General features: G+C 51.5%; 39 protein-coding genes and 1 pseudogene. 27 read left to right on the plus strand and 13 right to left on the minus strand.

What is annotated here, in order from left to right; translation table 11 throughout:
- Window positions 1-215 precede the first annotated feature (215 nt).
- Both OGY72_RS07825 and mdtD read left to right on the plus strand, forming a co-directional pair.
- Window positions 216-920 carry a FadR/GntR family transcriptional regulator gene (locus OGY72_RS07825; protein WP_003023753.1) on the plus strand — a complete coding sequence of 235 codons (705 nt, stop codon included), beginning with the start codon at window positions 216-218 and terminating at the stop codon, window positions 918-920.
- Between the two features lies 1 nt (window position 921).
- On the plus strand, window positions 922-2,349 hold the full coding sequence (gene mdtD, locus OGY72_RS07830; RefSeq protein WP_286547538.1) for a multidrug transporter subunit MdtD: 1,428 nt from the start codon (window positions 922-924) through the stop codon (window positions 2,347-2,349).
- Here the strand turns inward: mdtD and rbsR are convergent.
- From rbsR to kup, 7 genes are all read right to left on the minus strand, one after another.
- The gene (rbsR, locus tag OGY72_RS07835) at window positions 2,315-3,307 is read right to left on the minus strand and encodes a ribose operon transcriptional repressor RbsR (RefSeq protein ID WP_003023757.1); all 993 of its coding nucleotides are present in this window, start codon (window positions 3,305-3,307) and stop codon (window positions 2,315-2,317) included. The two genes, mdtD and rbsR, sit on opposite strands and share 35 nt — an antisense overlap.
- A gap of 3 nt (window positions 3,308-3,310) precedes the next feature.
- Window positions 3,311-4,240, minus strand: coding sequence for a ribokinase (gene rbsK / locus OGY72_RS07840; protein ID WP_286547539.1), 930 nt, complete (start codon window positions 4,238-4,240; stop codon window positions 3,311-3,313).
- A gap of 141 nt (window positions 4,241-4,381) precedes the next feature.
- Window positions 4,382-5,272 (minus strand): ribose ABC transporter substrate-binding protein RbsB, encoded by an 891-nt coding sequence (rbsB, locus tag OGY72_RS07845; RefSeq protein ID WP_003023760.1) that lies wholly within the window; start codon window positions 5,270-5,272, stop codon window positions 4,382-4,384.
- 24 nt (window positions 5,273-5,296) lie between these two features.
- Window positions 5,297-6,262, minus strand: coding sequence for a ribose ABC transporter permease (rbsC, locus tag OGY72_RS07850; RefSeq protein WP_003826999.1), 966 nt, complete (start codon window positions 6,260-6,262; stop codon window positions 5,297-5,299).
- 5 nt (window positions 6,263-6,267) lie between these two features.
- A complete protein-coding gene (rbsA, locus tag OGY72_RS07855) occupies window positions 6,268-7,773 on the minus strand; it encodes a ribose ABC transporter ATP-binding protein RbsA (RefSeq protein ID WP_003023764.1) in 1,506 nt (501 codons plus the stop codon).
- Between the two features lie 7 nt (window positions 7,774-7,780).
- Window positions 7,781-8,200 (minus strand): D-ribose pyranase, encoded by a 420-nt coding sequence (gene rbsD / locus OGY72_RS07860; protein ID WP_148362643.1) that lies wholly within the window; start codon window positions 8,198-8,200, stop codon window positions 7,781-7,783.
- Window positions 8,201-8,392: 192 nt separating this feature from the next.
- Window positions 8,393-10,261: a low affinity potassium transporter Kup gene (gene kup, locus OGY72_RS07865; RefSeq protein ID WP_286547540.1), complete on the minus strand. Its 1,869-nt coding sequence runs from the start codon at window positions 10,259-10,261 to the stop codon at window positions 8,393-8,395.
- A 329-nt stretch (window positions 10,262-10,590) separates the two neighbouring features.
- On the opposite strand from kup, the gene ravA reads away from it, so the two are divergent.
- Window positions 10,591-12,087: an ATPase RavA gene (gene ravA, locus OGY72_RS07870; protein ID WP_148362644.1), complete on the plus strand. Its 1,497-nt coding sequence runs from the start codon at window positions 10,591-10,593 to the stop codon at window positions 12,085-12,087.
- Window positions 12,081-13,532, plus strand: coding sequence for an ATPase RavA stimulator ViaA (gene viaA / locus OGY72_RS07875; RefSeq protein ID WP_003827006.1), 1,452 nt, complete (start codon window positions 12,081-12,083; stop codon window positions 13,530-13,532). The genes ravA and viaA overlap by 7 nt, the downstream gene beginning before the upstream one ends.
- Before the next feature lie 3 nt (window positions 13,533-13,535).
- On the opposite strand, the gene asnA is transcribed toward viaA, so the two are convergent.
- Window positions 13,536-14,528 carry an aspartate--ammonia ligase gene (gene asnA / locus OGY72_RS07880; protein WP_003827009.1) on the minus strand — a complete coding sequence of 331 codons (993 nt, stop codon included), beginning with the start codon at window positions 14,526-14,528 and terminating at the stop codon, window positions 13,536-13,538.
- A 151-nt stretch (window positions 14,529-14,679) separates the two neighbouring features.
- On the opposite strand from asnA, the gene asnC reads away from it, so the two are divergent.
- The 20 genes from asnC (at window position 14,680) to phoU (ending at window position 35,205) form a co-directional block, all read left to right on the plus strand.
- Window positions 14,680-15,138, plus strand: a complete 459-nt coding sequence (gene asnC, locus OGY72_RS07885; protein WP_003023780.1) for a transcriptional regulator AsnC — start codon at window positions 14,680-14,682, stop codon at window positions 15,136-15,138.
- 88 nt (window positions 15,139-15,226) lie between these two features.
- Window positions 15,227-15,676, plus strand: coding sequence for an FMN-binding protein MioC (mioC, locus tag OGY72_RS07890; RefSeq protein WP_003827013.1), 450 nt, complete (start codon window positions 15,227-15,229; stop codon window positions 15,674-15,676).
- A 372-nt stretch (window positions 15,677-16,048) separates the two neighbouring features.
- Window positions 16,049-17,938 carry a tRNA uridine-5-carboxymethylaminomethyl(34) synthesis enzyme MnmG gene (mnmG, locus tag OGY72_RS07895; protein ID WP_003827014.1) on the plus strand — a complete coding sequence of 630 codons (1,890 nt, stop codon included), beginning with the start codon at window positions 16,049-16,051 and terminating at the stop codon, window positions 17,936-17,938.
- Window positions 17,939-18,040: 102 nt separating this feature from the next.
- A complete protein-coding gene (rsmG, locus tag OGY72_RS07900) occupies window positions 18,041-18,664 on the plus strand; it encodes a 16S rRNA (guanine(527)-N(7))-methyltransferase RsmG (RefSeq protein ID WP_003827017.1) in 624 nt (207 codons plus the stop codon).
- 614 nt (window positions 18,665-19,278) lie between these two features.
- Complete coding sequence (atpI, locus tag OGY72_RS07905) at window positions 19,279-19,659, plus strand: F0F1 ATP synthase subunit I (RefSeq protein WP_003827019.1); 381 nt, start codon at window positions 19,279-19,281, stop codon at window positions 19,657-19,659.
- Window positions 19,660-19,666: 7 nt separating this feature from the next.
- Complete coding sequence (gene atpB, locus OGY72_RS07910; RefSeq protein WP_003023792.1) at window positions 19,667-20,482, plus strand: F0F1 ATP synthase subunit A; 816 nt, start codon at window positions 19,667-19,669, stop codon at window positions 20,480-20,482.
- A 46-nt stretch (window positions 20,483-20,528) separates the two neighbouring features.
- On the plus strand, window positions 20,529-20,768 hold the full coding sequence (gene atpE / locus OGY72_RS07915) for a F0F1 ATP synthase subunit C (protein WP_003023794.1): 240 nt from the start codon (window positions 20,529-20,531) through the stop codon (window positions 20,766-20,768).
- Window positions 20,769-20,827: 59 nt separating this feature from the next.
- Complete coding sequence (gene atpF / locus OGY72_RS07920) at window positions 20,828-21,298, plus strand: F0F1 ATP synthase subunit B (RefSeq protein ID WP_003827022.1); 471 nt, start codon at window positions 20,828-20,830, stop codon at window positions 21,296-21,298.
- A 14-nt stretch (window positions 21,299-21,312) separates the two neighbouring features.
- The gene (atpH, locus tag OGY72_RS07925; RefSeq protein ID WP_148362646.1) at window positions 21,313-21,846 is read left to right on the plus strand and encodes a F0F1 ATP synthase subunit delta; all 534 of its coding nucleotides are present in this window, start codon (window positions 21,313-21,315) and stop codon (window positions 21,844-21,846) included.
- 12 nt (window positions 21,847-21,858) lie between these two features.
- Window positions 21,859-23,400 carry a F0F1 ATP synthase subunit alpha gene (gene atpA, locus OGY72_RS07930; protein WP_003827026.1) on the plus strand — a complete coding sequence of 514 codons (1,542 nt, stop codon included), beginning with the start codon at window positions 21,859-21,861 and terminating at the stop codon, window positions 23,398-23,400.
- Window positions 23,401-23,450: 50 nt separating this feature from the next.
- Window positions 23,451-24,314 carry a F0F1 ATP synthase subunit gamma gene (atpG, locus tag OGY72_RS07935; protein WP_003023804.1) on the plus strand — a complete coding sequence of 288 codons (864 nt, stop codon included), beginning with the start codon at window positions 23,451-23,453 and terminating at the stop codon, window positions 24,312-24,314.
- Between the two features lie 26 nt (window positions 24,315-24,340).
- Window positions 24,341-25,723, plus strand: coding sequence for a F0F1 ATP synthase subunit beta (gene atpD, locus OGY72_RS07940; RefSeq protein WP_003023806.1), 1,383 nt, complete (start codon window positions 24,341-24,343; stop codon window positions 25,721-25,723).
- Window positions 25,724-25,743: 20 nt separating this feature from the next.
- Window positions 25,744-26,163, plus strand: coding sequence for a F0F1 ATP synthase subunit epsilon (locus OGY72_RS07945; RefSeq protein ID WP_003023809.1), 420 nt, complete (start codon window positions 25,744-25,746; stop codon window positions 26,161-26,163).
- Window positions 26,164-26,836: 673 nt separating this feature from the next.
- Window positions 26,837-28,207, plus strand: a complete 1,371-nt coding sequence (glmU, locus tag OGY72_RS07950; protein WP_003827028.1) for a bifunctional UDP-N-acetylglucosamine diphosphorylase/glucosamine-1-phosphate N-acetyltransferase GlmU — start codon at window positions 26,837-26,839, stop codon at window positions 28,205-28,207.
- Window positions 28,208-28,447: 240 nt separating this feature from the next.
- On the plus strand, window positions 28,448-30,277 hold the full coding sequence (gene glmS, locus OGY72_RS07955) for a glutamine--fructose-6-phosphate transaminase (isomerizing) (RefSeq protein ID WP_003827031.1): 1,830 nt from the start codon (window positions 28,448-28,450) through the stop codon (window positions 30,275-30,277).
- 334 nt (window positions 30,278-30,611) lie between these two features.
- On the plus strand, window positions 30,612-31,652 hold the full coding sequence (pstS, locus tag OGY72_RS07960) for a phosphate ABC transporter substrate-binding protein PstS (protein WP_003827033.1): 1,041 nt from the start codon (window positions 30,612-30,614) through the stop codon (window positions 31,650-31,652).
- A gap of 143 nt (window positions 31,653-31,795) precedes the next feature.
- Window positions 31,796-32,755, plus strand: a complete 960-nt coding sequence (gene pstC, locus OGY72_RS07965) for a phosphate ABC transporter permease PstC (protein ID WP_008786549.1) — start codon at window positions 31,796-31,798, stop codon at window positions 32,753-32,755.
- Entirely contained in the window at window positions 32,755-33,645 is an 891-nt protein-coding gene (gene pstA / locus OGY72_RS07970; RefSeq protein WP_003827037.1) for a phosphate ABC transporter permease PstA, read from the plus strand. Before pstC ends, pstA begins: the two co-directional genes overlap by 1 nt.
- 46 nt (window positions 33,646-33,691) lie before the next feature.
- Entirely contained in the window at window positions 33,692-34,465 is a 774-nt protein-coding gene (pstB, locus tag OGY72_RS07975; RefSeq protein ID WP_003023821.1) for a phosphate ABC transporter ATP-binding protein PstB, read from the plus strand.
- 14 nt (window positions 34,466-34,479) lie between these two features.
- The gene (gene phoU / locus OGY72_RS07980) at window positions 34,480-35,205 is read left to right on the plus strand and encodes a phosphate signaling complex protein PhoU (RefSeq protein ID WP_003023824.1); all 726 of its coding nucleotides are present in this window, start codon (window positions 34,480-34,482) and stop codon (window positions 35,203-35,205) included.
- A 121-nt stretch (window positions 35,206-35,326) separates the two neighbouring features.
- Here the strand turns inward: phoU and yieH are convergent, their stop codons facing one another.
- Window positions 35,327-35,992 (minus strand): 6-phosphogluconate phosphatase, encoded by a 666-nt coding sequence (yieH, locus tag OGY72_RS07985; RefSeq protein ID WP_003827040.1) that lies wholly within the window; start codon window positions 35,990-35,992, stop codon window positions 35,327-35,329.
- A gap of 167 nt (window positions 35,993-36,159) precedes the next feature.
- Between yieH and adeP the strand changes: the two genes are divergently transcribed.
- Window positions 36,160-37,497: an adenine permease AdeP gene (gene adeP / locus OGY72_RS07990; protein WP_003827042.1), complete on the plus strand. Its 1,338-nt coding sequence runs from the start codon at window positions 36,160-36,162 to the stop codon at window positions 37,495-37,497.
- A gap of 56 nt (window positions 37,498-37,553) precedes the next feature.
- Here adeP and OGY72_RS07995 read toward each other — a convergent pair whose 3' ends face one another.
- The 4 genes from OGY72_RS07995 to OGY72_RS08010 all read right to left on the minus strand — a co-directional run bounded on the left by OGY72_RS07995 (window position 37,554) and on the right by OGY72_RS08010 (window position 41,173).
- A complete protein-coding gene (locus OGY72_RS07995) occupies window positions 37,554-38,120 on the minus strand; it encodes an NADPH-dependent FMN reductase (RefSeq protein WP_003827046.1) in 567 nt (188 codons plus the stop codon).
- A gap of 30 nt (window positions 38,121-38,150) precedes the next feature.
- Window positions 38,151-38,897, minus strand: a complete 747-nt coding sequence (locus tag OGY72_RS08000; protein ID WP_286547541.1) for a 4'-phosphopantetheinyl transferase family protein — start codon at window positions 38,895-38,897, stop codon at window positions 38,151-38,153.
- Between the two features lie 166 nt (window positions 38,898-39,063).
- On the minus strand, window positions 39,064-40,023 hold the full coding sequence (gene yidZ / locus OGY72_RS08005; protein WP_126956572.1) for an HTH-type transcriptional regulator YidZ: 960 nt from the start codon (window positions 40,021-40,023) through the stop codon (window positions 39,064-39,066).
- Window positions 39,992-41,173, minus strand: coding sequence for an MFS transporter (locus tag OGY72_RS08010; protein WP_003827053.1), 1,182 nt, complete (start codon window positions 41,171-41,173; stop codon window positions 39,992-39,994). The genes yidZ and OGY72_RS08010 overlap by 32 nt, the downstream gene beginning before the upstream one ends.
- A 184-nt stretch (window positions 41,174-41,357) precedes the next feature.
- Between OGY72_RS08010 and OGY72_RS08015 the strand changes: the two genes are divergently transcribed.
- Together OGY72_RS08015 and OGY72_RS08020 are read left to right on the plus strand one after the other, a co-directional pair.
- The gene (locus tag OGY72_RS08015) at window positions 41,358-43,409 is read left to right on the plus strand and encodes a lipase family protein (protein ID WP_286547542.1); all 2,052 of its coding nucleotides are present in this window, start codon (window positions 41,358-41,360) and stop codon (window positions 43,407-43,409) included.
- Between the two features lie 169 nt (window positions 43,410-43,578).
- Window positions 43,579-43,871: pseudogene (locus OGY72_RS08020) on the plus strand (hypothetical protein); the annotation flags it as partial.

Genomic DNA, 43,871 nt, shown 5'->3' on the forward strand with positions numbered 1-43,871 from the left:
GCTTGTAATCCGTTGTTCCGTGTCAGTGGAGGCGCATTATAGGGAGTTATTTCAGGCTGACAAGGGGAAATTTAAAATAACTTTCCGAGTGCGTGTTTTTTCACCAAAACAACCATTAACATGCCATAAAATAAGCAAATTGCCGTTTTTGCAGCCGCAATCACACTTCCAGGTGGCATACTAATGAATAAGAAAAAGAGTAAGGAAGAACATTCATGCCGTTAAATGCCCAACAGCTAGCCGCACAGAAAAACTTGTCCTACGTTCTGGCCGAAAAGCTGGCTCAGCGAATATTAAAAGGTGAATACGCGCCGGGTGCGATATTGCCTGGCGAAATAGAGCTGGGCGATCAGTTTGGCGTGAGTCGCACCGCGGTAAGAGAAGCAGTAAAAACATTAACGGCAAAAGGTATGGTATTACCGCGCCCACGTATTGGTACACGCGTCATGCCGCAAGCAAACTGGAACTTCCTTGACCAGGAGCTGCTCACCTGGTGGATGACAGAAGATAATTTCCCGCAGGTCATTAAACATTTTCTGGTGATGCGTATCAGCCTGGAGCCTCAGGCGTGCTTACTGGCAGCGACCATAGGTACGGCTGAACAGAAAGCGCACCTCAACACGCTGATGGAAGAGATGGTCGAGCTGAAAAGAAACTTCAGACGCGAACGCTGGATTGAGGTTGATATCGCCTGGCATGAGCACATCTATGAAATGAGTGCGAATCCGTTCCTTATTTCCTTTGCATCTCTGTTCCATTCTGTTTACCAGACCTACTTTACCTCTATTACCTATAACGATGTGGTGAAACTGGATTTGCACCAGGCCATTGTCGACGCAATAGATGATAACGATGGCGATCGTGCCTTTGCTGCCTGTCAGGCATTGCTGATAGCACCGAACGTGCTACCGGATAAATAATATGTCAGAAAAGAAATCACGCAGTATGGCCGGGCTACCGTGGATAGCAGCCATGGCCTTTTTTATGCAGGCACTAGACGCCACGATCCTCAATACCGCCCTACCCGCAATAGCACATAGTCTTAACCGCTCTCCGCTCGCCATGCAGTCGGCCATTATCAGCTATACCCTGACGGTCGCGATGCTGATCCCGGTAAGTGGTTGGTTGGCAGACCGATTTGGTACCCGACGCATCTTTATGATTGCCGTTAGCCTGTTCACGTTGGGATCGCTGGCCTGTGCGCTGTCCAGTTCCCTAAGCGAGCTGGTGATTTTCCGTGTCATTCAGGGGATCGGTGGCGCCATGATGATGCCCGTTGCCCGTCTGGCGTTATTGCGTGCCTACCCCCGCAGTGAACTGCTTCCCGTGCTTAACTTCGTCACCATGCCAGGACTTGTGGGGCCGATTTTAGGTCCGGTATTGGGCGGTGTACTGGTTACATGGGCCAGTTGGCACTGGATCTTCCTGATTAATATTCCAATTGGCATTGCCGGTATCTTCTATGCCCGCAAATATATGCCGAACTTCACCACGCCACGCCGCAGTTTTGATATGACCGGTTTCTTTCTGTTTGGTTTGAGCCTGGTGTTGTTTTCCAGCGGCGTTGAATTGTTCGGTGAGAAGCTTGTCGAGACCTGGGTCGCACTCGGTATTATTCTTGCAAGTGTGTTGTTACTACTCGCCTATATTCGCCATGCGCGTCGTCACCCAACGCCGCTTATATCGCTTCCGATATTTAAGACTCGAACCTTTTCTGTTGGGATCGCCGGAAACCTCGCCACTCGCCTGGGCACAGGCTGCGTGCCCTTCTTAATGCCGCTGATGTTGCAGGTAGGCTTTGGATATCCGGCTCTGATAGCCGGTTGTATGATGGCGCCAACGGCGTTGGGTTCAATTCTGGCAAAATCCATGGTGACGCAGGTTCTGCGCAAACTCGGCTACAGGACCACATTGGTGGGTGTTACGGTATTTATCGGCCTGATGATTGCGCAGTTCGCTTTGCAATCTCCAGCCATGCCGGTGTGGATGCTGATCCTGCCGCTGTTCATTTTAGGTATGGCGATGTCCACCCAGTTTACCTCAATGAATACTATCACTCTGGCGGATCTGACCGATGAAAACGCCAGCAGCGGCAACAGCGTATTGGCCGTTACTCAGCAGTTATCAATCAGTTTAGGGGTTGCCATCAGCGCCGCCGTTCTGCGTATCTATGAAGGTATGGAAGGAACCAATACGGTCGAGCAGTTCCACTATACCTTTATGACGATGGGCGCTATCACGGTAATATCCGCGCTGATGTTCATGCTGCTAAAAGCCAAAGATGGACGTAACCTGATCAAAGATCGGCACAAACCTAAACCGACCCCCGTTCCATCAGAACAGGAGTAAGCTGCAAACGCTGTTGCTGTAATGCGGGCTGCGCCATCCGGTGAATTAATACATCGATGGCCAGTTCGCCCAATTCATCTTTTGGTTGGTGGATGGTCGTCAGGGGCGGCGTCATATAACGCGCCAGCTCGATATCATCATAACCCACCACAGCCATATCCTGCGGAATGCGCAATCCTGACTGGTACAGAGCCTGATACGCGCCAACTGCCATTGCATCATTGCCTGTAAAAACGGCCTGCGGTCGCTGTTTATGCGACAGCAACGTTTGCATAGCTTCAAAGCCGCCGCCGAACTCAAAGTCACCGGTAATCTCGTAGCCTTCCGGAACAGGCAACCCCGCCCGCTTCATTGCTGCCCGATATCCTTCCAGACGCAAACGCGCCGGGGTTTTATCCAGCGGCCCGGTGATGCAGGCAATGCGCGTAAAACCTTTTTCGATAAGATGTTGCGTGGCTAAATCCCCGCCCAGCAAGGAATTATCCTGAATCAGATCGCTTTCACCATCAAAAGGCGACCAGTCCATCATCACGGTCGGTATAGAAGGATAACGCTGCATTATCTCTCTGGAAGGCTGATGTGTTTCGGTGCAGAGCAGCAACAAGCCGTCCACACGTTTTTGCATCAGAGTTTCCAGATTACGGTTCATGCGCTGTTCATCGCCTTCGGTATTGCACAGCACCAGACTGTAGCCGCGCTCAAAACAGCTACGTTCAACGCCGCGCACTAGTTCAGAATAGAAGGGATTGGTACTGGCAGTGATTAACATGCCAATCGTGCGGGTCTGGTTTAACTTGAGGCTACGCGCCAGCGCTGAGGGCGCGTAGTTCAGCGCTTTAATTGCAGCTTCTACTTTGTCAGTGACGGACTCACTGACAAAGCGATCTTTATTAATGACGTGAGAAACCGTCGACGTGGAAACACCCGCCAGGCGGGCGACGTCCTTCATTGTAGCCAAGCGTTACCTCTGTTGACTTAAAAACGCTTCTATTTCTTCGCGCCACGGAACGGAAGGCTGTGCGCCTTTACGGGTAACCGCTATCGCCGCAGCGGCATGCGCAAAACGGATCGCTTCAGGCAGCGGAGTCTCTTCCAGCAACGCTGTAATTAACGCGCCATTAAAGGTGTCTCCAGCGGCAATAGTATCAACGGCTTCCACTTTAAAACCGGGCACACGCTGACCTTCGCCATTAACGCTGGCCCACACACCGCGACTACCTAAAGTAATCAGTACAGTATGGATACCTTTAGCGTGCAATGCCTGCGCCGCTTTGGCCGCGTCTTCATCATTTTCGACCCGGATCCCCGTCAGCTTTTCAGCCTCGGTTTCATTCGGGGTAATAATATCCACCAGCGCCAGCAGTTCATCAGAAAGTTCACGTGCCGGTGCCGGGTTCAGGGCGACCATGGTCTTATTTTGATGTGCAATCTTTGCCGCAGCCACTACGCTTTCGATCGGCGATTCTAACTGCATAAGTAAGGCGGACGCCTGAGCAATACGCTCATGCTGTGCTTCCACCAACGCTGGCGAAAGAGCTGCGTTCGCTCCGGCATGAATGCCGATAACGTTCTCACCTTCACCATTCACAAAAATCAACGCCACACCGGTCGATTCCCCCGAAATTACGCTAATCGGCGCAATATCGATGTTATCTTTGGCTAACTGTTTACGCACACTTTCGCCAATATCATCATCGCCCGTACAGGCAATGAATGCGATATTCGCGCCACTACGACCCGCAGCAACAGCCTGATTCGCGCCTTTACCGCCAAATGCGACCTGATAATGGCTACCAGTTACGGTTTCACCAGGTGTCGGGAAAGAGTTAAGGTTAAGGATGTGATCGGCATTGATACTGCCAAGAACAACGAGGTTGCCTGCGGTTTTCATATTTGGTGTTCCAAGTCAAAGTGCGCCACCGGGTTAGGGTGGCGCGTGCCCTGCTTTTCTTTTTACGCTTTCATCCCCAAAATCAGATACGGGGATGGCGTATTTATGTCTCCATCAGGCCGCGAGCGACCTGAATCGGTATTACTGCTTGATGACCAGCTTCAGGTCAACCGGATATTTAGCCTGAACCTTCTCGCCTTTCAGGACTTTATCCGCAGTCTCAACGCCTTTCGCGCCGATCTGATCCGGCAACTGAGCAATAGTCGCAGCCAGTTTGCCATCATTTACTGCTTTTTCGCCATCTGGAGTGCCGTCAAATCCAACCACCATCACATCAGATTTACCCGCGGTTTGCAGTGCGCGCAGCGCACCCAGCGCCATTTCATCGTTCTGGGCAAATACGGCCTGCACATCAGGATGCGCGGTCAGCAGGTTCTGCATGACGTTCAGACCTTTGGTGCGGTCGAAGTCTGCCGGCTGGCTGGCCAGTACGTTAAATTTGTGTGCCGCAACGGCCTGCTGGAAACCTTCGCCACGCTCACGCGCCGCTGAAGTTCCGGCAATCCCCTGCAGTTCGATAACTTTCGCGCCTTCACCGGCCTTCTTCGCGATGTAATCACCCGCAATTTTGCCACCCAACACGTTATCAGACGCAATGTGGCTTACCACTTCGCCTTTGGAGGCAACACGGTCAAGGGTAATAACCGGAATTTTTGCCTGGTTAGCCATCTTCACCGCATTACCAACGGCATCAGAGTCAGTCGGGTTGATCAGCAGAATTTTAGTTCCACGAACCGTTAAGTCCTGAACGTTAGCCAGCTCTTTCGCCGGGTTGTTCTGCGAGTCCAGAATCACCAGGTTGTAACCCAGCTTATCCGCCTCTTTTTGCGCCCCATCCTTCAGAGAAACAAAGAACGGGTTGTTGAGGGTGGAGACCACCAGCGCAATGGTATCTTTCGCCATCGCATTCGCGCTCACGGTGGCGCTCAGCGCAACAGCAGAAACCAGGGTAGCCAGTTTTTTCATGTTCATATTTAAGATGTCCTGTAATCGTTGTTACTGCTTTTTGTTGTCTACCAGTACCGCCAGCAAAATCACCACCGCTTTGACGATCATCTGGTAATAGGAGGATACACCTAACAAATTCAAACCATTATTGAGGAAACCAAGAATCAATGCGCCGATCAGCGTCCCAACAATACGTCCTTTACCACCCGCCAGGCTGGTACCGCCTAACACTACCGCTGCGATCGCATCCAGCTCATAGCCAGTACCTGCTGTTGGTTGCGCAGAGGAGAGGCGCGCGACTTCAATGATGCCCGCCAGCGATGCCAGCAGACCGCACAGTGAGTAAACGATAATTTTGATTTTACTGACGCTGATACCAGACAAACGCGTTGCCGCTTCGTTACCGCCCAGCGCGTAGATATAACGGCCCAGACGAGTGTGGTGCAGCATGTACCACGCCGCGAGGAAGACAATCCCCATGATCCACACTGGCGTAGGGATGCCTAACGGACGACCAATACCAAACCAGCCAAACAGATCGGCATTGTCAGTAAATCCGGTATTAACCGGACTGCCGTTGGTGTACACCATGGTCACGCCGCGCAGCAGCAGCATCATCACCAGCGTTGCAATAAACGCCTGCACCCGACCTTTCGCAACAATCACCCCGGTGACTGCACCAATGGCAGCGCCGAGCGCCAGGGCTGCAGCAACAGCCACCAGCGCATTGACCTCAATCCCTACAATTGAAGCCGCAACCGCGCCGGTAAGCGCCAGCAAGGAACCGACGGACAGATCGATACCCGACGTCAGGATAACCAGCGTCATGCCAACGGCCATGATAGCGTTCACCGACGTTTGCTGGAGAATGTTGAAAAGGTTATTAACGGTAAAAAAGTTAGGGCTCATGGTGGAAACAATCGCGATCAGCACTAACAGAGCGATGAGCGACTTTTGCTCCAGAAGCCATGCTTTAGTGAAATAACGGCGACCAGAAACAGCCTGGGTAGTCATCTTTTTTACTCCTGATTCACGCGATTAAGCTTGCCCACAGCGGCAGCCATTAATACTTCCTGAGTGGCCTGCTCGCGAGTGAACTCACCGCCGAGATGCCCTTCATGCATAACGATAATTCGATCGCTCATGCCCAATACTTCTGGCATCTCAGAGGAGACCAGAATGATGCTCAGCCCGTCAGCCTTAAACTGGTTGATAAGCTGATAGATTTCTTTCTTGGCTCCAACGTCAACGCCGCGCGTTGGTTCATCAAGGATCAGCACTTTTGGCCGCGTCATCAGACCGCGCGCAATCGCCACTTTCTGCTGGTTACCACCGGACAGCAGGCCGATAGCCTGTTCCATTGATGGTGTTTTAACATTGAACAGACGAATAAAATCACCCACCGCCTGCTGCTCATCTTTATGTTTAAGGCTTCCACCGGCGCGGCTGAAATAACGCAGCGCGGTCAGTGACATGTTCTCTTTCACCGACATGCCCAGCACTAAACCATCGCGTTTACGGTCTTCAGAAATATAGACGATGCCGTTAGCCAACCCATCCTGCGGCGAACGGGTAACCACTTCATGGCCATCAAGCGTGACGTAACCGCTGGTGCGCGGCAATGCGCCGTACAACACTTTCATCAGTTCGGTTCGTCCGGCCCCCATCAGCCCGGATACGCCAAGGATCTCGCCTTTACGCAGCGTGAACGAAACATCGTTTACGCCAGGGCCACACAGGTTATCGACCTTCAGGCGAATATCACCCGGCGCTTTTTCCAGACGCGGGTACTGATCTTCCAGCTTACGTCCCACCATCATTTCAATCAGCGAGTCTTCGGTCAGCGAGGCAACTTCACGTTCGGCAATAAACTGCCCGTCACGGAAGACGGTTACGTCGTCGCAAATCTCGAAGATCTCTTTCATGCGGTGAGAAATATAGACAATGCCGCGTCCCTGGGATTTCAGTTCGCGAATGACGCGGAACAGGGATTCGGTTTCGGTATCGGTGAGGGCATCCGTCGGTTCATCCATAATGATGACTTTCGATTCAAAGCTCAGCACTTTGGCAATTTCGACCATCTGCTGATCGCCAATCGACAGCTCACCAACCAGTCTGTCGCTTTTAAAGCGCAGATTCAGTTTGGCGAGCAGCAGATCGGCTTCGGCGTACATCTTCTTCCAGTCAATTTTGCCAAAGCGATTCACAAACTCACGGCCAAGAAAAATGTTCTCGGCGATAGTGAGTTGCGGGATCAGGTTCAGCTCCTGGTGGATGATACCGATACCAGCTTCCTGAGAGGATTTAGGGCCATTAAAGGTGGTTTCTTTCCCCAGCCACAATAAAGAACCGGCATCACGGGTATAGATCCCGGTCAGCACTTTCATCATGGTGGATTTGCCCGCGCCATTTTCGCCCACCAGCGCCATTACGCGGCCAGGGTAGACATTCAACGCGGCGCCGGATAGCGCTTTTACGCCCGGGAACGCTTTATCGATCCCTTTAAGTTGCAGTAATGCGTTCATGATGGCCTCAGAACGTGACGCCAGCACAGAGAATGATATTCGCATACGGAGAACATTCTCCGCTGCGAATTACCGCCTGACTGTCTGCGGTTTGTTTTTTGAATTGTTCATGCGTGGTGTAACGAATTTCTATGGTGTTTCCCTGGTGTTGTTGCAGTTGCTCAATGTGGCTGAGCAACGTTTCGTGGAGTTGCGGATTATGTTGTTTAATTTCCGACGCGAGAATGGCCGCCTCGACCTGCATTTCACGTGTGACCACATCCAGTACCTGCATAAAAGAAGGTATGCCCTGGGTTAATGCCATATCAATACGCGTTGTGCTGTTCGGGATGGGTAAACCTGCATCACACACCACCAGCGTATCGGTATGCCCCAGACGGGAGATCACCGTTGAAATTTCAGAGTTGAGTACCGTGCCTTTCTTCATTTTCTTTCCCCACTAGCGAAACGTTTCGCTGGAGATAAGTGTAGTGCGAAGAGTGGACAGAAAACCACCGCGACGTTACGAAAATGTGATCGCCATCGAAACGTTTCGCAAGGATTATCATTCGATGAAATGAAAACTGAGAGGGGCAAAACAAAACGCCCCCTTTCGCGATGAAAGAGGGCGTCGATGAGATTAAATCTCTACCTGAGTACCAAGCTCAATAACCCGGTTCGGTGGGATTTCAAACTGGTCCGGCGCGCGCAGCGCGTTGCGCTGTAGCAGCAGATACAGCTTGCCGCGCAGACGCAGGTACCATGGCCGCTTGCCAACAATCAACGACTCATGCGACATGAAGAAGGACGTTTCCATCATCCGACAACTTAAGCCTTCCAGACCGCAGCGATGGAACACTTCCTCCACGTTCGGCGTTTCGCGCCAACCGTAGCTGGCCACCACGCGCCAGAAGGTGGGCGATAACTGCTCAATCTGCACTCTACGCACGTTGTGAACATAGGGCGCATCTTCCGTGCGCAGCGTCAGCAGAATAACGCGCTCATGCAGCACCTTGTTATGCTTGAGGTTATGCAGAAGTGCAAACGGGATGACGTTCAGTGCGCGGGACATATACACCGCCGTTCCCGGCACGCGTACCGGTGGCGATTTCTCCAGAGAAGCAATCATCGCCTCCAGAGAGTTACCGTGCTCATGCATGCGACGCAGCAGACGGAAGCGTTCGCTTTTCCAGGTGGTCATGATGGTGAACATCACCAGACCCAGCGTCAGAGGCAGCCAACCGCCGGAAATAAGCTTATCGAGGTTCGCGGAGAACAGCGGAACATCGACGCACAAGAACGCCACCAGGATCAGGAAGACGAAGTATTTATTCCAGTGCCAGTTTTTGCGCGCCACGGTGGTCGACAGAATTGAAGTCAGTACCATCGTCCCCGTTACCGCAATCCCATACGCCGCAGCAAGATTACTGGAGTGTTCAAAGCTCACTATCACGATAACTACCGCAAAATAGAGCATCCAGTTAACGAAAGGAATGTAAATCTGGCCCGATTCCATTTCCGAGGTATGGATGATACGCATCGGCGATAAATACCCCAGACGTACGGCCTGACGCGTCAGCGAGAAGACGCCGGAGATAACCGCCTGAGAGGCGATGACCGTTGCCAGCGCGGCGAGGATCAACAATGGAATTAATGCCCAGTCCGGCGCCAGCAGGAAAAACGGGTTTTTGATTGCTTCAGGATGCTTTAACAGCAACGCGCCCTGCCCAAAATAGTTCAGCACCAGTGAAGGCAATACCACGGAGAACCATGCCAGACGAATCGGCAATTTACCGAAGTGGCCCATATCCGCATACAGCGCTTCAACACCTGTAATCGACAGCACCACCGCACCCAGCGCGATAAAGGACAGCGTTTTGAATTCGAGGAAGAAATGCACCGCCCAATACGGATTGAGCGCCTGCAGTACTTCCGGATTGCCAATAATACTGCGCACGCCTAATACCGCGAGCGTCAGGAACCATAGCAGCATAATCGGCGCAAACAGCTTACCGACCATACCGGTACCGTGTTTTTGAATCAAAAACAGCAGGGTCAGCACAATTATTGAGAGCGGAACAATCCAGGTATCCAGTTGCGGGGCAACTATCTCCAGACCTTCAATCGCAGACATCACCGAAATGGCTGGCGTAATCACCACTTCACCATAAAAGAAGCTGCCGCCTATCAATCCCATAATGACCAGCATGGAGGTTGTTCGCGCCGAGGTATTGCGCCCGGCCAATGACATCAGCGTCAGGATCCCGCCTTCTCCGGCGTTATCTGCGCGCATGACAAACGTCAGGTATTTAATGGAGACAACAAAGATCAGCAGCCAGAAAATCAGCGAGAGAAAACCAAATACGGCATCATGTTCAACGCCAAAACCAAACTGGCCGGACAAACATTCACGAAGCGTATAAAGTGGGCTGGTACCAATATCACCGTAGACAACCCCAATGGCCGCAAGGGTAATCGCAGACAATGATTGTTTATTATCAGTGCTCATAGACTCGTCTTTCGTTTATACACATCATCTTTCAAGCCACTCCGTGTGGGCTGCATTCGTTATTCCCCCCATCCCAGAAGAAAACTCCATTGCCGCCTTGGTGCAGCTTGATTGATTTGGTGTATATATAAGAAATGTGTGCGTCGTCCCTTGGCCCACAAAAAGGCGCACAGTATGCACGATTAATCACAAAATCGTACCCCTAAATGAGACCAGATTAATCTGGCTCAAAGAAAAATAAGCGCACCTTCAGTCTATTACTGCAATGGTGTGAAGCATCTATACTCGCAGTTTATGCAGTACATTTGGCGAAAGGACGCCACTTCATTATGGCTCACCCACATTTATTAGCGGAAAGAATTTCCCGTCTGAGCAATGCGCTGGAAAAGGGACTTTATGAACGTAGCCACGCCATTCGTCTGTGTCTGCTGGCAGCACTCAGCGGCGAGAGCGTTTTCTTATTAGGCCCCCCGGGGATCGCAAAAAGCTTAATTGCCCGCCGACTGAAGTTTGCCTTCCAAAACGCACGCGCTTTTGAATACCTGATGACGCGCTTCTCTACGCCCGAAGAGGTGTTTGGTCCGCTGTCCATTCAGGCCCTTAAAGACGAAGGTCGCTATGAACGCTTAACGGCGGGCTATCTTCCTGAAGCTGAAATCGTTTTTCTCGATGAAATCTGGAAAGCAGGCCCGGCAATTCTTAACACCCTGTTGACCGCCATTAACGAACGTCATTTCCGTAACGGCGCGTATGAAGAAAAAATTCCGATGCGTCTGCTGGTGGCTGCTTCCAACGAACTGCCTGAAGCCGACAGCAGCCTGGAAGCGCTGTACGACCGTATGCTGATTCGTCTGTGGCTGGATAAAGTTCAGGACAAGGCCAATTTCCGCTCCATGCTGTTAAGTCAGCAGGATGAAAGCGACAATCCGGTCCCGGCATCATTGCAGGTGACGGATGAAGAGTATCACCAGTGGCAAAAAGACATTAGTGCGATCAAGCTTCCCGATCGCGTGTTTGAGCTCATTTTCACGCTGCGCCAGCAGTTAGACGTGTTACCGAATGCTCCTTATGTGTCCGATCGTCGCTGGAAAAAAGCGATCCGCTTACTCCAGGCAAGTGCTTTCTTTAGCGGACGCGATGCGGTAGTACCTATCGACCTGATCCTGCTGAAAGATTGCCTGTGGTACGACGCGCAAAGCCTTAATCTGATGCAACAGCAGCTTGAAATATTGATGACCGGACACGCCTGGCAACAGCAAGCCATGCTGACGCGCCTGGGCAGCATTGTGCAGCGCCGCATTCAGCTCCAGCAGCAGCAAAGCGACAAAACGGCGTTCACGGTGATCCGCCAGGGCGGAATGTTCAGCCGTCGTCCTCATTATGATTTACCGCCAGAAGCCTCGTCTTCTGTCGTGACATTACTGCTGCAAAAGCCTTTAAAACTGCATGATATGGAGGTTATCCATATAGCTTTCGAACGTGGCGCACTGGAACTGTGGCTAACAAAAGGCGGTGAGATCCGCGGAAAACTAAACGGAATAGGCTTTGCCCAAACGCTGAATATGGAAGTCGATAGCGCACAGCATCTGGTTGTGCGCGATGTCAGTTTACAAGGTTCTCGCCTGGCGCTGCCGGGTGCTTCGCAAGAGAGTATGCCCGCAGAGATAAAACAGGAGCTTGAGGCGCTCGATAACGAGTGGCATCAGCAGCACAGCGCATTCAGCGAACAGCAAAAATGCCTGTTTATTCATAGCGACTGGTTAGGCCGCATTGAGGCCAGCCTGCAGGATGTCGGGGCGCAAATCCGCCAGGCACAACAATGCTGACCCTTGATACGCTCAACATCATGCTGGCAGTCAGCGAAGAGGCGATGATCGAAGAGATGATCGTCGCCCTGCTGGCTTCCCCAAAGATGGTGGTATTTTTTAAAAAATTTCCTCGCCTTAAAAAAGCGATCACTGACGACATTCCCCGCTGGCGTGAATCATTGCGTAGCCGCCTCAAAGATACCCATGTACCGCCGGAGCTGATGGAGGAGGTTATGTGCTATCAACAAAGCCAGCTCCTCTCTCATGCGCAGTTTATCGTTCAGCTACCGCAAATATTATCGCTATTGCACCGCCTTCATTCGCCCTGGGCCGGGCAAGCGCAGCAACTGGTTAATGACAACAGTACCTTTACACCCGCCCTACATACGCTTTTTCTCCAGCGCTGGCGCCTGAGCCTGGTGGTGCAAACCACAACGCTGAATCAGCAACTGCTGGAAGAAGAGCGCGAGCATTTGCTCAGTGAAGTTCAGGAACGGATGACCCTTAGCGGGCAACTGGAACCCGTTCTGGCAGAAAATGACAACGCAGCAGGTCGGTTGTGGGATATGAGCGCGGGCCAAATCAAGCGCGGTGATTATCAGTTGATGGTGAAATACGGCGAATTTCTGACGCAACAACCCGAACTCCAGCGTCTGGCTGAGCAGTTAGGACGTTCCAGAGAAGCGAAATCCGTGCCGCGTAAAGATGCGCCAATGGAAACCTTCCGTACCCTGGTGCGCGAACCGGCAACCGTCCCGGAGCAGGTGGATGGCATCCAGCAAAGTGACGATATCCTGCGCCTGCTACCGCCAGAACTGGCCACGTTGGGTATTACCGAACTGGAATACGAGTTCTACCGAAGGCTGGTGGAAAAGCAACTGCTGACCTACCGCCTGCACGGCGAAGCATGGCGCGAGAAAGTAACAGAACGTCCGGTGGTGCATCAGGATTTTGACGAGCAGCCGCGCGGACCTTTTATCGTCTGCGTTGATACATCAGGATCGATGGGCGGATTTAATGAGCAGTGTGCGAAAGCCTTTTGCCTGGCGCTAATGCGCGTCGCCCTTGCCGATAACCGGCGCTGTTTCATTATGCTGTTTTCAACAGAAGTGGTGCGCTATGAGCTTTCCGGTCCGGAGGGCATCGAACAGGCGATCCGCTTTTTAAGTCAGCGCTTTCGTGGCGGTACTGATATTGCCAGCTGTTTTCGCGCCATTATTGAACGCATGCAGGGTCGGGAATGGTTTGATGCCGATGCGGTGGTTATCTCAGATTTTATCGCTCAGCGATTGCCCGATGAAGTAGTCAGCAAAGTGGGAGAATTACAGCGGGTGCACCAGCACCGTTTTCATGCGGTAGCGATGTCAGCACATGGCAAACCCGGCATCATGCGCATTTTCGATCATATCTGGCGCTTTGATACCGGGATGCGAAGCCGCCTGCTCAGACGCTGGCGGCGTTAATTGTTACAGCAGAGAAGCGACGCTTTCACGAACCTGGGCCGGCCATACGCCACACTGAACCTGACCAATGTGCGGTAATTGCAGCAACAGCATGGTCAGACGCGACTGCCCAATGCCGCCACCAATTGTCTGCGGCATTTCACCGCGCAGCAGCGCCTGGTGCCACTCCAGACTCAGGCGATCTTCATCACCGGTCAGAGACAGCTGGTGTTTCAGGGCGTCAGCATCCACACGGATCCCCATAGAAGACAGCTCAAACGCATCTTCCAGAACCGGGTTCCAGACCAGAATATCACCGTTCAGACCGGCATGACCCAGCTCGGACGCTGAACTCCAGTCATCATAATCCGGCGCACGTACGTCATGACGGTGACCGTCACTGAGCTTGCCGCCGATCCCCACCAGGAATACCGCACCCAGCTCTTTAGCGATCGCACGTTCACGACCTTTTGCATCAAGATCCGGATAACGAGATAACAGCTCCTGGCTATGAACAAAGTGGATCTGCTCTGGCAGGAACGGTGCCAGACCAAACTCTTTGCTAACCGCAGCTTCGGTGGCCTTAATTCCCGCCCAGATAGCCTCTACCGTGCTTTTCAGAGTGGAGAATTGACGCTCACCGTCGCCCATCACGCGCTCCCAGTCCCACTGGTCAACGTACACTGAGTGCAGCGGGGAGAGGCGATCTTCATCGGGACGCAGGGCTTTCATGTGCGTGTACAGCCCCTCGCCTGCGCTAAAGTCGTGTTGTCCTAACGTTTGACGCTTCCACTTCGCCAGTGAATGAACCACTTCGAATTGAGCGTCTGGCAATGCTTTAACCTTCACCTGCACCGCTTTTTCACAGCCTGACAAGTTATCCTGCGTGCCATCTCCAACGCGGCTGAGGATCGGCGCCTGAACTTCGATCAGGCCTAAACGCTCTTCCAGCTGGCGAGAAAAATGAGATTTTACGAAGCTAATTTGACGTTGTTTGGCAATGTAAGCGGTTTTCATTATGTGTACTCCTGTGTCCTGTTGCCTATGATTAAGCAACAGAATGGAGGTAATATTCAATAATCAACAAACAAAAAGCCGACTTCGATTTTGATTCGTTAAAAATTACGTCTAAAATAGAGGGAATCATTAATCTACATAAGAAAAACCTATGGAAAATTATCAGATCGACAATCTGGACCGCGGCATTCTTGACGCCTTAATGGAAAATGCTCGTACCGCCTACGCAGAATTAGCCAAACAGTTCGGCGTCAGCCCAGGAACAATTCACGTTCGCGTAGAAAAGATGAAGCAGGCGGGGATTATTACCGGCGCGCGGATTGATGTCAGTCCCAAACAATTGGGTTATGACGTCGGCTGCTTTATCGGCATCATCCTGAAAAGTGCGAAAGACTATCCGTCAGCGCTGGCCAGACTGGAAAGCCTCGATGAAGTGACCGAAGCGTATTACACCACCGGGCACTACAGCATCTTTATTAAGGTGATGTGCAAGTCGATCGACGCATTGCAGCAGGTACTTATCAACAAGATCCAAACAATTGACGAAATTCAGTCCACTGAAACCCTGATCGTCCTGCAAAACCCGATCATGCGTACCATCAAGCCATGATCGGTTTTTTTAATCCCCTATTTTTCCACAGGTAGATCCCAGCTCGCTCACAGCGTACAATACGCCCTCTTTATAAAGGTGGGCGATCATGGCAGACATCACTCTTATCAGCGGTAGTACGCTTGGCAGTGCGGAATATGTAGCAGAGCATCTGGCTGAAAAGCTGGACGACGCCGGTTTTTCCAGCGAAATACTGCATGGGCCAATGCTTGAAGAGGTTCCGACTGACGGGATCTGGCTGATTATCAGCTCCACGCACGGTGCGGGAGATATTCCTGACAACCTACAGCCTTTATATGATGCGTTACGCGAGCAAAAGCCGGACCTGTCACAAGTGCGCTTTGGTGCAATCGGGATAGGCAGTCGTGAATATGACACCTTTTGCGGCGCAATCGACAAGCTGGAAGCCGAATTGAAGGCCTGTGGGGCAAAACAGATCGGCGAAACACTCAGGATCAACGTACTGGAACATGAAATTCCGGAAGATCCGGCTGAAATTTGGCTGGGATCGTGGCATCCGTTGCTCAGAGATTTGTAAAGATCGTACTTTTTTATGTGGATAACTCTGGTTAAAAGCTTGGATCAACCGGTAGTTATCCCAAGAACAACCGTTGTTCAGTTTTTGAGTTGTGTATAACCCTTCATTCTGATCCCAGCTTATACGGACCAGGATCACCGATCATTCACAGCTAATGATCCTCAGCAACCTGTTGATCTTACTTAAAGGATCGTCCTTATCCACAGAAAGGTGCGATCCTAATAAGAGATCACAATAAAACAGATCTCTAAATAAAAAGATCTTCTTTTTAATACCCAGGATCCCAGGTCTTTCTCCATCGACTAAAGTTGAGTAGAATCCACGGCCCGGGCTTCAATCCATTTTCACACCGCGTTATGCGAGGCAATTACCATGTTTTATCAGGATCCTTTTGACGTCATCATCATTGGCGGGGGTCATGCAGGCACCGAGGCCGCAATGGCCGCGGCGCGAATGGGTCAACAGACTCTGCTTTTGACACACAATATCGACACTCTGGGGCAGATGAGCTGCAACCCGGCGATCGGCGGTATTGGGAAGGGACACCTGGTAAAAGAAGTGGATGCGCTTGGTGGGTTGATGGCAAAAGCGATCGACCACGCGGGTATCCAGTTTAGGATACTAAACGCAAGCAAAGGGCCAGCCGTTCGCGCTACCCGAGCTCAGGCCGATCGTGTGCTCTATCGCCAGGCGGTACGCACTGCGCTGGAGAATCAACCCAACCTGATGATCTTCCAGCAGGCGGTTGAAGATCTGATTGTCGAAAACGATCGCGTTGTGGGTGCAGTAACCCAAATGGGACTGAAGTTCCGTGCCAAAGCGGTCGTATTAACCGTGGGGACTTTCCTCGACGGCAAAATTCATATTGGTCTGGATAACTACAGCGGTGGCCGCGCTGGCGATCCGCCGTCCATCCCGCTGTCACGCCGTCTGCGTGAACTGCCGCTGCGCGTCAGCCGCCTGAAAACCGGTACACCGCCGCGTATCGATGCGCGCACGATTGATTTCAGCGTGCTCGGCCAGCAAAACAGCGATAACCCGATGCCGGTCTTCTCATTCCTGGGCGATGCTTCTCAACATCCGCGCCAGATGCCGTGTTACATCACGCATACCAATGAGAAAACCCATGACGTGATCCGCAATAACCTCGATCGTAGCCCAATGTACGCTGGCGTGATCGAAGGTATCGGCCCACGCTACTGCCCGTCGATCGAAGATAAAGTGATGCGCTTTGCCGATCGTAACCAGCATCAGATCTTCCTCGAACCGGAAGGGCTGACCTCTAACGAAATTTACCCGAATGGCATCTCCACCAGCCTGCCGTTCGATGTGCAGATGCAAATTGTCCGCTCCATGCAGGGGATGGAAAATGCCAGAATCGTCCGCCCTGGCTACGCGATTGAATATGATTTCTTCGATCCGCGTGATCTAAAACCTACTCTGGAAAGCAAATTCATCCAGGGTCTGTTCTTTGCGGGCCAGATTAACGGTACAACTGGTTATGAAGAAGCCGCCGCACAAGGCATGCTGGCTGGTCTGAACGCCGCGCGTTTGTCTGCTGAAAAAGAGGGGTGGGCACCGCGTCGCGATCAGGCTTATCTTGGCGTGCTGGTGGACGACCTGTGTACGCTGGGTACCAAAGAACCGTACCGTATGTTCACATCTCGCGCTGAATACCGTTTGATGCTGCGTGAAGATAACGCCGACCTGCGTCTGACCGAAATTGGTCGTGAACTGGGTCTGGTGGACGATGAGCGCTGGGCTCGCTTCAACGAGAAACTGGAGCGTATCGAACAGGAACGCCAACGTCTTAAATCAACCTGGGTGAATCCGTTAGCGGAGTCCGCAGCAGAAGTGAATGCTCACCTGGCTACACCTCTGTCACGTGAAGCGAGCGGTGAAGATCTGCTGCGTCGCCCGGATATGACCTATGCTCAGTTGACCTCTTTATCTGCGTTCGCACCCGCGCTTGATGATGCTCAGGCCGCAGAACAGGTTGAGATTCAGGTGAAATACGAAGGGTATATTGCCCGTCAGCTGGAAGAAATTGAAAGACAACAGCGCAATGAAAACACCCTGTTGCCTGCAACGCTGGATTATCGCCAGGTTTCTGGCTTGTCGAATGAAGTTATCGCTAAGCTGAACGATCACAAACCCGTCTCGATCGGTCAGGCATCGCGTATTTCCGGCATAACGCCTGCCGCCATCTCCATTCTGCTGGTATGGCTGAAAAAACAAGGTATGCTGCGCCGCAGCGCTTGATAACACTATTTTGGCGGGGGCGCTTCGCTTGCCCGCCGTACGAATTTGTAGGCCCGATAAGCGAAAGCGCATCGGGCATTTGATTATTAACAGGTAACGACCGTGCTCAACAAACTCTCTCGTCTGCTGGCTGATGCCGGTATTTCTCTTACCGATCACCAGAAAAATCAGCTGATTGCGTATGTCGATATGCTGCACAAATGGAACAAGGCGTACAACCTGACGTCGGTGCGGGATCCCAACGAAATGCTGGTACGCCATATTCTGGACAGCATTGTCGTTGCACCGTATCTGAAGGGTGAGCGTTTTATCGATGTAGGTACGGGACCGGGCCTGCCGGGAATTCCGCTTTCTATCGTGCGCCCAGAAGCGCATTTCACACTGCTCGATAGCCTGGGAAAACGTGTTCGTTTCTTGCGTCAGGTGCAGCATGAGCTTGCGCTTACTAACATCACTCCAGTGCAAAGCCGTGTTGAAGAATTTCCTTCAGAACCGCCGTTTGATGGGGTGATTAGCCGTGCTTTCGCTTCACTCAATGATATGGTTAGCTGGTGTCACCATTTGCCGGGCCAGAATGGGCGTTTTTATGCGCTAAAAGGGCAGTTGCCTGCAGATGAAATTGATTCGCTGCCAGCAGAATTCAGCGTTGAGTCCGTCGAAAAATTACGCGTTCCGCAGTTGGATGGTGAACGTCATTTGGTGGTTATTAAGCCAAACAAAATTTAATTTTTATCAAAAAAAATAGAGAAAAAACGGCTTTTCAGGTGTTAAAAGTCATAGGTAATAGTGTGGGTAAATGTCGTTACATTTCACTAGTGCCTTACGGTTTTGCATCATAACTATAACGTACCGTTTTTTGTTAAAAGCGAAACAAGTCAGCTGTGAAAATATCAGTCTGCTAAAAATAGAACGTAAGAATCACCGTTCGTGTTAATTTTTTATTATAAATGTCAATGAGCGGTTTTTTTGTTGTTAGGCGTTGTTTTTGAAATAGTGGCTATTTTTACGCTTAAATATCAAAAAGATGAAAAGGCATCAATTGCCACGTAAATAAATTATGCGAAGGTGAATATGTTCAATATGTGATCTGGTGCACGCTTTGACGCCAGTGTTTTCGCGGTATTTGCAGTTTTGCATGATCGTTCACAGTTTGCCTAAAAGTAATAAATGTGGGGCAGCGAAAAATATTTAAACATTTATTCACTTTTTAGCTACTTATTGTTTGAAATCACGAAGGCGCACCGTATAATTTGTCCGCTTTTTGATGCTTGACTCTAAGCCATAAAGAACGTTTTATACGACACGCGGCATACCTCGAAGGGAGCAGGAGTAAAAACGTGATGTCTATGTCGCTCTTGAGTCGAAACGTTGCTCGTAAGCTTTTGCTCACACAGCTTCTGGTTGTAATAGCAAGTGGATTGCTGTTTAGCCTCAAAGACCCTTTCTGGGGCATCTCCGCGTTGTGTGGAGGATTGGCAGTGTTACTGCCTAATGTGTTGTTTATGATATTTGCCTGGCGTCACCAGGTACATACACCAGCGAAGGGCCGAGTAGCCTGGTCGTTCGCTTTCGGCGAAGCCTTCAAGGTATTAGCGATGCTGGTGTTGTTGGTGGTGGCGTTGGCTGTTTTGAAAGCGGTATTCATGCCGCTGATCGTTACGTGGGTTTTGGTGCTGGTGGTTCAGATACTGGCGCCGGCTGTAATTAACAACAAAGGGTAAAGGCATCATGGCTTCAGAAAATATGACGCCGCAGGATTACATAGGACACCATCTGAATAACCTTCAGTTGGACCTACGTACATTCTCGCTGGTGGATCCGCACAACCCCCCAGCCACCTTCTGGACGCTCAATATTGACTCCATTTTCTTCTCGGTGGTTCTGGGTCTGTTGTTCCTGCTTATGTTCCGTAGCGTAGCCAAAAAGGCGACCAGCGGCGTACCAGGTAAATTTCAGACCGCGATTGAGCTGGTAATCGGCTTTGTGCATGGTAGCGTGAAAGACATGTACCATGGCAAAAGCAAGCTGATTGCTCCGCTGGCCTTGACGATTTTCGTCTGGGTATTCCTGATGAACTTGATGGATTTGCTGCCTATCGACCTGCTGCCGTACATCGGTGAGCATATCTTTGGCCTACCGGCTCTGCGTGTGGTTCCGTCTGCTGACGTGAACATCACCCTGTCGATGGCGCTGGGCGTATTTATCCTCATTCTGTTCTACAGCATCAAAATGAAAGGCATCGGTGGCTTCGCGAAAGAGTTGACGCTGCAGCCGTTCAATCACTGGGCGTTCATCCCTGTCAACTTAATCCTTGAAGGGGTAAGCCTGCTGTCCAAACCAATCTCTCTTGGTCTGCGACTGTTCGGCAACATGTATGCCGGTGAGCTGATTTTCATTCTGATTGCTGGTCTGTTGCCGTGGTGGTCACAGTGGATCCTGAATGTGCCTTGGGCCATTTTCCACATACTGATTATCACGCTGCAAGCCTTCATATTTATGGTTCTGACGATTGTCTATCTGTCGATGGCATCTGAAGAGCATTAATTTACCAACACTACTACGTTTTAACTGAAACAAACTGGAGACTGTCATGGAAAACCTGAATATGGATCTGCTGTACATTGCTGCCGCTGTGATGATGGGTCTGGCGGCAATCGGTGCTGCGATCGGTATCGGCATCCTCGGGGGTAAATTCCTGGAAGGCGCAGCGCGTCAACCGGATCTGATTCCTCTGCTGCGTACTCAGTTCTTTATCGTTATGGGTCTGGTGGATGCAATCCCAATGATCGCTGTAGGTCTGGGTCTGTACGTGATGTTTGCTGTCGCGTAGTAAGCGTTGCTTGAATTAAGAGCAATATCAGAACGTTAACTAGATAGAGGCATTGTGCTGTGAATCTTAACGCAACAATCCTCGGCCAGGCCATCGCGTTTGTCCTGTTCGTTCTGTTCTGCATGAAGTACGTATGGCCGCCTTTAATGGCTGCCATCGAAAAACGTCAAAAAGAAATTGCTGACGGCCTTGCTTCTGCAGAACGAGCACATAAGGATCTTGACCTTGCAAAGGCCAGCGCGACCGACCAGCTGAAAAAAGCGAAGGCGGAAGCTCAGGTAATCATTGAGCAGGCGAACAAACGCCGTGCTCAGATCCTGGACGAAGCTAAAACTGAAGCAGAGCAGGAACGTACTAAAATCGTGGCACAGGCGCAGGCGGAAATTGACGCCGAGCGTAAACGTGCTCGCGAAGAGCTGCGTAAGCAAGTTGCTATCCTGGCTGTTGCTGGCGCCGAGAAGATCATCGAACGTTCCGTGGATGAAGCTGCTAATAGCGACATCGTGGACAAACTTGTCGCTGAACTGTAAGGAGGGAGGGGCTGATGTCTGAATTTATTACGGTAGCTCGCCCCTACGCCAAAGCAGCTTTTGACTTTGCCGTTGAGCACCAAAGCATTGACCGTTGGCAGGATATGTTGACGTTCGCCGCTGAGGTGACAAAAAACGAACAAATGGCAGAGCTTCTCTCTGGCGCGCTGGCGCCGGAAACGCTCGCTGAGTCGTTTATCGCCGTGTGCGGTGAGCAGCTGGACGAAAGCGGCCAAAACCTGATTAGGGTTATGGCTGAAAATAACCGTCTGAATGCGCTCCCGGATGTTCTTGAGCAGTTTACTCACCTGCGTGCAGCCAGTGAGGCTATCTCTGAGGTAGAAGTCACTTCTGCCAATGCACTGAGTGATGAACAGCTTACGAAGATTAGTGCTGCGATGGAAAAACGTCTGTCACGCAAAGTTAAGCTGAATTGCAAAATCGATAAGTCTGTAATGGCAGGCGTAATCATCCGAGCGGGTGATATGGTCATTGATGGCAGCGTACGCGGCCGTCTTGAGCGCCTTGCAGACGTCTTGCAGTCTTAAGGGGACTGGAGCATGCAACTGAATTCCACCGAAATCAGCGAACTGATCAAGCAGCGCATTGCTCAGTTCAGTGTTGTGAGCGAAGCTCATAACGAAGGTACTATTGTTTCTGTAAGTGACGGTGTTATCCGCATTCACGGCCTGGCCGATTGTATGCAGGGTGAGATGATTTCCCTGCCGGGTAACCGTTACGCTATCGCACTGAACCTGGAGCGCGACTCCGTAGGTGCAGTTGTGATGGGTCCATACGCTGACCTCGCCGAAGGCATGAAGGTTAAGTGTACGGGTCGTATTCTGGAAGTTCCGGTTGGCCGTGGCCTGCTGGGTCGTGTGGTGAACACTCTGGGTTCCCCGATTGACGGTAAAGGTCCGGTTGATAACGATGGCTTCTCGCCAATCGAAGTTATCGCACCAGGCGTAATCGAACGTCAGTCCGTCGACCAGCCAGTACAGACCGGTTATAAATCTGTTGATGCCATGATCCCAATCGGTCGTGGCCAGCGTGAGCTGATCATCGGTGACCGTCAGACAGGTAAAACTGCGATGGCTATCGATGCCATCATCAACCAGCGTGATTCCGGCATCAAATGTGTGTACGTGGCTATCGGCCAGAAAGCGTCCACCATTTCTAACGTGGTTCGTAAACTGGAAGAACACGGCGCACTGTCCAACACCATCGTTGTTGTGGCGACCGCGTCTGAATCTGCTGCACTGCAATACCTAGCACCATATGCCGGTTGCGCAATGGGCGAATACTTCCGTGACCGCGGTGAAGATGCACTGATCGTTTACGATGACCTGTCTAAACAGGCCGTTGCTTACCGTCAGGTTTCCCTGCTGCTGCGTCGTCCGCCAGGACGTGAAGCATTCCCGGGCGACGTATTTTACCTCCACTCCCGTCTGCTGGAACGCGCATCCCGCGTAAACGCGGAATACGTTGAGAAGTTCACCAATGGTGAAGTTAAAGGTAAAACCGGCTCCCTGACCGCTCTGCCGATTATCGAAACCCAGGCGGGTGACGTTTCTGCGTTCGTTCCGACCAACGTAATTTCCATTACCGATGGTCAGATCTTCCTGGAAACCAACCTGTTTAACTCCGGTATTCGTCCGGCAGTTAACCCGGGTATCTCCGTATCTCGTGTTGGTGGTGCAGCGCAGACCAAGATCATCAAGAAACTGTCCGGTGGTATTCGTACCGCTCTGGCACAGTATCGTGAACTGGCTGCGTTTTCTCAGTTCGCTTCCGACCTGGATGAAGCTACTCGTAAGCAGCTGAGCCATGGTCAGAAAGTAACTGAACTGCTGAAGCAGAAACAGTATGCGCCAATGTCTGTTGCACAGCAGGGTGTGGTGCTGTTTGCGGCTGAACGCGGTTACCTCGAAGATGTGGAACTGGCGAAAATCGGTAGCTTCGAAGCCGCTCTGCTGGCTTACGTTGACCGTGACCACGCTCCGCTGATGCAAGAGATCAACCAGTCCGGTGGCTATAACGATGAAATCGAAGGCAAGCTGAAAGCTATCCTCGATTCCTTCAAGGCAACCCAGTCCTGGTAACGTCTGGCGGTCTGCTTTAGGGCGGACCGCAAGGCATTGAGGAGAAGCTCATGGCCGGCGCAAAAGAGATACGTAGTAAGATCGCAAGCGTCCAGAACACGCAGAAGATCACTAAAGCGATGGAGATGGTCGCCGCTTCCAAAATGCGTAAATCGCAGGATCGCATGGCGGCCAGCCGTCCTTATGCAGAGACCATGCGCAAAGTGATTGGTCACCTTGCGAATGGTAATCTGGAATATAAGCACCCTTACCTGGAAGAACGCGACGTTAAACGCGTGGGCTACCTGGTGGTGTCGACCGACCGTGGTCTGTGCGGTGGCTTGAACATTAACCTGTTCAAAAAGCTGCTGGCGGATATGAAAACATGGTCCGATAAAGGCGTTCAGTGCGATATCGCAATGATCGGCTCTAAGGGCGTGTCTTTCTTTAACTCCGTTGGTGGTAACGTGATCGCTCAGGTAACCGGTATGGGGGATAACCCTTCCCTGTCCGAACTGATCGGTCCGGTTAAAGTGATGCTGCAAGCCTACGATGAAGGTCGTCTGGACAGACTGTACGTTGTCAGCAACAAATTTATTAACACCATGTCTCAGACGCCAACCATCACCCAACTGCTGCCTCTGCCGGCATCAGATGATGATGAATTGAAGCGTAAATCCTGGGATTACCTGTATGAACCAGACCCGAAAGCGCTGCTGGATACCCTGCTGCGTCGTTATGTCGAGTCTCAGGTTTATCAGGGCGTGGTAGAAAACCTGGCCAGCGAGCAGGCCGCACGTATGGTGGCGATGAAAGCCGCGACCGACAATGGCGGCAGCCTGATTAAAGAGCTGCAGTTGGTATACAACAAAGCTCGTCAGGCCAGCATTACTCAGGAACTCACCGAAATCGTCGGTGGTGCATCCGCGGTATAACCAGGTTAATTCGTAGAGGATTCAAGATGGCTACTGGAAAAATTGTCCAGGTAATCGGCGCCGTGGTTGACGTCGAATTCCCTCAGGATGCCGTACCGCGCGTGTACGATGCTCTTGAGGTTATGAATGGTAAAGAGAGCCTGGTGCTGGAAGTTCAGCAGCAGCTCGGCGGCGGTATCGTACGTACCATCGCCATGGGTTCTTCCGACGGTCTGCGTCGTGGTCTGGAAGTTAAAGACCTCGAACACCCGATCGAAGTCCCGGTAGGTAAAGCAACCCTGGGTCGTATCATGAACGTCCTGGGTCACCCGATCGACATGAAAGGCGATATCGGTGAAGAAGAGCGTTGGGCTATCCACCGCGCAGCACCTTCCTACGAAGAGCTGTCCAGCTCTCAGGAACTGCTGGAAACCGGCATCAAAGTTATCGACCTGATGTGTCCGTTCGCTAAGGGCGGTAAAGTCGGTCTGTTCGGTGGTGCGGGTGTAGGTAAAACCGTAAACATGATGGAGCTGATCCGTAACATCGCGATCGAACACTCCGGTTACTCCGTGTTTGCGGGCGTAGGTGAACGTACTCGTGAGGGTAACGACTTCTACCACGAAATGACCGACTCCAACGTACTGGACAAAGTATCCCTGGTATATGGCCAGATGAACGAGCCGCCGGGCAACCGTCTGCGCGTTGCACTGACCGGTCTGACCATGGCTGAGAAGTTCCGTGACGAAGGTCGTGACGTTCTGCTGTTCGTTGATAACATCTACCGTTACACCCTGGCCGGTACAGAAGTATCTGCACTGCTGGGTCGTATGCCATCAGCGGTAGGCTACCAGCCGACCCTGGCGGAAGAGATGGGTGTTCTTCAGGAACGTATCACCTCTACCAAAACCGGTTCTATCACCTCCGTTCAGGCGGTATACGTACCTGCGGATGACTTGACTGACCCGTCCCCAGCAACCACCTTTGCTCACTTGGATGCAACCGTGGTACTGAGCCGTCAGATCGCTTCTCTGGGTATCTACCCGGCAGTTGACCCGCTGGACTCCACCAGCCGTCAGTTGGATCCGCTGGTTGTTGGTCAGGAACACTACGACACCGCGCGTGGCGTACAGTCCCTGCTGCAGCGTTATCAGGAACTGAAAGACATCATCGCCATCCTGGGTATGGATGAACTGTCTGAAGAAGATAAACTGGTGGTAGCACGTGCGCGTAAGATCCAGCGCTTCCTGTCCCAGCCGTTCTTCGTTGCGGAAGTATTCACCGGTTCTCCGGGTAAATACGTTTCCCTGAAAGACACCATCCGTGGCTTTAAAGGCATCATGGAAGGCGAATACGACCACCTGCCAGAGCAGGCGTTCTACATGGTTGGTTCTATCGACGAAGCCGTGGAAAAAGCCAAAAAACTTTAACGCCTTAATCGGAGGGTGATATGGCAATGACTTACCACCTGGACGTCGTCAGCGCAGAGCAACAAATGTTCTCTGGTCTGGTCGAGAAAATCCAGGTAACGGGTAGTGAAGGTGAACTGGGTATTTTCCCGGGTCACGCACCGCTGCTCACCGCCATTAAGCCTGGTATGATCCGCATCGTTAAACAGTTCGGTCATGAAGAGTTTATCTATCTGTCCGGCGGCATTCTCGAAGTGCAGCCTGGCAGTGTGACCGTACTGGCTGATACCGCGATTCGCGGACAGGATCTCGATGAAGCGAGAGCCCTGGAAGCGAAGCGTAAGGCTGAAGAGCACATTAAGAGCTCTCATGGTGACGTGGATTACGCTCAGGCATCTGCGGAACTGGCCAAAGCGATAGCGAAACTGCGCGTTATCGAGTTGACCAAAAAAGCGATGTAACACCGGCTTGAAAAGCACAAAGGCCAGTCTGGTTTCCAGGCTGGCTTTTTTTATGGATTTGTTTCAGTAAAAGTGGAACTAAAAAGCTGTTTTATTATTTTGTGATTTACATCACAAAAAATGTTGATCGGTTAAAAAATGAGGCGTAGACTCTTTTTATGTGATGTGCGTCACAAAATTAATTCAGATAAAAACAGGATACCAACATGAAATTGTTTAACAAAATCATCGCCCTTTTCAGCAGCATGGACGTTTAGTCGTTCCCTACCTGTTCTGTGGCGCGATGCTTAATACGGTTATCAGCTAGCGCCATCGTTATTAAATCCCCCCTCCTTCGCTGTATCATTCGTTCTCTATCATTCCTCCCCTCAATTTTCCCAATCCATTTTTCTGCTTCTCACTGAATCACATAAATAAAATCGTTCTATGCTGATGTAATGCTTTATTCATGCGGTAAAAAAATAGCAAAAACATTAACCTAAGGCTTTAATAAGAGCAGACTCCTGGTTTTTGGGAGACAAAAGACGCAGATATAGACGAAAATAGTGAGTTATCAGATGGGGAATCCCCCCTGTTGAACGTTTTATCCTCGGTCCATTTCACGCTGAAAAAAATGTAGTATTTTCAATGTGAAACGGTATAAATTCGTTCTCAAATTACAGTCAGGACGTGTATGTTGAATAATGCTATGAGCGTTGTGATCCTTGCCGCAGGCAAAGGCACGCGTATGTATTCCGATCTTCCTAAAGTGCTGCACACCCTCGCAGGAAAGCCGATGGTTCAGCATGTCATTGATGCAGCTAATGAATTAGGTGCGACTCATGTACACCTTGTCTACGGACACGGTGGCGATCTGCTTAAGCAAACGCTGAAAGATGGCAATCTGAATTGGGTTCTGCAGGCTGAGCAGTTGGGTACCGGCCATGCAATGCAGCAGGCGGCGCCATTCTTTAGTGATGACGAAGACATTTTAATGCTCTATGGCGATGTGCCGCTGATCTCTACCGATACCTTACGTCGCCTGCGTGAAGCCAAACCGCAGGGTGGTATCGGTTTGTTAACGGTAAAACTGGACGACCCTTCCGGCTATGGGCGTATTACGCGCGAAAACGGTAACGTCACAGGGATCGTCGAGCACAAAGATGCAACTGACGAGCAGCGTCAAATCCAGGAAATCAACACAGGCATTCTGATTGCCAACGGCGCTGACATGAAGCGTTGGCTGTCTAAACTGACCAACAACAACGTGCAGGGTGAATACTACATCACCGATATCATCGCGATGGCGTATCAGGAAGGACGTGAAATTGCTGCGGTACATCCGGCACGAATCAGTGAAACGGAAGGGGTAAATAACCGCCTTCAGTTATCCCGTCTGGAACGTGTGTATCAGTCCGAGCAGGCAGAAAAACTGCTGCTGGCGGGCGTGATGCTGCGCGATCCTGCACGTTTTGATCTTCGCGGTACGCTGATTCACGGGCGCGATGTTGAAATTGATACTAACGTTATCATTGAAGGTAACGTAACCGTTGGGGATCGCGTCAAGATTGGCGCTGGCTGCATCATCAAAAACAGCGTGATTGGTGAGGGTTGTGAGCTTAGCCCGTACAGTGTGGTGGAAGATGCCCATCTGGAAGCCGCTTGCACCATCGGTCCATTCGCGCGTCTGCGCCCGGGTGCTGAGCTGCAGGAAGGCGCACACGTGGGTAACTTCGTCGAAATGAAAAAAGCGCGTCTGGGTAAAGGCTCTAAAGCTGGTCATTTGACCTATCTGGGCGATGCGGAAATTGGCGATAACGTGAATATCGGTGCGGGTACGATCACCTGCAACTACGATGGTGCCAATAAGTTTAAAACCATTATTGGTGATGATGTGTTTGTGGGTTCTGATACTCAGCTGGTGGCGCCTGTCACCGTGGGTAAAGGTGCGACGATTGCCGCCGGAACCACCGTAACGCGTAATGTCGCCGATAATGAACTGGTATTAAGCCGTGTACCTCAGGTTCATAAACAGGGCTGGCAGCGTCCGGTGAAGAAGAAGTAATTTATTTTTGCCGGATGGCGGCTTTGCCTTATCCGGCCTACGTGCGGTGACGTTCTGTAGGCCTGATAACCGTGAGCGCCATCAGGCAGACAAGAGATGAGGGGATAATATAATCCTCCGCTCAACAAGCAGTACCTATAAAAATAACCCCACTCTCTACAAGGCTCGGGGCGCCCGGAATACGGGTATCAGGTTGACCGACAACGACAGGCACAATGCCTAAATTCGGAATCAAAAAATATGTGTGGAATTGTTGGCGCTATCGCGCAGCGTGATGTAGCTGAAATCCTTCTCGAAGGTTTACGTCGTCTGGAATATCGTGGTTATGACTCTGCTGGTCTGGCCGTTGTCGATGCTGAAGGCAACATGACCCGCCTGCGTCGTCTGGGTAAAGTGCAGATGCTGACTGCTGCTGCGGAAGAACATCCGCTGCATGGTGGTACTGGTATTGCTCACACCCGCTGGGCGACACACGGTGAACCTTCAGAAGCGAACGCGCATCCCCATGTTTCTGAACACATTGTTGTGGTGCATAACGGCATCATTGAAAACCATGAACCACTGCGTGAGCTGTTGAAAACGCGTGGCTACACCTTTGTTTCTGAAACCGACACCGAAGTGATTGCTCACCTGGTGCACTGGGAGCTGGAACAGGGTGGTACGCTGCGTGAAGCCGTGCTGCGTACTATTCCGCAGCTGCGCGGTGCCTACGGCACGGTGATCATGGATACCCGTAACCCGGAAACCCTGCTGGCGGCCCGTTCTGGCAGCCCGCTGGTGATTGGTCTGGGTATGGGTGAGAACTTTATCGCTTCCGATCAGCTGGCACTGCTGCCGGTAACCCGTCGCTTCATCTTCCTGGAAGAGGGCGATATCGCGGAAGTGACCCGTCGTTCGGTCTCTATTTTCGACAAGTCTGGCGCGGAAGTGAAACGTCAGGATATCGAATCTAATCTGCAATACGATGCGGGCGAAAAAGGTATTTATCGCCACTACATGCAGAAAGAGATCTACGAACAGCCGAACGCAATTAAAAACACGCTGACCGGCCGTATCAGCCACGGTGAAGTGGATTTAAGCGAGCTGGGTTCGCATGCCAACGAGCTGCTGTCTCAGGTTGAGCATATCCAGATTATCGCCTGTGGTACGTCGTACAACTCCGGTATGGTGTCCCGCTACTGGTTTGAATCGCTGGCTGGCATTCCTTGTGATGTCGAAATTGCTTCCGAATTCCGCTATCGCAAATCCGCCGTGCGTCGTAACAGCCTGATGATCACCCTTTCCCAGTCAGGTGAAACGGCAGATACCCTGGCGGGTCTGCGCTTATCCAAAGAGTTGGGCTATCTGGGCTCGTTGGCTATTTGTAACGTACCGGGCTCTTCTCTGGTGCGCGAATCCGACCTGGCGATGATGACCAATGCTGGTACCGAAATCGGCGTGGCCTCCACGAAAGCATTTACCACTCAGCTGACCGTTCTGCTGATGCTGGTGGCGAAACTGTCTCGTCTGAAAGGCCTGGATGTGGCTATTGAGCAGGAAATCGTTCACGGTCTGCAGGCGCTGCCGAGCCGTATTGAGCAGATGCTGTCTCAGGACAAACGCATTGCCGCTCTGGCTGAAGGTTTCTCTGATAAACACCATGCGCTGTTCCTGGGCCGTGGCGATCAGTACCCGATTGCGCTGGAAGGCGCGCTGAAGCTGAAAGAGATCTCTTATATTCACGCTGAAGCTTATGCCGCAGGCGAACTGAAACACGGTCCGCTGGCGCTGATTGATGCCGATATGCCGGTTATCGTAGTCGCGCCGAACAACGAACTGCTGGAAAAACTGAAGTCCAACATTGAAGAAGTTCGCGCCCGTGGCGGTCAGCTGTACGTCTTTGCTGACCAGGATGCTGGCTTTACCAGCAGCGAAAACATGCACATCATTGAGATGCCGCATGTGGAAGAGGTTATTGCACCGATCTTCTACACCGTTCCGCTGCAGCTGCTGGCGTATCATGTGGCGCTGATTAAAGGCACCGATGTGGATCAGCCGCGTAACCTGGCTAAGTCGGTTACCGTAGAGTAATCCGTACCTTACTGAACTGAAAATGCCCTGCTATAAGCGGGGCATTTTTTTAAACTTGTTCTGTTTTTAATCAATTATCCCGCCTGTTTTATGTGACAAACCGTCATCTTCAGCTACTGTTTGCAGTGTCATAAAAAGAAAATTTTAGCGAAATATTATTGTCATGGTAATAGTTAACGTTTTGTTTTAAATGTATTTTTAGATAAATAGCTTTCCGTATTTTTCATTGTCATAAAACTGTCATATTTCGTACATTTAACTGTCACCTGTTTGTCCTATTTTGCTCACAGTAGCAACTCAAACAACAATTTACGAAAACCGTGCAGGAGACATTATGAAAGTTATGCGTACCACTGTCGCAACTGTTGTCGCCGCGACCTTATCCATGAGCGCGTTCTCTGCGTTTGCAGCAGCGAGCCTGACAGGTGCAGGTGCAACCTTCCCTGCGCCAGTGTATGCCAAATGGGCAGATACCTATCAGAAAGAGACCGGTAGCAAAGTAAACTACCAGGGTATCGGCTCCTCCGGTGGTGTAAAACAAATTACGGCCAATACCGTTGATTTCGGCGCTTCTGATGCACCGCTGTCTGACGAGAAACTGGCACAAGAAGGCCTGTTCCAGTTCCCGACCGTTATCGGCGGTGTGGTGCTGGCGGTGAATATCCCTGGACTGAAATCCGGTGAGCTGGTGCTTGACGGTAAAACGCTGGGCGACATCTACCTCGGTAAAATTAAGAAGTGGGATGACGAAGCCATCACCAAACTGAACCCAGGTCTGAAGCTGCCTTCGCAAAATATCGCCGTTGTGCGTCGCGCTGATGGTTCTGGTACTTCCTTTGTCTTCACTAGCTACCTGGCGAAAGTGAACGAAGAGTGGAAATCTAAAATTGGTTCCGGCTCTACCGTTAACTGGCCGACCGGTCTGGGCGGTAAAGGTAACGACGGTATCGCCGCGTTCGTACAGCGTCTGCCGGGTTCTATCGGTTACGTTGAGTACGCTTACGCTAAGCAGAACAACCTGGCGTACACCAAGCTGGTCTCTGCTGATGGCAAACCGGTAAGCCCGACCGAAGAAAACTTTGCCAACGCCGCTAAAGGCGCTGACTGGAGCAAAACCTTCGCTCAGGATCTGACTAACCAGAAAGGTGACGATGCGTGGCCAATCACTTCCACCACCTTCATCCTGGTCCATAAAGAGCAGAAGAAGCCTGAGCAGGGCGTTGAAGTGCTGAAATTCTTCGACTGGGCATACAAAAATGGTGGCAAACAGGCTAATGACCTGGATTACGCCAGCCTGCCGGACAGCGTGGTTGAGCAGATTCGTGCTGCATGGAAGACCAACGTGAAAGACAGCAGCGGTAAAGCGCTGTACTAATAGAATATCTTTAACGAGTTGGCGGATGGCGCTACGCTTATCCGCCCTACAGTTCCGACTGTAGGCCCAATTTGTAGGCCGGATAAGCGTAGCGCCATCCGGCAGGGCAATTTCGTAAACGCGTTTAACTTAAAGAGTGATTTATGGCTGCAACCAAGCCTGCTTTTAACCCACCGGGTAAAAAGGGTGACATGATATTCAGCGCGCTGGTAAAACTGGCTGCGCTGATTGTGCTATTGATGTTGGGTGGCATTATTGTCTCTCTGGTTATCTCCTCCTGGCCAAGTATTCAGAAATTTGGTTTCTCCTTTTTGTGGACCAAAGACTGGGATGCGCCGAACGATATCTACGGCGCGCTGGTACCTATTTACGGTACGCTGGTCACCTCGTTTATTGCATTGCTGATTGCCGTTCCGGTGAGTTTCGGCATTGCGCTGTTCCTGACTGAACTTGCACCTGGCTGGCTGCGTCGCCCGTTGGGTATCGCTATTGAACTGCTGGCAGCAATTCCGAGTATTGTATACGGCATGTGGGGCCTGTTTATCTTTGCCCCGCTGTTTGCGACTTACTTCCAGGAGCCGGTCGGGAACATCCTTTCCAACATTCCGTTTGTTGGCGCATTGTTTGCCGGCCCGGCGTTTGGTATCGGTATTCTGGCGGCTGGTGTGATCCTCGCTATCATGATCATTCCGTACATTGCTGCGGTTATGCGTGATGTGTTCGAACAAACGCCGGTGCTTATGAAAGAGTCAGCCTACGGCATCGGCTGTACCACTTGGGAAGTTATCTGGCGTATCGTCCTGCCGTTCACCAAAAATGGTGTGATCGGCGGTGTGATGCTGGGTCTGGGCCGCGCGCTGGGGGAAACCATGGCGGTGACCTTTATCATTGGTAACACCTACCAGCTCGATAGCGCCTCGCTGTACATGCCGGGCAACAGTATTACCTCTGCGCTGGCGAATGAATTTGCCGAAGCGGAATCTGGCCTGCACGTTGCTGCGTTGATGGAACTGGGTCTGATTCTGTTTGTGATCACCTTCATCGTACTGGCGGCGTCTAAGTTCATGATCATGCGCCTTGCGAAGAACGAGGGGGCACGCTAATGGCTACGCTTGAAATGCAAAACACCACTGCGCTGGCGGAGTCCCGCCGTAAAATGCAGGCACGTCGCCGTCTGAAGAACCGCATCGCGCTGACGCTCTCTATGGCGACCATGGCGTTCGGTCTGTTCTGGCTCATTTGGATCCTGATGTCCACGATCACCCGTGGTATTGACGGTATGTCGCTGGCGCTGTTCACAGAAATGACGCCTCCGCCGAATACAGCGGGTGGTGGTCTGGCGAACGCCCTGGCCGGTAGCGGACTGTTAATTCTGTGGGCGACCGTGTTTGGTACACCGCTTGGCATTATGGCGGGTATCTACCTGGCAGAGTACGGACGTAAGTCCTGGCTGGCTGAAGTTATCCGCTTTATCAACGACATTCTGCTGTCTGCACCATCAATCGTGGTCGGTCTGTTCGTTTACACCATCGTGGTAGCAAAAATGGAACACTTCTCTGGCTGGGCGGGCGTTATCGCGCTGGCGCTGCTGCAGGTGCCCATTGTTATTCGTACCACGGAGAACATGCTCAAGCTGGTGCCGGATAGCCTGCGTGAAGCTGCCTATGCACTGGGTACGCCGAAATGGAAGATGATTTCTGCGATCACCCTGAAGGCGTCTGTCTCGGGGATCATTACAGGCGTTCTGTTAGCGATTGCTCGTATCGCAGGTGAAACGGCTCCGCTGCTGTTTACGTCGCTCTCCAATCAGTTCTGGAGCACCGACATGATGCAGCCTATCGCCAACCTGCCGGTCACTATCTTTAAGTTTGCGATGAGCCCGTTTGCTGAGTGGCAGCAACTGGCCTGGGCCGGGGTACTGATTATTACCCTGTGCGTACTGCTGCTGAACATTCTGGCGCGCGTCATTTTCGCGAAGAAGAAACACGGTTAATTTTTACGGCGTGGCTGATGCGGCGCCGAATGAGGAAGAGATTGAAATGAGTATGGTTGATACTGCCCCGGGTAAGATTCAGGTTCGTGATTTGAACTTCTACTATGGCAAATTCCATGCCCTGAAGAACATCAACCTGGATATTGCTAAAAACCAGGTAACGGCGTTTATCGGGCCGTCAGGCTGTGGTAAATCGACGCTGCTGCGTACGTTCAACAAAATGTTTGAACTGTACCCAGAGCAGCGTGCGGAAGGTGAAATCCTGCTGGATGGCGACAATATTCTCACCAATACCCAGGATATCGCTCTGCTGCGTGCCAAAGTGGGCATGGTATTCCAGAAGCCAACGCCGTTCCCGATGTCCATCTACGACAACATCGCTTTTGGCGTACGTCTGTTTGAGAAACTCTCGCGTGCGGATATGGACGAGCGTGTGCAGTGGGCATTGACCAAGGCCGCATTGTGGAACGAAACCAAAGATAAATTACACCAGAGCGGGTACTCTCTCTCGGGTGGTCAGCAGCAGCGTCTGTGTATTGCGCGTGGTATCGCCATTCGCCCGGAAGTGCTTCTGCTCGATGAGCCATGTTCAGCGCTCGACCCTATTTCTACCGGGCGTATCGAAGAGCTGATCACTGAGCTGAAAGAGGATTACACCGTTGTTATCGTTACCCACAACATGCAGCAGGCTGCGCGTTGTTCCGATCACACGGCATTTATGTACCTGGGCGAGTTGATTGAGTTCAGCAACACGGACGATCTGTTCACCAAGCCCGCGAAGAAACAAACTGAAGATTACATCACCGGTCGTTACGGCTGATTCAGGAGCTTGTTGTGGATAACCTTAACCTTAATAAACATATTTCCGGCCAGTTCAATGCAGAGCTGGAAAGCATCCGTACCCAGGTGATGACCATGGGCGGCATGGTCGAGCAGCAGCTTTCTGATGCAATCACGGCGATGCACAACCAGGACAGCGAGCTGGCGAAGCGCGTCATTGAAGGCGATAAGAACGTCAACATGATGGAAGTGGCGATCGACGAAGCCTGCGTGCGTATCATCGCCAAGCGTCAACCGACAGCGAGCGACCTGCGTCTGGTGATGGCGATTATCAAAACCATCGCTGAGCTGGAACGTATTGGCGACGTGGCGGACAAAATTTGCCGTACCGCGCTGGAGAAGTTCTCGCAACAGCACCAGCCGCTGCTGGTAAGCCTGGAATCACTGGGCCGCCATACCGTACAAATGCTGCATGACGTTCTGGATGCGTTTGCACGTATGGATCTGGACGAAGCAGTACGTATTTATCGCGAAGATAAGAAAGTTGACCAGGAATATGAAGGCATCGTGCGTCAGCTGATGACTTATATGATGGAAGACCCACGTACCATTCCAAGCGTGCTGACCGCGCTGTTCTGCGCACGTTCCATCGAACGTATCGGTGACCGCTGCCAGAATATCTGCGAATACATCTTCTACTTCGTGAAGGGACAAGACTTCCGTCACGTGGGCGGCGATGAGCTGGATAAGCTGCTGGCGGGCAAAGATCCGAAGGAATAAGCAGCTTGTTGCGTTCGCCGGGTTCCCCCGGCGTCGCTATTGTAGGCCGCATAAGGTGTTACGCCGCATCCGGCATTCTGCGCCATTCGCCTGATGGCGCTTTACTTATCGGGCCTACTGTTTATTCGACGATATTCCAACCCCGCGCCTTCCACAATTCCGGCAACTGTGCCAGATCGGTAAACGTCGTCACTTTTGGATGATCGATCGGTTTGTTATGCGGATCGGCGCAGAAGTAGAACACTTCCATCCCGGCGGCAATCCCCGCCTGCGCACCTGCGCTGGAATCATCAACCAGAATACAGTTCTCAACGTTAACGTCCATCGCTTTCGCCGCATGGAACATCAGGGCCGGATCGGGCTTCCAACGCTGAATATCGTAGCCGCTGAACAGTAAATCAGGGAAATGGTGCAACATGCCCAGCTTACCCAGCGAATGCTGCATTTTGCTGACTGGACCGTTAGAGACCACACACATTGGTACGGCCATGCTGTCCAGTAGCGCATTGGCACCGGCAATCACCTCCAGTTCCGTATCGAACAGACGTGCGACCTCAGCGCGGTAAACCGGTTCTAAATCGGCTTTTGCCAGTTCGACACCGTGCTCTTCGTTGATAATGTCGATGATCTCGTACAGCTTTACCCCCTTGAAGCGTTTGAAAATTTCTTCAAGATCGAGCGTAATGCCAAACGCCTGGAACATGCTGACATACGCGCGAGAACAAATCACTTCACTGTCGACAAGGGTACCGTCACAGTCAAAAAATACGGCTTCTATCTGGGACATGTCATTTCCGTTTTAACAAGTTTAACGTTTTCGTAATGCATTATTGGGCGACGCAATCGTTGCCGTATAAGCAAAATCAATGAAAAAAGTTGCTCATAACCCAACCCTATTGTCGCATTTTGGTATAGGATAGCGACGAATTTTCCCTCCTTGTTCGGAAATTGATAATGAGTCAACAACACACAACCCAGGCTTCTGGCCAGGGGATGCTGGAACGCGTGTTCAAACTGCGCGAACATGGCACGACGGCACGGACCGAAGTGATCGCCGGTTTAACGACCTTCCTGACGATGGTGTATATCGTTTTTGTTAACCCGCAAATTCTTGGCGTGGCTGGCATGGATACCAGCGCTGTCTTTGTTACCACCTGCCTTATTGCTGCATTTGGTAGCATCCTGATGGGCCTGTTTGCCAACCTGCCGGTCGCACTTGCGCCTGCTATGGGCCTGAACGCATTCTTCGCTTTCGTGGTCGTTGGCGCGATGGGGCTGTCATGGCAGATTGGTATGGGCGCTATCTTCTGGGGCGCTGTTGGTCTGCTGCTGCTGACGATTTTCCGCGTTCGTTACTGGATGATTGCCAATATCCCGGTTAGCCTGCGTGTGGGGATCACCAGCGGTATTGGTCTGTTCATCGGCATGATGGGGCTGAAAAACGCCGGTGTTATCGTCGCCAACAAAGACACGCTGGTGTCTATCGGTAACCTGACGTCCCACAGTGTACTGCTCGGTATCCTGGGCTTCTTTATCATCGCGATTCTGGCGTCACGTAACATTCACGCGGCGGTGCTGATTTCTATCATTGTAACCACGCTACTGGGCTGGATGCTGGGCGATGTCCATTACAACGGTATCGTTTCTGCGCCACCGAGCGTGATGTCTGTTATCGGACATGTCGACCTGGCCGGTTCGTTTAACATTGGCCTGGCGGGTGTGATTTTCTCGTTCATGCTGGTTAACCTGTTCGACTCCTCCGGTACGCTGATTGGCGTTACGGATAAAGCCGGTCTGGCGGATGCGAAGGGCAAGTTCCCGCGCATGAAGCAAGCGCTGTATGTGGATAGCGTGTCGTCGGTTACCGGGGCGTTTATCGGGACTTCTTCCGTTACTGCGTATATCGAATCTTCTTCCGGGGTTTCGGTCGGTGGACGTACCGGTCTGACCGCCGTGGTCGTTGGCCTGCTGTTCCTGCTGGTTATCTTCCTGTCGCCGCTGGCGGGGATGGTACCGGGTTATGCAGCCGCTGGTGCGCTGATTTACGTTGGCGTCCTGATGACATCAAGCCTGTCGCGCGTGAAGTGGGATGACCTGACAGAAGCGGTTCCGGCGTTTATTACTGCCGTGATGATGCCCTTTAGCTTCTCAATTACCGAAGGTATTGCACTGGGCTTTATTTCTTATTGCGTGATGAAGATTGGTACCGGACGTTTCCGCGATCTCAGCCCGTGCGTCATCATTGTCGCGCTGCTGTTTGTGCTGAAGATTGTGTTTATCGACGCGCACTAATCGCTGTTTATTTGCCCATATGTAAACAAGCCCGGCATATCGCCGGGCTTTTTCTTTTACGCTTTCACGCGCTGAATGTAGTCGCCAAATGCGGTCAATTGACCGGTCAGATGGTCCAGCGTGCTTTGGTCGATCACTTCACCTGTCTGCGGGTCTACTTTGTTCTGAATGACGCCGCCCATAAATTCCGGCTTGTTCATTACCATGGCGTCGAGGAATACCAGGATCTGACGCAGATGATACTGGCAGCGCGCGCCGCCAATAGCGCCCATAGAACTGGTCTGGATCAGCACCGGCTTACCCGATAATGGCTGATCGGGCAGTCGGGACAGCCAGTCGATGGCGTTCTTCAGTCCGCCCGGAACAGAATAGTTATATTCAGGTGTGACGATGACGACACCGTCAGCCTTTCTGATTTGCTCAGCCAGCGCTTCTACGCTGGCCGGAAAACCTTCTTCCTGCTGGAGGTCGGCATCGTACAGAGGGATATCACCAATCGACGGCAGCGCGTTCACTTCCATTCCCGCTGGAGCAATCTTGGGCAGCGTACGGGCAACCATTCCATTAAACGAACCTTTGCGCAGACTTCCCAGTAACGTAACAACATTCAATGTTTCAGACATGGTGGCTCCTGTTTCATCATGAAGGTTAAATCAAAGCGTATGGCTCTTCGCTGCACATAATTGAGAGAACCGGATCAGACGACCCGTTGGCTCATTGGCGCGAGTCTGGATATCAGGCAAACTTTTCCAGTCCTGTTTACCATCAAACTCCCAAACCTTGAGTTTTTCAATGGTTGGCGTAACCGCAACTGACCACACCAGTACATCTTCCGCATCGCAAATGGCTTCAACCTGCGCCACATGGGCACATTTCAGACGCCCTGCGCCGGGTAAAAGCTGGAGCTTACGCGGATCGTCATTGCACACATCGCCAGTGAGTTTGAGTACGCTCTGGCGCAATGTAATGAGCTGCGCGCGTGCTTCGTTGGGGTCGTTTTGGTTATTGATCCACAGGTTTTCGTTACTGGAGAAGCGCCACGTTTCCGCTGAATTTGGATTGTGAAACCCGCGGGTGGCCCGCTGAAGTTCCATATCCAGGCCGCACGTTCCTTCAGTTGTTAGCACAACGCCGACGATATTCCCGGCATAGGAAATCGAAAAACCCGGCAGGTTCTTATCGCGAAAAACGGGCTTACCTTTGGCCTGAGTAACAATTTCGGGCAGCGTGCTGGTGCCGTAAAGCATAAACATCAGTTCAGCGAGAAGACTTCGGGAAGCCAGGAAACGTGTCCGGCGATGAGCGGGTAGATCTCTTGCTTCGATATGACATGGAGAAGGGAGGCGAGCTGAAACCAGGTGTCCCTCCGTAAGAATCCCTCTGGCAAAATGTGTCGCCATTTGTCGCTCCGTGATTAATGGTCCGTGATTATTACCAGAGTAACATTTACACGGCTTCCGGGCAGGCTTTACTGCCCAAAAACTAAGCGGAAATGGGATACATTACGCGATATTTACATTTCTGTTGCCAGAATGGTCGATTTAGCAACACCAAAATTACGGATCGTCAGGAGATATCGCGATAAAGCGCCTTGATCGTGTCTTTTAGCCAGACGATCTTAGGATTGTGGCTGTTACGTTTATGCCAAAGAAGAGTGAACGGTACGCGCATTTTTTCCAGTTGCGCCGTATCAAATGGCATCGGCCGTGCAACGAGAGGAAGCTGGTGGAGTTGGTTATAACGCTGGCAATAGACCGGTGCGGTGGCTATCAGCGCGTGATCCGGCTGCGCGGCCATAAACAGCGATTGCTCAAAACCGGGCAGACATAACGCGATATTGCGTGCGCGTCCCATTTCTTGCAGGACTTCATCCAGCGCCCATGTATCGCTTTGCTCCCAGCTAATGCTGATGTGCGGATAGCGCAGAAAGGTGTCCAGATTCCACTCTTCCTGCAGTGCGGGATGATCTTCACGTAGCCAGACGCAAGGCAGATCGGAAAACAGCACTTCATGGTCGATCGACAATGGCAACAAACTCAGCAGTTCGCGCGAACGCGGATGGCTTTCGCGCCCGGTAAAGCCAATATCCACTTCACCGCGAATAATGGCATCCAGCGAGTCATAGTCCCAGTTACGTATTTTGATTGTCGCCTGGGGATAGCGCAGATAAATCTGCTGGGAGAGCGCATTGAACATGATCATCACTAACGGCGTCTCGGCCGCCAGATCAAACTTCAGCCCGCGTGGAGACTCATGGTGCGGCTTATCGAGCAACTGATTGCCCATCTGCATCCATTCAGCAAGGCTCTGCTCCATGCTGACCATCAGCGGCGTCGGCGATAGCCCCAGCGGGGTGTTCACAAACAAGGGATCATCAAACCAGGTCCGCAGCTTCGACAGCGACTTACTGACCGCCGACGGCGTGACGTTCATCCGTTTGGCGGTTTTAGTGACGCTGCGTTCCTGCATCAACAGCTGCAGGCAGAGCAATAAATTAAGATCGAGACTGCTGAGGGATTTCTTCATGAGTTGGCGCGGACCGGTTAGGTGCAACAGTGATAATCAGCATGATACTCACTATGCTACAGCCAATCAGAATCCCGATCAGCATATTCAGCGCATCAAGGCCAAGAACCGCCGCCAGCCAAATCCACAGCGAGGAACCGCAAACCTGCGCAATACCTAATGCCGAGCTGGCGACGCCCGCGCGTAGCGAGAACGGCCCAAGCGCCTGGCTCATCGCAACACCGAAGCCGACCGAGAATCCAGCGCAGATTAACGTCAGCCCGAAAAGCGTTACTGCGTGTGAAGTGGCAAGGGTTAACACCACGCCGGCACACAGAAACAGCACCTGTGAGGTCAGCATCAGAACGCGAGGCTTAAATACGCTCAGAGCAAATGGCGTAGAGAAAGAGACCGCCATACTGATGCCTGCGGTCATGGCCATCGTGGTAGCGTACTCACCACGGTCGAAGCCCATCACTTCCATCAGCAGCACCGGAGATGTGTTCACGAAGGTCAGGATCACCGACACGCTAAGGGTGGTAATGGCCAGACGGCTTAAGAAAAAACGGTTTACCAGTGATTCGGTTGTGTGGTTCTTTTCCGTCGTCGCCATAAGCGTTGCTGGGCGCGATTCTCGCAGGACAAATACCGACAGCAGGCAAACGGCAACACCCATACCCATCATCGTGTAGAACAGGCTCTGCCACGGGAATTTGAGCATAATCAGATGCCCCATCACCGGAGCCAGCACCGGCACGATACAGGTAATACCGTTCAACAACGATAGTACCTTCGCCCGACGGCGATCGTCGAGTGTGTCGCGCAGGATAGCGAAAGCCACCACGTAGCAACAGCCCGCACCTACGCCCTGAATAAAACGACCTATGAGGAATGGAGTACCGCTTTCGGCGAAAGAACATAGTGCAGAGGCGAAAATAAAGATGAGTGCGCCAACTATGGCGACCGGTTTGCGACCTGACTGGTCGGCAATTTTACCGGCGAACAGCATTGCCGTCGCCATTCCTGCCAGATATACCGAAAACGCGATATGCAGTTGCGCCTCGCTGGCCTGTAAATCGGCAGCAATACGGGGCAGCCCCACCAGATACATATCAATACCGGCAGGATAAAGAAGAACCAGGGCGAAACTGCAGATTAGAAAGCGTGTCATAGCGACCTCATAAGAAATGTGGCGCTAAGCATACGGTCAGAGAGTCAACTGCACGAGTTGCCATTTGGACAACAGTGATTTCCTGTTAGGAAATTATTATTAATTCGGAATGTATTTATATTGGTTAAGAAATGTGCGAGATAGGATGAATTAAATATAACCATGCAAAGTTAAAGGGATTGGTGTGGAAATAGTTGGTGATAATACTTGTGTTACGAGTATAAACCCGAAAGGAAAAATCGTTTACTGCCGTGGAGAGCAGCATAAATACTGGCTTGAACTGCAGTTCGTCGATGAGAACAACATTCCTGTATGCGGACTTAATGTCAGGCTGGAATATCGTCCGCTGACATCATCAGTGTGGCATCAGCATGAAAACAGCTACAGCCCAACGCCTCCCCCCAACCCTCCGGCGGGCGTTACCGACAATCAAGGATTGGTCCGGTTTGATGATCTTTTCTGGATAACTGTAGACGTTAAGACGGATGGGCAGCAACTGGCTGACGAGATGACACTGCGGCCACTGGGCGTCAGGCGTAATCCTAACAGCCAGCCAGAGAGTAAAAATATGTTCTGGTCGGGCCTCCGTGACAATAGCTGGCGATCGAATGTACAGGAAATAACAGAAGCGGCTAATCATGTGTATCACTATGTCACTATCGGGGAGTTATGCGACCGCCTGCCGTTGATTGAAGGCTGGGATGAACCGGAGGCTCCGGAATTCCATTTCCCACCGAATCGCTCCTTGAAGGGGACGGAGATCCCCTGCGAGTTACTGGAAAAAAGACACGTTATTGAAATCTGTCCATTTCGGGCATGGGTATTGGCATTGCACGACACAAAAGACTATGACCTCGCCAACGCACTGAATCTCGGTATTATGGCTGACCTGGTTTATGCGGCAGAAAAAGATAATAAAACTATCAACTATTTCTTCCGGAATAAGTGTCAGGATCTATCATGCATTCCTCAGTTTGCTGAATTTCCTTCCTGGTACCACACGTTGGCGGTCGATGTTCCTTTTCATGACCGCTATCTCCCACCAGTGTATCTGAGCACGAAAGATAGTGATCAACCGGAGGGGGACTCCCGGCTCTTTACGGTGGAATGTGGCACGCATGTGCTGGTTGCATGGTGCGGGACTGATAGTCTGTTGAATGTGCTAACTGATTTATCATTTGCACCAAAACGTTGTTTGCCGGAACTGACCGGGGCGGGAAATGTTCATGGAGGATTTCTGGAGGCTTATGAGCTAGCCAACAGGAAATTTGAGGATAATTTGAATGCGGTTAATCGGGCTTTAGAGCAAGGAACGAAGACGCTATTTATTTGTGGTCACAGCTTGGGGGGAGCTTTGGCATTACTTTATGCTGCCGAGATGAAAGTCAGTCATCCCATACTGTATACCTACGGAATGCCGCGTACATTTACCCGTGCGGCCATATCTTTTCTGGACAGCATTACCCATTACCGGCACGTCAACGACAATGACTCAATTACACAAATCCCTCCGGATGCTGATTTGGATAACGCTTTTTATAAGAAATGGGGACTGCTGGGAGACAAGCTGGGGTTTGACTGGTCACTGACGACTGCTGCCGGTCTTGGGGGTGCAGTTCGGGATCTGACTTATCAGTCTGTGGGACTTGTAGATAAAAAAGATCCTTACTGGCATCACGGTAAAACGGTGGTTTTTTTCTTGGCTGAGCAGTGTTCAATGCGGGTTGCCAGCCCGAACCACAAAACTCTACTTGATGGACAGATCTACACGCGCCATTTTGTGGGGGTGAAACTATATCTGGTTCCTTCTCTGAATGATGAATGTCTGAAATCTAGCGGTAAGCATCAGGAAACGTTCATCCAGTGCCTCGCACCGCATGCTCTGACAAAGACCTTTCCGAAAAATACCAATCCAACGCTGAACGGTTTAGGTACGGACCCGCAAAACCATTCGATGGCGCACCGCTATTTGCCCTACATCCATAATCAACTGCTTGAACTGGCAAATCCGGAGCTAAAGATGAGAAGAAAAGAAATGCGGATGCGCTTTCGCGATGAGGTTGAGAAAAGTGCATCCAGTAACGGGCAGCCGGATGAGATCCAGCGTAACCGTGAATTTCTGATGCTTCAGGATTTACTGCCGATAGCCCTGCAACTCACGGAGTCTGATGAAATTGGCCGCAATGCCCTGACTCGTTTCGCGGCGGTGACGGAGGAAAGCGTTGAATTATTTTAATAGAATTAACGTCATTGTGTTAACTATCGCACTACTTTGTGGGTGCAGAGATAAGACAGATCAGACGCTTTCCCCTCCTGATAATGCCCGACGTGTCAGCGTGTCATTCCGGATGCCAGAGGGCATCACTCTAATGCCGATGCAGATTCTTTACCGCTCTGAAAAGTGTATGGATAAAAGCTATAACTCCAGCTTTGAATCTTATCCTGTGCGGGGATACAACGGTTTTACGCAGCCTTTCGTCCGGCAGGGTATGGGGGGGCTGTGGCAGATCAGTATTGCCATTGATGGTGGCGGGCCGTGCCAGTGGCAGCTAAATTCACTGAGAGTAAGTTTCAGGATTGCGGATAATATTCCACTGGTGAAAGGAAAAGAAGTCATTGAGACCAGTTATATCTTTGATTTTGGAGATTATGGCCTCAGTGACGGGTATGGGACAGGGAGGGCAAAAGAGGTCAGTGG

The organism is Citrobacter sp. Cpo221 (genome assembly GCF_030332345.1).
Lineage (GTDB): Bacteria > Pseudomonadota > Gammaproteobacteria > Enterobacterales > Enterobacteriaceae > Citrobacter > Citrobacter portucalensis.

Bases quoted from the DNA above. Each gene is read 5' to 3' on its own strand.
- OGY72_RS07825 (WP_003023753.1), top strand. From the start codon at position 216: ATGCCGTTAAATGCCCAACAGCTAGCCGCACAGAAAAACTTGTCCTAC.
- mdtD (WP_286547538.1), top strand. From the start codon at position 922: ATGTCAGAAAAGAAATCACGCAGTATGGCCGGGCTACCGTGGATAGCA.
- rbsK (WP_286547539.1), bottom strand. From the start codon at position 4,240: ATGAAAACCGCAGGCAACCTCGTTGTTCTTGGCAGTATCAATGCCGAT.
- rbsB (WP_003023760.1), bottom strand. From the start codon at position 5,272: ATGAACATGAAAAAACTGGCTACCCTGGTTTCTGCTGTTGCGCTGAGC.
- rbsC (WP_003826999.1), bottom strand. From the start codon at position 6,262: ATGACTACCCAGGCTGTTTCTGGTCGCCGTTATTTCACTAAAGCATGG.
- rbsA (WP_003023764.1), bottom strand. From the start codon at position 7,773: ATGAACGCATTACTGCAACTTAAAGGGATCGATAAAGCGTTCCCGGGC.
- rbsD (WP_148362643.1), bottom strand. From the start codon at position 8,200: ATGAAGAAAGGCACGGTACTCAACTCTGAAATTTCAACGGTGATCTCC.
- kup (WP_286547540.1), bottom strand. From the start codon at position 10,261: ATGAGCACTGATAATAAACAATCATTGTCTGCGATTACCCTTGCGGCC.
- ravA (WP_148362644.1), top strand. From the start codon at position 10,591: ATGGCTCACCCACATTTATTAGCGGAAAGAATTTCCCGTCTGAGCAAT.
- viaA (WP_003827006.1), top strand. From the start codon at position 12,081: ATGCTGACCCTTGATACGCTCAACATCATGCTGGCAGTCAGCGAAGAG.
- asnA (WP_003827009.1), bottom strand. From the start codon at position 14,528: ATGAAAACCGCTTACATTGCCAAACAACGTCAAATTAGCTTCGTAAAA.
- asnC (WP_003023780.1), top strand. From the start codon at position 14,680: ATGGAAAATTATCAGATCGACAATCTGGACCGCGGCATTCTTGACGCC.
- mioC (WP_003827013.1), top strand. From the start codon at position 15,227: ATGGCAGACATCACTCTTATCAGCGGTAGTACGCTTGGCAGTGCGGAA.
- mnmG (WP_003827014.1), top strand. From the start codon at position 16,049: ATGTTTTATCAGGATCCTTTTGACGTCATCATCATTGGCGGGGGTCAT.
- atpI (WP_003827019.1), top strand. From the start codon at position 19,279: ATGTCTATGTCGCTCTTGAGTCGAAACGTTGCTCGTAAGCTTTTGCTC.
- atpB (WP_003023792.1), top strand. From the start codon at position 19,667: ATGGCTTCAGAAAATATGACGCCGCAGGATTACATAGGACACCATCTG.
- atpE (WP_003023794.1), top strand. From the start codon at position 20,529: ATGGAAAACCTGAATATGGATCTGCTGTACATTGCTGCCGCTGTGATG.
- atpH (WP_148362646.1), top strand. From the start codon at position 21,313: ATGTCTGAATTTATTACGGTAGCTCGCCCCTACGCCAAAGCAGCTTTT.
- atpA (WP_003827026.1), top strand. From the start codon at position 21,859: ATGCAACTGAATTCCACCGAAATCAGCGAACTGATCAAGCAGCGCATT.
- atpG (WP_003023804.1), top strand. From the start codon at position 23,451: ATGGCCGGCGCAAAAGAGATACGTAGTAAGATCGCAAGCGTCCAGAAC.
- atpD (WP_003023806.1), top strand. From the start codon at position 24,341: ATGGCTACTGGAAAAATTGTCCAGGTAATCGGCGCCGTGGTTGACGTC.
- OGY72_RS07945 (WP_003023809.1), top strand. From the start codon at position 25,744: ATGGCAATGACTTACCACCTGGACGTCGTCAGCGCAGAGCAACAAATG.
- glmU (WP_003827028.1), top strand. From the start codon at position 26,837: ATGTTGAATAATGCTATGAGCGTTGTGATCCTTGCCGCAGGCAAAGGC.
- glmS (WP_003827031.1), top strand. From the start codon at position 28,448: ATGTGTGGAATTGTTGGCGCTATCGCGCAGCGTGATGTAGCTGAAATC.
- pstS (WP_003827033.1), top strand. From the start codon at position 30,612: ATGAAAGTTATGCGTACCACTGTCGCAACTGTTGTCGCCGCGACCTTA.
- pstC (WP_008786549.1), top strand. From the start codon at position 31,796: ATGGCTGCAACCAAGCCTGCTTTTAACCCACCGGGTAAAAAGGGTGAC.
- pstA (WP_003827037.1), top strand. From the start codon at position 32,755: ATGGCTACGCTTGAAATGCAAAACACCACTGCGCTGGCGGAGTCCCGC.
- pstB (WP_003023821.1), top strand. From the start codon at position 33,692: ATGAGTATGGTTGATACTGCCCCGGGTAAGATTCAGGTTCGTGATTTG.
- yieH (WP_003827040.1), bottom strand. From the start codon at position 35,992: ATGTCCCAGATAGAAGCCGTATTTTTTGACTGTGACGGTACCCTTGTC.
- adeP (WP_003827042.1), top strand. From the start codon at position 36,160: ATGAGTCAACAACACACAACCCAGGCTTCTGGCCAGGGGATGCTGGAA.
- OGY72_RS07995 (WP_003827046.1), bottom strand. From the start codon at position 38,120: ATGTCTGAAACATTGAATGTTGTTACGTTACTGGGAAGTCTGCGCAAA.
- OGY72_RS08000 (WP_286547541.1), bottom strand. From the start codon at position 38,897: ATGGCGACACATTTTGCCAGAGGGATTCTTACGGAGGGACACCTGGTT.
- yidZ (WP_126956572.1), bottom strand. From the start codon at position 40,023: ATGAAGAAATCCCTCAGCAGTCTCGATCTTAATTTATTGCTCTGCCTG.
- OGY72_RS08010 (WP_003827053.1), bottom strand. From the start codon at position 41,173: ATGACACGCTTTCTAATCTGCAGTTTCGCCCTGGTTCTTCTTTATCCT.